The sequence below is a fragment of the Dolichospermum lemmermannii CS-548 genome (genome assembly GCF_028330815.1).
GTDB lineage: Bacteria > Cyanobacteriota > Cyanobacteriia > Cyanobacteriales > Nostocaceae > Dolichospermum > Dolichospermum lemmermannii.
The window spans coordinates 1-56,436 of the sequence record NZ_JAQMTJ010000294.1; the positions used below are offsets into that span (position 1 = coordinate 1).

Consider the following 56,436-nt stretch of genomic DNA (forward strand, 5'->3'; position numbering starts at 1 on the left):
ATAGATTTTGATGACATTTTTGGTGATTTACTGTTTCTCAAATGCCTTTTTTCACTTTATCTGTTTGTTTTGATGCTCCCTTTGATTTTCATCTCCGTAATTTCCCTCTGTAACATTTTGGGGTGCGGAATGTGGGTTTAATGACTAGGGGTTTAAAAGTTGCCGGTGGGGATATTTTAGGTAAAACAATTATCTTTGCTAAAAATCAAGATCATGCTAAATTTATCGCAGAACGTTTTGATGCTAACTATCCCCAATTCAAAGGTGAATTTGCTCGGATTATTACCTTTGAAACTAAATATGCCCAATCTCTAATAGATGACTTTTCTAAAAAAGATAAACAGCCCCATATTGCTATTTCTGTGGATATGCTGGACACGGGAATAGATGTGCCAGAAGTAGTAAATTTAGTCATGTTTAAATTGGTTCGTTCTAAAACTAAATTCTGGCAAATGCTAGGACGGGGAACTCGTCGTTGTGAGGATTTATTTGGTATAGGGCAAGATAAACAATTTTTCTATTTATTCGACTATTGCCAAAATTTAGAGTTCTTCAAGCATAACCCAGAAACGACTGATGCACCTATCGGTAAATCTCTAAATAAACAGTTATTTACTACCCGCTTGGATCTAATTGCGGAGTTAGATAATATTTCACCCCAACCCCGCTCCCTGAGCGAAGTCGAAGGGAGCAAATTTGAAGATAACTTTGAAGAACCAAAAACCAATGCTGAACTGCGTAGTAAATTAGCCAATTTACTCTATACAGAAGTTGCAGCTATGAATAGCGAAAACTTCGTGGTTCGTCCTAAGCGCCGATTTGTTGAACAATATGCTAACTCTAAATCATGGCAATCTCTATCAGATGAAGATTTTATTACTCTCAACCAAGAAATAGCCGGTTTACCTTCTCAATTGGAGACAGAAGCAGAAGAGATAAAACGATTTGATATTTTGGTATTGAAGTTACAATTAGCGATATTGCGCTCTCACTCCAGCGTTAAACATTTACGAGAACAAATAAAGTCACTTGCTGGGTTACTTGAAGAAAAATCAGCCATTCCCTTAGTACAGCAACAATTACTTCTAATTCAGGATATACAAACCGACGAATGGTGGGAAGATGTAACATTACCCATGATAGAGGTACTACGGAAACGCTTGCGGGGTTTAGTCAAGCTGATTGAGAAACAAAGACGTATACCTATTTACACTGATTTTGAGGATGAAATGGGTGAGGAAATTGTAGTAGAGTTACCTGGTTTTACATCATCTGATAATTTTGAGAAGTTTCGCGCTAAAGCACGGGCGTTTTTGCGATCGCATCAGGATAATATAGTTATTTTCAAACTCAGAACGAATAAACAACTAACTCCATCGGATCTATCAGAACTAGAAAGCATATTAGCAGAAAGTGGTATTGGGGAAACAGAAGATATTATCCGCGCTAAAGAAGAGTCACAGGGGTTAGGCTTATTTGTTCGTTCTCTAGTAGGACTAGATAGGGAAGTAGCCAAACAAGAACTAGCTTGTTTTATATCTGACAAAAAGCTGAATGCTAATCAGATAGAGTTTGTGAATATGATCATTGACTACCTCACAGAACACGGTGTCATGGATGCGGCGCTTCTCTATGAATCTCCATTTACCGATATCACTCCGCAGGGACCCGATGAATTATTTACCTCCTCCCAAGTAGATGAATTAATTTGTCTGTTGGAAGAAGTTTATGGCAGAGCAGTCGCCTAAGCGGTTTAATGAGAGAGAAAATTTTCGCTCTCCTCAAAGGACAGGACTTATATCCCATTGTTTTCAGTCAAGGGGTGAAATAAGCATCCATTCCGAAACTTTCGGTTGTTGAGCCTCAAGGTGATGTAGGAAAGCAGTTGAGTTTGTTTTGAGTGGGGAGTTATGGTAATTATGGTAATTATGAGAGCGATCGCCTATGGTAATGGAAAGGGCGACTGTTAGAACTACTGGCAGTTTCAATATTTCCACTAAGAAAGAGTTAGTTCAAGGTATTGGTTACAAAAACTGTATTTGTGTCCATAAAAAAGACGGCTATAGTTACTCAAATTGAAAGATTCAATGCGGTTAAAACCGTGGTCAGTGAGCTTGTCGAACTGCCCGTGTCGTTTCCCTCTCAGCACTAAAGTGACTGAGTTTCCCACTTACCGGAAGTTCTTATGAATTAATGAGGCACAGACAAGAGTTAAAAGCTCACTGTCATGAATTAATTGATTTGATATTCCGACATCGCTATGGAATTAAATTACTCTTGTCCGCTAGTAAAGCCTTAGAAATGATTGCTGATTACAAAGCTAACCGTAATGGCAACTACGTTAAAAAATTTCCCCTGACTGTGCAGGATACAGACACATTACCAACGGTGGTTAAGGAATAGTTTAGAATCAGAGAATACTGATAAATAATTCATACAAAACAATATGAGATTCTTGATTCTTGAAAAACACAAAACTTGATTTGATATTTGATTTTGTGTCTGAATAATAAATTTGTTCATCATAAACAGACAAAAATATCAAAAAATAGCTAAACTAGTTACAAGACTTCACCTATTATGATATGCAGGAAACAGCGACTCAAGTATTGATTCGTGTCTCTAAAAAATGGTATAGGATTCGGTATTTAGATCCTTATACCAGAAAGAGATTAATGTTATTATCAGAAGAAGAATTTGAAGTAGAACTTCAAGGGCTGCTCAAACCCGCAGCTTGACTTCTTTGATTTCACCATTGGCAACTTTTACGTAATCAATTAATTCTTTATATATTAAAGATTTATCTGCCCAGGGTGTTTCATCCCAAAAATTAATCTTGCTACAACAAAACGCAAGAATATCAAATAGTTCGCTGTTGATTTTATTGACTACGGTTTCTTTTTGTTTAATTTTATTAATCTCTAAAATTGTTTGGTCAATGGCATCTTGAATTATTGGGTTTTTAGGTAAAAGTCTCAATGATTTTAGTTGCTCTTGTCTAGCAATCAATTCCGGGCTATCCTGTGTTTCCACATTTGAATTTGTAATTGCATATTCCTTAATTTCCCTGTGCCGTTCTACTAAGGTTTGATCTACCGTTAAAATAATATCTGGTAGATAAGTGCTAATTTTGTTACTACAAAAATTATTTCCCATGTTTTCATGTTTTTTGCAGCGAACTCTATATGTCGAATTTCGTTTCTTACAAAAACATTTATAGCCGCAGTCAGCGCAAATAATCTGCCCCGCTAGTGGGAAAATCTCTGTTTCCTTTTTTTCTCTACCGTAGCTGTATTTAGATTTATTCTCGTCAAGTTTTGCAACTATCCGTTTGAAGATATTTTCACTAATTAAAGGTTGGTGAGTATCTTCATGAATATCCCAATTCTCAGGTTTATTTAAATTGTCTTTGATATTGTAGGCGGTACAGCCTCTCAGTACAGGGTTTAAAAGCCAGTAACGCAGTCCGGCAGCAGTCCACTTGAGATGATAAGTTTGCAGTAAATATTGACCCGTACTCCTCAATGTAGCCCCATCACCGAGGAAATATTCAATCATCTTGTGAGCGATCGCCCATTTACTAATTCCATTCATCTCAGATAAATCAGGAGCATACTTTTCATCCACGCGACAATACCCAAAAGGTGGACGGGGAGAAGCCTTTTTCTGCTCTCTAAAAAAGTTCATGCCATTTTTGATCCGATTAGCAAGTAGCCTAGATTCAAATTCAGCCAAACCAGCCATCTGATTCACAGAAAACCACCCAAAGGGGGAAGTTGGGTCAACGGGGGCATCCAAAACCGTGAGTTTGACTTTGTACTCCTCAAAGATGGCGATCGCCTTGTGAATCCCCACCACGCTGCGTCCTAGTCGGTCAATTCTAGTGCAGATGACTTCGGTGATTTTGCCTTGTTTGCACTGAGCAATCATTTTATTAAATTCTTTCCTCTTGTCGCTGCGCCCGGACTCAACATCTGAGAAGATGACAATAGCACCAGCCCTTTCTACTCGTGCTGTTTGTTGCTCCAAAGCATTACCTTCATCCTGTTCACGGGTGGAAACCCTCACATAACCTGCTTTCATGATCATTCCTCATACTGCCCATATTGTTAATATAACTCTACCCGTTTGATGCTTCACTCCAAGGCTCAAACAACCGTTCTTCACTTGGCTGCTGAAAGAGGATCTGTTGAAGACCTAGAACTTCATGAAGTAATGCTCAAAGGTTTCCGCGACGTTAAATGCGTGGAATCCGGTGGTCCAGAACCCGGTGTAGGTTGCGCCGGTCGTGGTATTATCACCGCTATTAACTTCCTAGAAGAAAACGGTGCTTACACAGACTTAGATTTCGTATCTTACGACGTATTGGGTGACGTTGTATGCGGTGGATTTGCTATGCCTATCCGTGAAGGTAAAGCACAAGAAATCTACATCGTTACATCAGGTGAAATGATGGCGATGTATGCTGCAAACAACATCGCTCGTGGTGTACTTAAATATGCTCACTCCGGTGGAGTTCGTTTAGGTGGTTTGATCTGTAACAGCCGTAACACAGACCGAGAAATCGAATTAATTGAAACCTTGGCTGCACGTTTGAACACTCAAATGATTCACTTCGTTCCCCGCGACAATATAGTTCAACACGCTGAACTACGTCGGATGACAGTGAACGAGTATGCACCAGAAAGCAAACAAGCTAACGAATACCGCGCACTAGCTAAGAAGATCATCAACAACACTAACCTCACTATCCCTACACCTATCGAAATGGAAGAGTTGGAAGAATTGTTGATTGAGTTCGGTATTCTTGAAAGCGAAGAAAATGCTGCAAAATTAGTTGGTAAAACAGCATAATTCACTGCTAAGAAAGAATTTTCTAGTACCAGGAAAAAGGCAGAGAGCAGCACATCAAAAGCTCTCACCTTTGACCAACATTTCCCTATCGCTACAGGGGACTTCATGTCCCCAAACACCTCATCCCTATTTCCGTTCCTTTAGGAGCAAGAGAGATTAACAATGACTTCGACCGACGACAAGAAGATTGTTGAACAAAGAAAAGAACTAGTTAAAGAAGTTCTCAAAGCTTACCCCGAAAAAGCTGCTAAAAAGCGTGAGAAGCATTTAAACGTATTTGAAGAAGGTAAGGCTGATTGTGGTGTTAAATCTAACATCAAATCCTTACCTGGTGTAATGACCGCTCGTGGTTGTGCTTACGCAGGTTCTAAAGGTGTGGTTTGGGGTCCTATCAAGGACATGATCCACATCAGTCACGGTCCCGTAGGTTGCGGTTACTGGTCTTGGTCTGGTCGTCGTAACTACTACTTAGGTACAACAGGTATTGATACCTTTGGTACTATGCACTTCACCTCCGACTTCCAAGAACGCGATATCGTGTTTGGTGGTGACAAGAAACTGACTAAATTAATTGAAGAATTAGATGTATTATTCCCCTTGAATCGTGGGGTTTCTATTCAATCTGAATGTCCTATCGGTTTGATTGGGGATGACATCGAAGCAGTAGCTAGAAAGACATCCAAAACCATCGGTAAGCCAGTTATTCCCGTCCGTTGCGAAGGTTTCCGTGGTGTGTCTCAGTCTTTAGGACACCACATCGCTAACGACATGATTCGTGACTGGGTATTCCCCAAAGCAGATCAAGGTAAGAAAGACGGTACATTGAAGTTTGAAGGCACTCCTTATGACGTAGCCATCATTGGTGACTACAACATCGGTGGTGATGCTTGGGCCAGCCGGATTTTGTTAGAAGAAATCGGTTTGCGCGTTGTTGCTCAATGGTCTGGTGACGGTACAATCAACGAAATGTTGATGACCCCCAACGTGAAGATGAACCTCATCCACTGTTACCGCTCGATGAACTACATCAGCCGTCACATGGAAGAAGCTTATGGTATACCCTGGTTAGAATATAACTTCTTTGGTCCTACCAAAATTGCTGAATCTTTACGCGAAATCGCTTCTAAGTTTGACGCGAAGATTCAGGCAAATGCTGAAAAAGTAATTGCTAAGTACCAACCTACCATGGATGCGATCGTTAGTCAATATCGCCCCCGTTTGGAAGGTAAGACAGTTGCAATGATGGTTGGTGGTTTACGTCCCCGTCACGTTGTTCCCGCTTTCCAAGATTTGGGAATGAAGATGATTGGCACTGGTTATGAGTTCGCTCACAGTGACGACTATAAACGTACTACTCACTACATTGAAAACGGAACTATCGTTTATGACGACGTTACCGCTTACGAATTTGAAGAATTCATCAAAGCATTGAAGCCTGACTTAGTTGCTTCCGGTGTGAAAGAGAAGTATGTTTTCCAAAAAATGGGTCTTCCTTTCCGTCAAATGCACTCTTGGGATTACTCCGAACTTGATTATGTTGGTGGAAAGGTGCGGTAATTTGAGGTTTTTTGGTTGGGGAATTATGAGAGTTTAATTTTTAGATTAAATGCAATTTATTATGTTTTATAATAACATTGTTTGTGGATAACTGCAAGTAGTAAAGGTCTTATTATATCTGATTTTGAGATGGTTGTAAATTTGTGATGTTTGGTGATTTGGTTAAATTTGATAACTTTTTGTGGGTTGATTTTATAGACTAAATAGTATGGTGTGTTAGTCTTGGGCAGCAACAGCAGCGTTAATATAACTGAAGATATCGTCAAGTTTCCCTATTGCCTCTAGTGCTATTGCTTCCTCTGGGGTGAGGGTATCTAATTTGTTTTTATCAAGCAGTTCTTGCATCCGTTCACCTAGCTTATCGGTAAATTTGAATAGCATGAGGTTGTTGATATGCTTGATGCAAATTCCTTCAGGTAGTAATTGGGACGGTTTAACTAGTGTAGTTGTCATTGGTAAATTATCTTTAATTTTCTTGATTTTATCATTGAATATTTGGGATGTGATATCTACACAGAATATCACTAACTCAAGGAGTTATTATAACATATTCCCTAAAAACAGGAGATAAAATAAACAATGTTTTATCACTTTCTATAGTTGTAACTAAATAGCGCCTCTTTAAAGACTGTAAACCATTAATTAATTCCATAGAAGATAAAGATAAACTTTCTCTTAATTGTTCTCTATTCACAGGTTGATTAGATTTACTCATTTCTAAAACTATCTGTTGTTCTACTGTTGATAGTCTATTAAATAGTTCACTTAATTGATATTTCATATTCTCTGTCAACAGCAATCCTTCACTTAAAAAATCTGATATCTTACCTTGGAAAATATTTCTAATTAAACTAGAAATATCTTGTAAATAGACTGGATTACCTTCATATAACTTTATTAGATTTGACCAATTTTCCTCATCTTTTAATTTCTGAGTTTTCAAAATATCAGTAGTATCTAAATCTTGTAATTCTAAGCATTTAACAGGATATGATTCTTCGTCAATGCAAATCATTTCTTGGCATTTTTCTTGACTGATTAAAATTAAACTACTTTGATGTTCAATTTCTGTTATTTTTGCGAAAAATGTTTTGTAGTCTTTATATTCAGGTTTATATTTTCCTGCAACTTGTCCTGTACTGAAGATGTCTTGTATATCATCAATGATAATCAAACATCTTTTTTGACGTAAAAGATTGAAAAATTGAGTTAGTTTATTGTCAGTTTCAATATAATCTGGATTGGTAAATATGAATATTTCTGTGAGGATGTTATCTAAGGAATGAGAGAGTTTAATATTTTTCCATATGACTAGATCAAATTGTTGTAAATTTAGATCAATGAAATGTTTGACGAGGGTGGTTTTACCAATTCCAGGTAATCCTAGAATTGAGACAAGACGGTTATTTTGATTGGTTAACCAATGGGATAGCGTTTGTAGTTCGGTTTCTCTTCCGTAGAAGTGGGTAATTTTTGGAGCTATGGTTAAATCGTGAGAGGATGTTTGAGATTGATTTTTAGTTATATTTTCTTGATTATCCTGCTTTGTATTATATAAAATTTGTGGATTAAAATGAAAATGATGATTACTACCATTTATATGACAAATATTTCGATTTTGAGATGATTGGATATGTAATCTTTGGAATGTAGAACGAAAATTATATTTATTAATATCTTCATCTAATTGTTCCGAAAACACTTGCCAAAGTTTATAACCTACATCTCTCACATGACTTTCACTGCGGTGACATTGTTTTGCAATTTTCTCATAAGTCTGTCCTTGCCAAACACCCTTAATTACAGTGTCCTGAATATCATCTAAGTGTTTTCCCGTTTGAACAAAAACTAACTCATCAGCAAATTGTAAAACTTCTTTAACATCTATCATAACTATATAATGTAAGCATTTCAGCCATTATAGCTTAATCTCTGTAAGTATTATCCGGCATTCTCGGACAATTATATTAATTATTTGTTACAAAAGTCCCGATCAAATCAGGTATTGTCCTGTAAAAACAATAATTTAGTGATGAGACAATTAATCTCAGCAGTCTCTTAGTGAATTCCATCTTAATAAAGGATTTAGATAGTTTTTTCAGTACATTACGCTAAGTCTAGTTTGAGGCTATCAACAGAGGCTACTACCAATCAAAACTTTATTTAAACCTACTTGACGCAGTTATGAACTATACCATCAAATCAGCATCATCTACGCGAACTATCAAAAACTTTTCTGCTATGGGACTAGTGGTGTTTTCTTCTTTGATTGCACCCTTTTTTGCACATGAATCTAGCTATGGTTATAGCACTTTCAACAAAAGTAATACTAGTGTCTCTCAAGAGGAAAAGAGCCAGAAAACTATCATGGCGCAGAGAGCAAGTGCCAATCTGGATGTCCAGGTAGATGTTCTGGGCATTACTAACCTGATTATATCAAGTATCAAATCTTCTAGAGACCGCAGTGGATTTGTCAAAAACCTCATGAATGGGGCTTTTTATGGTGCAGGTGAGAGGTATAACGTAATGGTTTTTAATTTGAGTCAAGATTATGAAGAAAGTTTTAGAGGAGTGAAATTCTATGGTTCGGCAGTCTATGACGGTGTCACTTTCGGTATTTGGGTTTTTGAAGATGGTGAATTCACTAATAAAGGTGATGGTGGATGGATTAACTGGGCTTTTTATGGGTTGTTTGATAGAAATGGTGGGTATGTAAGATTCAAGAAATCCTAAGATTGTGGTTCTAACTTTGCTGCTCAATTGCCCTTTTGTGTCCGCACCTTTATGGTAATTAGGGCTTGCTGGAATAATCAATAGTTAGTAGGGTGCGTCAGATTTTTAATTCAATCATGTTTGACTAGCTTATCTGTCTGACGCACCATACAGATTGCAACTGGTAGGTTAGTTTAAGCAACAGCAAAACCCAATATAATTTGAAAAAATAATCCATTACATCCTGTAAATCCTAAAATCCTGGACATCCTGATTCTGACAAATGCTACAATTAATAAACCATCAAAAGGAGTAAACAAAATGGCAACTAGAATCAATATTAATCCAGATATTTGTAATGGAAGACCTATTATTGCTAACACTCGAATTCCTGTACAAACGATTATGGAGTTTTTAGGTGCCGGTGATTCCATCGAGGAAATCCTGGAAGAGTACCCCACTCTGAAACGAGAAGATATTTATGCTTGTATCCAATTTGCTGCAAAGTTAATGGCGAACCACTATGAACTGAGAAAAATCGCATGAATGGATTTTTATTTGATGAAAATCTTCCTATTAAAATCCAATTTACTCCATCTTTGCCCATCATCCATGTTTCAATTTTAGGTGACAGTCCAAATGATAGCCAAATTTGGGAGTATGCGAAGGAAAAAGAATTGGTCATTGTTACTAAAGATGCAGATTTTTCAGATCGGCTGATGGTTGATTTGTTCCCACCTAAAATAGTACATCTGCGTTTTGGGAATATGCGAAAACGTGAATTTCACTTATTTCTAGCTCAGGTTTGGCCAGAGATTGAAATGTTAGTGATTGATCACAAGTTAATTAATGTTTATTTAGATCAGATAGAAGCATTTAGATAATTGGGGGATTTTACATGAAAATAGTGATGTGCGGAGAAACCTCCGCACTAATCCTTGATTTTATTCGTGGATAGTCACTTTGATCATTTTAACTGGAGTTTTGGGGCGATCGCAGAACAATAATCATCAATTAAATCCTGTAAATCCTTATATCCTGGATATCCTGATTCTGACAATTAATGCTACAATAAGCAAATAATTACTTGGTATCATATCATGATGATTACTCAAGCACTGGAATTACAACCTAACATCTTAGAAGATATATCAGAAGATATCATTTTCCCCCCCAGTGACCTATATAGTGATGAACCTCCCGTGGAAACAGAACTGCATCTCGAACAAATAATGTTCTTAATAAAATCTCTCAAATGGTTATGGAAAGAGAGAACTGATTTTTATGCTGTTGGAAACCTAAGTATTTACTATAGTCCTCATCAAAAAAAATCAGAAGACGTTAGAGGTCCAGATTTTTTCGTAGTTCTAGGAACAGAACGGAAAACTAGAAAAAGTTGGGTAGTGTGGGAAGAAAATGGTAAATATCCTAACCTGATTGTGGAAATTCTCTCACCAACCACAGCTAAAACTGATAGAGAAACTAAAAAAGAACTTTATCAAGATACTTTCCGCACACCTGAGTATTTTTGGTTTGATCCCTATAGCTTAGAATTTGCAGGTTTTTATTTAATACATGGTAAATATCAACCTGTAGAACCCAATGAAAAGGGACATTTATGGAGTCAAGAATTAGATTTATATTTAGGAATTGTTCAGGGTTTATTAAGGTATTTTACACCAGATGGAGATTTAGTTCCCACACCGGAAGAAAGTGCAGAATTTGAAGCCCAAAGAGCAGAAATCTCTAATGAAAAAGTTCAACGGTTAGCAGCAAAGTTGCGAGAATTCAATATTGATCCAGATGCAATTTAATTTAGATCCCTTACTTCTTAGAGAAGTTCGGGATCTATTTCATACTTATTTTGGACTATAAGGCAGAGAAGAATGGTGTACAATAATACGCAATTTTCCATCACCACCTCTAATAAACTGCCAGGTTTTATCTACTGTTGTGACTTTACCTGTTTTATCAGTTATGGAAACATTACCCATAGTGGTAGCAGTATTACCAAGAATAAAAATACCAGCGTTGCGAATTTCCACCTTTCGCCATCCTTTGAGAGCAAAACCAGTATCTTTAGGGAAGGAGGAATCACCACCCACAAAATAAGACAAAGCTCCTTTGTGTGTCGTGCGGAAGGTCTGGTCTCCAGTTGTCAAGGTTGGCTTGAACAACACCAATCCCGATTGATAAGCATATGCTTGATCTATTATATTGTCAGCCAATGTTCTAGCAGCGGCTATCCCCTTTTCATCATAGGTGGTACTGATGGAAACCAGTGCTTCACCCCAGGCTTTTTGAGCAGCCAGCACTTCAGCCTCAGTAATGGATATATTAACTACTGATGTCTTAGAATTTGATGAGGCCGGCTTAGTGGTGGTACTATTAACTTGACCATGAGCCATCAATGGCGCAGTAACCAACAAGGCTATAGTAGCAGCCGTTACAGAAAGATTGACTTGTAATTGTTTAAAGGGGTTGGTATGCATACTAACAAGAAATATCAAAGGGGAAGTTAAAAAAACGTCTCCACAACATCTAACAACCTTGTGCCAAATCAGTCCAATATTTAATATAAATAGTTACCATAAGTAATCATCTATGCTATCATTTAATGATCTAGGATTAGCCATTTCAATATGTGTTAATTTTCTGCTTAACGGGTGACAAGGCGGTTGATGAGATATGGGGCTTGTTCTTAGGGAACACCAAAAAATAAATTACCCAATTTTGTGGGATGGGCATCCTGCCCGTCCTTGATGGTTAGCGGGCTTTTCGTCCCGCACCACAAGAAATTTTCGGGTATTTTTTTAATTTGAAGTCCCTTAAGGTAAGTTCCTTTTGGTCGAGCAATTTTTAGATCGTGTGGATGACGGCAAAAAGCTATGGCAAATGTTTAAGAGATTTGCGATAATTCAGTGAAAGTAATTGACAATTAATGCTACAATAAATCAATAATTACTTGGTATCATACATGATGATTACTCAAGCACTGGAATTACAAACTAACACATCAGAAGATATCATTTTTCCCCCCAGTGACCTATATAGTGATGAACCTCCTGTGGAAACAGAACTGCATCTCGAACAAATAATGCTCTTAATAAAATCTCTCAAATGGTTATGGAAGGAGAGAACAGATTTTTACGCTGTCGGAAATCTGAGTATTTACTATAGTCCTCATCAAAAAAAATCAGAAGATGTGAGGGGTCCAGATTTTTTCGTAGTTTTAGGAACAGAACGAAAAACTAGAAAAAGTTGGGTAGTGTGGGAAGAAAATGGCAAATATCCTCATGTCATTGTCGAAATTCTTTCACCAACCACAGCTAAAACTGATAGAGAAACTAAAAAAATACTTTATCAAGATACTTTCCGGACACCTGATTATTTTTGGTTTGATCCTTATACATTGGAATTTGCAGGATTTAATTTAATCAGTGGCAAATATCAACCCTTAGAACCTAACAAAAAAGGACATTTATGGAGTGAAGAATTGGGGTTATATTTGGGGATTCATGAGGGTTTATTAAGATATTTTACATCATCAGGAGTTTTAGTTCCTACACCGGAAGAAAGCGCAGAGATGGAAGCTACAAGAGCAGCAATGGAAGCAGAAAAAGCGAAAATATCAAATGAAAAAGCCCAAAGGTTAGCTGCAAAATTGAGAGAATTAAATATTGATCCAGATACAATTTAATGAAATCTAAAATCCAATTGTGTTTGTTTTCATTACCCCAACTTTGTATATTAGGAGGATGATTTTATGTTAATTATGACAATTAAAGATGTAGAACAAGTCCAAACCGCTTTTAGTGAAGCTGGTTTAGATTACGATGTTGAATTAACAAACGGGAGAATTTCTATTGTGGGTCCATCGGATATTGTATCTAGTGAAGTTGGTATTCTTTTTAGTCGGCTATTAGCTAATTGGGTTTATCCTCGTCGTTTAGGAAGAGTATTTGATTCTGCTGGTGGTTTCATTTTACCTGATAGCAACCTCACCGCACCAGATGTTTCTTTTGTTCGGGCTGCGCGTCTGCGTCAAAGTCCCCGTTATTTTGGCGAACTTGTACCAGATTTAGTAGTAGAAATTAAATCTCAAAGTGATAGAATTAAACCTTTAGTTACTAAAATTCTCAACTTGATCAAATTAGGTGCTGTGATGGGAATTTTAATTGATCCTGATGAGGAAACTGTTACAGTTTATCGTCATCAAGGTGAACCAACTATTTTAAATAATGGCGATATTTTAACTTTACCAGAACTTTTCCCCGGTTGGGAATTAGCCGTTTCTGAATTATGGCCTCCTATTTTTACTGAAGAAGAAATAGAAGGTTAATTTGTTTGATCGGATTGGTTTTTTGTGGATTTCTTTGATGAGAAATCGGGAATTTTGCCCCAAGAGTGCGGAGAAACCTCCACACTCATCTTGGATTTTATTCGTGGATAGTCACTTTGATCATTTTAACTGGAGTTGTGGGGCGATCGCCTGATCCTGTGGGAGTAGTTTCAATGGCTTTTAATACATCCATCCCTTCAGTAACTCGACCGAAAACAGGATGCTTAGATTGACCAGGTGTAAACCAATCCAGATAGTGATTGTGGACAGTGTTGATGAAAAACTGGCAACTGCCACTATTAGGGGACCCTGTATTAGCCATAGATAGAGTTCCTGGTTCGTTAGAAAGTTTCCCGTCTTCAGGATGCTCATCTTGAATACACCCATCAGGACCATTACCAGTTCCTGCACGAGGAGAGCTAGGATCTTTACTGTGAGGACAACCAAACTGCACCATGAAGTTTTTAATTACACGGTGGAAATGCAGACCATCATAAAACCCACTTTTAGCCAATTTGATGAAATTTCCCGCCGTTATGGGCATAACATCGGTGAATAGCTCAAGAGTAATCGTACCAAGGGAAGTTTCTAGAGTTGCGGTGGGATTTGCCATGAATATTGAATTACTAATCTTTGTAGTGGGTTGGTTTGTCGCTTCTAGTTTACCTAAAATATTGAAAATAATGTTCACCAAAATCCGCAATTAACCCAAATCCGCATTACCTACTGTCAAATCAACAACCTCCACTCGTATCAAGCTGAGGTTGTTTTTTCGGCATTCTAATCAGGAAAAGCTAAACCAGTTCTCGGATCTCTGATATATAATCCTAGTGTCAAACTCCGCATGACTTCATCCCAAATCGGTATTAATTGCTCTGCTTGATCTGCCCAATAATCAAAGGTAATTAAACATTGAATATTTGAACCCAAACCCACACAAGTCCGAGAAAAAGCTTCTCTGGGTTCAGTTTGAGTGTCAATAAATTTAATTTGACACCACATAATCCGGGCTGTTTGTCGCTTAACAGTAATTACTTCTCCTCTTTCAATCACATCACGGCTATCATCTTCCATGATTTTCTTCAAAGTGTGTTTAAGGGGAAACAGTGTCCAGTCATTCGGGGGTAAATGATTGTAAGATACCTCTAAACAACAATCATCATCAGGTGGTTTTTTGTCCATGAACTTGAAAGATTTTTCTTGTGGTTCAAATACCCAATTTTGGGGAACATTGAAGCGAACCGCACCTCTCCCAGCTACAAAAATCTTATAATCATCAGGACCTTCCCAATGATGATCTGGGCTTAATTCTAGGGTTTCTTTAATCCATTGAAGATTGCTTTTTTTCCGCTTGGCCATAATTTTAATAAGGGATTAAATTTTAGGTGACATTAATCTGATTTATTTGGGAAATGTGATTTTATGTTTCTGTTTCCAATCCTACACCATCATAAAGCATTTCTATGGGAAATTCAAATGCAATACTTGAGAAGGTGATTATGTCTCCTATTGTATATTGATAATAAAGCCATAATCTTCCTTCTCCTCGACAATAACGTTCAACGGAGATTTTTTCAGAATCAATCAAGATATATTCTTGTAAACTGGGTATTGTTAAATAATATCTAAATTTTTCCCCTCTATCTCTACCGCTTGTACCAGGAGAAAGAACTTCAATAATTAATTTAGGATTTTGGATAAATTTACGGGCATTGATGTCTTCAGGGTGACAACTGACAATAAGATCAGGATAGAAGTATGGGCTTTTAGGGGTAACTTGCACTTTCACATCTGACACATTGACTCGACAACCACTAGGACGAAGATGAGAATATAGAGGTCTGTAAAGATTTAGAGCAATATCATTATGGGGGATTGTACCACCAGTCATGGCAAAAACTTCACCGTTGATGTATTCATAGCGAATATCCTGGTCAAGTTCCCATGGGAGATATTCCTCAATGGTCATTTTTGCTGGTTGTTGGGGAATGGCTATCATATCATGATTTTTTCAAGTTTGTTTTGATTATAGCAACTGACAAAAAATAGTTCTTAATCAGACACAATAATTGCAGCTAATCGTTCCTCGACTTCACAGATATAATCTGTCAAACCTGTATGAACTCCTCTTTCTCGTAGATGTTTTAATTTTGTCTTTTCCCAACATAGCTTTTCCCGTTCCATATCGTTTCCTGTAAGTTGTTCAACTACTACTTTTACATTTCTGATTCGTTCAGGTTCTTTCTCTGAAGTAGCACGTAATCTGTGAGACTCTATGGAAGGATCAAAACTCAATTTATTTTTAATTTCTTCTATAATTTGTTTCTCTTGTTGATTAGATGGAATAAAGCCATTTAAAACCCATGCTTCACGTTTTGGATCAGCAGCACCAATGACAATTTCTAATTTCGGCGTTTTATTAATATGTTCTGAACGTGCTTGTTCAATTCCTTCTTTACGTTCCGGTTGATTATCTAAATCACGGATAAAAATAACAGCTTTAATCTGTCGTATTCTTTGCAGAAAACGTACCAAATTAAGAACTTTAATAGATGCTGCTCCATCAGCTTTTAAAGGCACACTCTTACTATGATGACCTATAAATCTAGAAGGTTTATATTTTATTTGTGATTTTGCATTATCAATGATTTTGGTAATGTCTCTCCAGCAAGAAAATTCTGTCCCTTCCTCTAAACCAGTCCACTGAAAACAATGTTGCAGAATATCATCATCTAACCAATCGAATTTTTCTTTTAAAACTCGCTCGGCTAATTTAGTAGCTGTTCTGGAATCTGCACCACTTTCAACTATGACAATAAACTCAATCACTGACTTCTCCTTCTAGCACCCAATCTTCACCTTCAGCATCCCAAAATTCACCTGTTGTTAAGGTTTCTTTTGCCCATTCTACATCAGGATGTTCATCCAAACGTTTGGACATTGTGAACCCTGATTTACTGTTATTTAAGATGTGAACTTGAGAAGGAGCAAGTGCATCAATAATATAAGGGGAATGAGTAGAAAAAATAATTTGCAGGTTAGGATTTTCGGCGATGATTTCTTTGAAAACAGTCATTAACTCACGTTGTGCTTGAGGATGAAGTCCCTGTTCGACATCATCTAATAAAACTAAATTAGGTTGATTAGGATTCATTAGTACAGTTAATAATCCTAACGTTAACATTGTTCCTTCGCTAATTGCATGGGCTGGAATACGTTCACCTGTATTCATATCTAAAACTACTTCTTGTCCTGTCATTTCCTGAGTTTCTTCATAGGAAATAGGTTTACCGTCAACTTCGATTAAGCGTTCGCGAGTAACTGTAACTTTTGCTCTTTTGATGCCAACTTTACGGACATTTGGGACAATTCGACTCAGTTTTTCTTCTATTAATTGAAATTTATCTGGAGCTTCATCACGCAGAAAATCTAAAGTAGGTGCTAATCCTGAACCATCGAACTCAATTCTCGGTGTAACTTCATCACTGTAAGCTGCTTCAGAAAGATTACTTGCATCTAATTTTAGATAAACAGTAGGTTTTAAAGATTTACAAATTGCATCTGGGTATTTTGTTAATCTTTTTGTCCTTGTTGTATCTTCTGGGGATTTCGTTAATATTTTTGTCTTTCCTTTATCCCAACTACCTTCATTTTCATTAATTTTCCATTTTGTGTCTGGAGTCCAAGGATTCATTTCTTTCTGTTTCAAATGATATGAATAAGAAACTTCCCAAATCTCTTGATTTGTCTCTTTCCAAAAACCACTCACACTAACAGACATATCTGTTTCCCCAATTGTTGTAATGAATTGAGGTGATTGGTCATACTGAAATATTTCCCTAAATGATACATGAGATATAGACTGAGCAGCAAGCCTACTGAGATTATGCAATGCTTGTAACACGCTTGTTTTACCAGCACTGTTTTTTCCTACAATTCCATGTAATCGGGAATTATCAAAATTAAGTTCTGTAGATTTATGGCCTTTGAAATTATGAAGTATGACTTTTTTTAGCATATCCTTGAATATAAGAGTCAGCTTCTTTTATTTAAGCATTTTTGGCTGAGATTTAGGAAAAATTTATGTAAACGCTCCTAATTGCTTTGTAGTTTGGGATTGTACCTTGTAAGAAAAGATAATAATTACACTTCTGTGCAATAATTATACTACATTACCTAACAATTAAACATCTGGAGATTTTCATGAATATTGATAAAATAGAATTTGTGCCTTCAATCAATAATTTAAAAGCAGGAAAATCTTCTATTGAAGATAGACTCAGAGAATCATTGGAGAAATGTGTAAATATTAAAGGAGTAGTTGCTTATTGGACAATTGGTAAGGATTGTATGCCAATTTTGGCAGAAAAACTTGAACATGAGGATTCATTTTATTGTGTTGGTTTGAATACAACTACTGACATTGATAAACTCAATGAGTTTGCGCGGCAAAAAGTAACTAATCAAGAATATAAAGCCAATTTATTTTTATTTACTAAAAAATTAAGAGAAAGAAGCACTGCTGTTCAATCTACATTTGATATAAAAAGGGAGAAATATACACATTTACTGAATTCTAAAGTCATTTGTTTTGAAAATACAGATAATACTGTTGAGATATGGATAGGAAGTCACAATATGACGAACAGAGCAATAAAAGGAGGAAATATTGAATCAACCTCTGTAATACATACATCTAAAGGAAGTGATTTTCACAAAGAGATATTAGAATTTCTTAATTTTATTAAAGAACAATGTATTGACTTTGATCCTGATGAGATAGCTTACTATAAGCAAGTACAATCTAATCAACTATCGGAAAAGTATGAGCGAGTATGGATTCTTGAAATGCTAGGAGAAAATGTTGATTCACTAAAAGAAGGAGATGAAATCATTATTTTAGGATGTCAAATAGAAAATGTCTATGATAATTTACTAGAACATTATGGTCGTGCTAGTGCTAATCAAGATGTCTTTCTTTATGCTTATAATATTGGCAACAAGAAACATTACTTATACAAAATAGAAATTTTAGGAATTGAAAAAGCAGAAAAACTAGATATAGCAAAAGATTTAGAGAGAAGATATGCTTTGCAAGTCGGTAGATTAGTTCCCTTTCTTACAAAAGATAAGAAGAAAATAGAAACAAATCTTAGTAATTGTTTTAAATGGTATTCAAGAATTAAAATTATAGAAATAGTACAAAAATATGAAATACCAAGAGACACAACTATTATTAAATCTTTTTATTGGGAAAAAAGACCTATAGAGGAACTACCACACCTAGCTAAAATGTCACCAGATAATAAAGAAATTATTTTTGGAACATCAAAAAAGCCAATAAAAAAGCCAATTACTCATTCTGAGAAGGTAGTTCAAGATTCTCAACTTACAGAAAAGCTAAATATTTTAGAAATAATATATAGTTTCAGTGAAATAGTTGATTTTTACAAAAATCTTGGTGATAATCCATGTCAGTCATCATCTGAAGAAATAAGAATGATATGGAATTTAACACAAAAAAGCCCTATTCACTTACCCAAGAAATATAACAATAGTGAAAATTGATCATTGATTGAAATAAATAATCAATAATGCAGGTGTTCTGGAATTTCAATCATTTCACCTTCCCAACTACCTATAACTTCTGCCAAAAACCTACGAGAATATCCTAATTCTTCCGGCGTTTTGGTTGCAGATTGTAATGATTTTTCTGCAATACGTTGAAATACAATTACTATTTCTAGTTCTTCATTGGCAAATTCATCAGGAAGTTCAATTTTGAGAATTTTATCATTACCAATGTGTGTTTTAATCTTCATACTTTCCATAGACTGATCTCCTGGTTGATTATGTTGTCAGCAGTTTGGATAAAATTTTTGATGGTTGTTCACGAATTAATTATAGAAATTAGTTTAGAAGGTAAAGGAATTTGTTTTTTACCACTACAATAAACAGTTTCTATCCATAACTCTCTAGCTTCATTAATATTTTCTATCGCTTCCTCTAAAGTTTCTCCCTGACTTATACAACCTGGTAAATCAGGAATAATTACTGTATATCCTCCATCATCTTCTGGATAAATAGACATCGGATATTTTAAAGAAAGATAATCGTCTAAAGATTGAAGCTCAAGTCGAGAATTAGTTTTCATCTTTCCAGTTTTCCAAATCTAGTAATCTAATGGTTTCTTCAATATACGTTCGTTTGACTTTTTTACCACCTTTTTTGGGAATAATAATTACTTCTCCTTGCTCATTCTCAAAAGCGTGATGACTTCCTCTTACTCTAGTTTCCTGATATCCAAAAGCTTCAAGAACATAACTAATCTCTTCAAATCTGGCTTCAGGAGGGCGAGAGAGAAGATATTTAATTAGTTTACTTAATTTACCCATTTACTGATCATAGCATTTTTTAGATAAGTGGTGAAAATTATTCACCTGCTAGTTATACCACATCACCAAACAATCTAATTCTGACTTAACAAAAATCAACTTATTTTATAAACAACCTCCATTCTCAACTTCTCCACCTCAATCTTCAATCGTTCATTCTCCATTTTTAACCCCGTATTTTCATCCTTAATCAACTCCACCTCATTCCGCTTACTCAAAGCCTGATTTATTGCCAACTTCCGCATATCCAAAGAAAACCAACGTTGATAAGTTTTCGTATGAATCTGCACACTATGACCCAAATTATCTGCCGCAGCCTTAATAGGAACTCCCAAAATATGCGCTCGAATTGCCCAACCATGACGTAAATCATAGGGTTTAAAATCTAAACCAATTTTTCTAAACCACCAACTTACCCTTTGGATTAAAGCCGTGATTTCTGCATGATTATTTTGGTCTTTTTTACTAATTGCAATTGCCAACATTTCTAAATATTTCGGATTTATTAAATCAAATTCATCAATCCATTCCTTATATAGAGGTAAAGCTTCCCTTTCACCAGTTTTACAATCTTTATCAACCTTCCAAGTTAAATCTATATTTTCAGCACTTAACCACCAATCAATATGAGGATTAACAAAAAGCTCACGGGGACGTAAACCAAAAACCGCCAACATTCCATAAGTCCAACGCCATAATTTCCAACTATCTTTAACATCTTGATTAACTTGCTTACCTCGATTATGCAAATATTCATCAAACTTATAAAATCCAGTAACTATATCCTTATCAGTAGGAACATTGCGAGAATTACTTTCAGGAACTTTAGAATAATTAGTTAAATTAATCTCAATGTTAAAAAGTTGACAAAATACAGAAATAGCCCTCACAGCATTATATTTAGCCCATTCCTTATCTATTTGATCAATCGCATTAATCAAAACTTCCCCAATTGCCAAATCATCAGCATTTGTATAACGCTTAATTCGAGAAAAATAATAAAAGAAAGTATGTTCACTTTTAGTTGTGCGTTTATGGGTCTTAAAATATTCCTCCTCAAACCTTGCTAATAACTCACCAATAGTTATTAACTCCTTTTTAATTCCTTCATTTCCTAAATATTTATTATTCCAAACAAAACTTTTTCTAGCAATTAACTTACCTAACTCATAAGCCTCTTCCTCAGCCGTTTTCAAACCTGGTAAATTTGCAGGAATATTCAAACTGAGATTATATTGCTTTTTCCCCGTTCCCCTGATATCCTCATCTCCCGGTTTAATAGGTAAAGTTGCCCGTAATTGCAGACATCCATTGGATTCCCGAATTGTTACCCTAGCCTTTGCAGACTTCAACCGCAGATTTACCTGCCCCAATTCCCATAATAGCTCTTCTTTCATTCTTTGCGCCTTTGCTCCTCCGCGCCTTTGCGCGAAACTTAACTCTGAATCTTTCAGACTATATTTAGACTGAAAATAAATGAGTTAACTGCAAACATAGTTTATCCCTGACATTGCTCACTGCAAACATAGCGAAGTTAAAAGCTATTAAACCAGCAATATAAATACTCCGGACCTTATCACGGTTACGACGGATTCGCAATCTTCGCTCGTGACATGGATTTAGCTCTGAACAGCCCAACCTGGGGATTAATCGGCGCTCCCTGGAACAAGAAAGCTCAAGCTAAGGCTAAAGCTAAGGCTGCCGTCTAGGGAACAAAAGATAGTCTGGGGTTTTACCCCAGGAGAGTTGGGAATTCAAGATTCAAAATTAAAAATTTCATTGTTTTGGATTTTGCATTCTGAATTTTGAGGCCCGTTCCCCACTCTCCACCGAACGCAAACATAATACACAGCAAGCTTGGAGATATAGAAATGCCTCAAGATCCCAATAAGATTCAGGACCACGTTGAGTTATTCCACCAGCCAGAATACCAACAACTGTTTGAAAACAAGAAACAGTTTGAAAACGGTCACACCGACGCAGAAGTACAACGTGTTTCCGAATGGACAAAAAGCTGGGAATACCGGGAAAAGAACTTTGAACGGACAGCTTTAACCGTTAACCCAGCTAAGGGTTGTCAACCTTTAGGTGCTATGTTTGCGGCTGTAGGTTTTGAAGGTACTCTTCCCTTCGTTCAAGGTTCTCAAGGTTGTGTGGCTTACTTCCGTACCCACTTAACCCGTCACTACAAAGAACCATTTGCTGGTGTTTCTTCTTCCATGACAGAAGACGCGGCTGTGTTCGGTGGTTTGCAAAACATGATTGATGGTTTGGCTAACTCCTACAGCTTGTACAAGCCAAAAATGATCGCTGTCTGCACCACCTGTATGGCAGAAGTTATCGGTGATGACTTACAGTCATTTATCGGTAATGCTAAAGAAGCTGGTTCTGTTCCTCAAGATTTCCCCGTACCTTTTGCTCACACACCTAGCTTCGTTGGTTCTCACATCACTGGTTACGACAACATGATGAAGGGAATTCTTTCTACCTTAACCGTAGGTAAAAAGACAGCCAAGAGCAACGGTAAAATCAACTTTATCCCTGGTTTTGATACCTACGTAGAAAACAACCGCGAAATTAAGCGGATTGCTTCTTTAATGGGTATTGACTACACCTTGTTATCTGACAACAGTGATTATGTTGATTCACCTTGTGATGGTGAATACAATATGTATCCAGGTGGTACTAAGTTGGAAGATGCAGCAGATTCCATCAACGCTAAGGCTACTATTGCTCTTCAAGCTTACTCTACCACCAAGACCCGCGAATACATTGCTAAGGAATGGAATCAAGACGTTAGTGTTGCTCGTCCTTGGGGTATCAAGGGAACTGACGAGTTCTTGATGAAACTCAGCGAAATGACTGGTAAGGCTATTCCTGAAGAGTTAGAAATCGAACGTGGTCGTGCGGTTGACGCAATGACCGACTCCCATGCTTGGTTACATGGTAAGCGTTTCGCTATCTACGGTGATCCTGACTTAGTTTACAGCGTAGTTGGTTTCATGTTAGAAATGGGTGCTGAACCAGTACACATCTTGGTTCACAACACCAATGAAGTATTCGAGAAAGAATTGCAAGCATTGTTAGATTCTAGCACCTTCGGTAAGTCCGCTAAAATCTGGGGTGGTAAAGACTTGTGGCACTTACGCTCCTTGTTATTCACCGAACCCGTAGACCTATTGATTGGTAACTCCTACGGTAAGTACCTGTGGCGCGATTGTGGTGTACCTTTGGTAAGAATCGGTTATCCTATCATGGACCGTCACCACTACCACCGTTATGCAACTGTTGGTTACAAAGGTATAATCAACCTGTTGAACTGGATTGTTAACACAGTCTTTGAAGAAATTGACCGCAGCACCAATGTTGCTGGTAAGACCGACATTTCCTACGACTTAATTCGTTAAGAATGTCTGTAGGGTGGGGTTTCCCCATCCTCGTCAATAAACAAAGGGGATTGGGACTTAGGCAATTTACCTAACATCCTATCCCCTATCTCCAGTTCTTAATAATTAAACGCAGATAAACGCAGATAAACGCAGATGAATTAATTTTTTCTCTTTTCTCTTGCAAAACCAAATGTTATGAAAATCCCACCCCTAGAAAATACAGATAAATACATATCTTTTTTGAAAGTTTATCTGTGTAAATATTAAGTTAATCAGATTTTGCAGAAAATCTATAAATCAATCCAAACTAAGTATAAAAACTTGGTTATTTTCGGGGAATTAGAATTATTATATTTAATATATCCTGTGGTAATCCTAAATTATTTGTGAGATATTTCTCACTTATTCTCTATTACAGCAAGTTTCTATGATCTTTTCTGTAGAGACACAAACCCAGAAATAGATAATGCTGTAAATAGTTCCACAAATAATTTTTATTAATTTGCAATATTTTTCTCGAAGTCATCATCTTGATGATTAACTTTAAGCAAGATTTGTCATGGTTGTAAACTCCATCTAGCCCCAGAATAAAAATGAAAGTCACCCAAAGCAAAATTAACGAACTTCTGAGTGAATCAGGATGCGAACATAATCAACAGAAACAGGGAGAAAAGAAAAGCAAATCTTGTACCCAACAAGCTCAACCAGGTGCGGCTCAAGGTGGTTGTGCCTTTGATGGGGCGATGATTGCTTTAGTTCCTATTACCGATGCTGCTCACTTGGTACATGGTCCGATCGCTTGCGCTGGCAATTCCTGGGGAAGTCGTGGTAGTCTGTCTTCTGGACCAATGCTTTATAAGACAGGTTTTACTACCGATGTGGGTGAAAATGATGTAATTTTCGGTGGTGAGAAAAAGCTTTATCAGGCGATTTTAGAAGTTAATGAAAATTACAAACCTGCGGCGATTTTTGTTTATGCTACCTGCGTTACAGCCTTAATTGGTGATGATATTGATGCAGTTTGTAAGGTAGCAGCCGAAAAAATTGGTACTCCGGTAATTCCTGTGATTGCTCCCGGATTTATTGGCAGTAAAAATTTAGGTAATCGCTTTGGTGGTGAATCTTTACTAGAATATGTAGTGGGAACTGCCGAACCTGAATATACCACACCCTATGATATTAATTTAATAGGTGAATATAATATTGCTGGGGAAATGTGGGGGGTTTTACCTTTATTTGAAAAGTTAGGAATTCGGGTTTTATCGAAAATTACTGGTGATGCTCGTTATGAAGAAGTGCGTTATGCTCACCGGGCTAAATTAAATGTGATGATCTGCTCACGAGCGCTCTTAAATATGGCGCGAAAAATGGAGGAACGTTACGGAATTCCCTACATTGAAGAGTCATTTTATGGAATTAAAGATATTAACCGTTGTCTGCGAACTGTAGCTGCTAAATTAGGTGATGCTGATTTGCAGAAACGCACAGAAAAACTCATTGCTGAAGAAACTGCGGCTTTGGATGTTGCTCTTGCTCCCTATCGAGCCAAGTTGAAAGGAAAGCGAGTTGTTCTCTATACTGGTGGTGTGAAAAGTTGGTCAATTATTTCTGCTGCGAAGGATTTGGGAATTGAAGTTGTGGCCACAAGTACCCGTAAAAGTACAGAAGAAGATAAAGCGAAAATCAAAAATTTGTTGGGTAATGATGGCATTATGTTGGAGAAGGGGAACGCTACAGAACTCCTGAAATTAATTGAAGAAACTAACGCAGATATGCTTATTGCTGGCGGTAGAAATCAATATACTGCTCTCAAAGCGAGAGTTCCCTTTTTAGATATTAACCAAGAACGTCATCATCCTTATGCCGGTTATGTGGGCATGGTGGAAATGGCACGGGAGTTGACTGAGGCTTTATATAGCCCCGTTTGGGAGCAAATTCGGAAGCCTGCTCCTTGGGAATAATTGAAAATTACAGCACACATCTTGTTTTTGTTTCGCGCAAAGGTGCAAAGGAGCAAAGACGCAAAGGAAGAAATACTTTGAGATTATTGAGATTATAGTTATTATGGCGATCGCAATTGTTCCAGAAAAGTCTCTGACTGTAAACCCCCTCAAACAAAGTCAGGCTTTAGGCGCTTCTTTGGCTTTTTTGGGGTTGAAGGGAACTATGCCTTTATTTCATGGTTCTCAGGGTTGTACGGCGTTTGCAAAGGTGGTTTTGGTTCGACATTTTCGGGAAGCTATTCCTCTTGCTACTACTGCAATGACGGAAGTTACTACTATTTTGGGTGGTGAGGAAAATGTGGAGCAAGCTATTCTCACTTTGGTGGAAAAGGTACAACCGGAAATTATTGGTTTGTGTACCACTGGTTTAACAGAAACTAGAGGTGATGATATTGAAATGTTCTTGAAAGATATTCGAGAACGTCACCCTGAACTTAATCATTTAGCCATTATTTTTGCTCCTACTCCTGATTTTAAAGGTGCATTACAAGACGGTTTTGCAGTTGCGGTAGAAAGTATAGTTAAAGAAATTCCCAAAGCAGGGGGAATTAAACCCGAACAAATCACCATTTTAGCTGGTGCTGCGCTCACTCCTGGAGATGTCCAAGAAGTTCGAGAAATGGTAACAGCTTTCGGTCTAGAACCAATATTTGTACCTGATTTGGGAGCTTCTTTAGATGGACATTTGGAAGATGGTTATACTGCTATAACTGCTAGTGGCACAACTCTCAAACAATTACGTTCTCTTGGTAGTTCGGCTTTTACCTTAGCATTAGGTGAAAGTATGTTAGGGGCGGCGAAAATTTTAGAGGAACGGTTTGGAACTAACTATCAAGTATTCAGAGATTTAACAGGATTAGAACCTGTAGATAAATTTCTGCAAAAGTTATCTTTATTAAGTGGAAATCCCGTTCCTGAAAAATATCGTCGTCAACGTCGTCAATTGCAAGACGCAATGTTAGATACTCACTTTTATTTTAGTGGAAAACGAGTATCTTTAGCTTTAGAACCGGATTTGTTGTGGACAATGGTGGGATTTTTGCAATCAATGGGGGCAGAAATTCACAATGCTGTCACCACAACTCGTTCTCCATTACTTGAACTACTTCCTATCAATAATGTCACCATTGGTGATTTAGAGGATTTTGAAAACTTGGCGCAAGGTTCTGATTTATTGATTGGTAATTCCCACGTGAATACCATCTCTAAACGCCTTTCTATTCCGCTCTATCGTTTAGGTATTCCCATTTATGACCGATTAGGAAATGGTCTATTTACCAAAGTAGGCTATCGCGGTACTATCGAGCTTCTTTTTGGTATGGGAAACCTATTCATAGAACAAGAAGAATCATCAATGATGAACCAATGGTCATCAGTAATCAACAAATAACACCTGATACCATTTTTTCTATCTCTGTGTCCTCTGTGCCTCTGTGGTTCGTTCATCTTAATTCAGAATAATTAGTATGACAACCGACCACCAACAACTGACAACTGACAACCAACAAAGGACAAATGAAAGTGAAAATTGCTTTTACGACAACTGACCGAATTCATGTTAATGCTCACTTTGGTTGGGCTAAGGAAATTGATGTTTATGAAATTTCCGATAACGGATATGAATTCGTTGAAACTCTCAAGTTTGAAGGTGATTTGAAGGAAGATGGTAATGAAGATAAAATTACCCCCAAACTACAAGCACTGAATGATTGCACAATTGTTTATGTTGTCGCTATTGGTGGTAGTGCAGCCGCTCGTTTAATTAAAAAGAGCGTAACTCCAGTTAAGGCTAAATCTGAAGAGGAAAAAATTGAAGATATTCTCAACAAATTAGTCAAAACTCTCAAGGGTAATCCTCCACCTTGGTTACGGAAAGCTTTAGGACAGAAAAAACTTAGTTTTGCTGAAGAACTTGAGAACGAAGCAACATTATGAGTACAAATGATGTGAATGGAACTGGTAACAATTCAGAGGTAGTTTTAACTCCTTTCCATAAATCATTAGTTCAACAAATCCGGGCGCAAGATAGTTATGGTTTTTACCGGAGTTGGACTGATGAATTAATCCTCAAACCCTATATTCTTACTAAACAAAAGAAACGGGAAATTTCCGTAGAAGGTGAAATTGATCCCGCAACTATTTCCCGAATAAATGCTTTTTTTCGAGCGATAGCATCCAGTATTGAAAAGGAAACCGGACTCATTTCTAATGTGGTTGTGGAATTAGGACATGAGGGTTTTGGCTGGGCTTTAATATTTTCTGGACGCTTATTATTAACTGTAAAAACCTTACGTGATGCCCATCGTTTTGGTTTTGATTCCTTCGAGAAATTGGACGAAGAAGGCGCAAAGTTTGTGGAAAAAGGCATTGATTTAGCCAAGCGTTTCCCCGAAGTTGGAAATCTTTAATAATTGGGGACTGGGGACTGGGGACTGGGTATTGGGGACTGGGCAGAAATTACCAATTACCAATTACCAATTACCAATTACCAATTACCAATCACCAATCACCAATCACCAATTACCAATTACCAATGACAATTGAGGAAATCACCACCAAGATCAAAAAGCTAAATAGTAAAGCAGGTCAAATGAAAATGGATCTGCATGATTTAGCGGAAGGTTTGCCCACAGACTACCACAAACTAATGGATGTTGCTGCGGAAACTTACGAAATCTACTGTCAGTTAGATGGACTCAAGCAACAACTCAAAAAAATGGAGAATTCTAAATGAGTACCAATATTGATGAATTCAAGAAGTTAGTAGATGCAGAAGAATTTTTCATCTTCTTTAATCTGCCCTATGACCAAAAATTTGTAAATGTCAATCGTTTACATATTTTGAAAAAGTTTTCTCAGTTCATGAGTCAAATTGATGATACTTATCCTCAGATAAGTGACGAAGAAAGATTAGAGAAATATTGCACAGCCTTGCAACAAGCTTATCAGGTGTTTATAGAATCTACACCCCATGAACAAAAGCTGTTCAAGGTGTTTAATGATAAGCGAAAAAATGTTGTCACCCTGACAGAAATCACCTCAGATTAGGAGTTAAAAAGTGATCAACCTAACGCCTACCGAATTGGAACGCTATAGTCGCCAAATGATGCTGCCTAATTTTGGCGAATTAGCTCAAAAGCGCCTGAAATCAGCGACTGTTTTGGTGTCGGGTGTGGGTGGATTAGGTGGTACGGCGGCGCTTTACCTAGCAGTAGCAGGCGTTGGGCGGCTAATCCTAGTCCGGGGTGGAGATTTGCGGCTGGATGATATGAATCGTCAGGTTTTGATGACTGACGACTGGGTGGGTAAACCTAGAGTATTTAAAGCCCAAGAAACACTTAAAGCCATCAATCCCGATGTCCAAGTGGATGTAGTTCACGATTACATTACCGCAGAAAATGTGGATGAGTTGGTGCAGTCGGCGGATATGGCTTTGGATTGCGCTCACAATTTCACTGAACGCAATTTGTTAAATGCAGCCTGTGTCCGCTGGCGTAAGCCCATGGTAGAGGCGGCTATGGATGGAATGGAGGCTTACCTCACCACGATTATTCCTGGTGTTACGCCTTGTTTATCCTGTCTGTTTCCAGAAAAGCCTGATTGGGATCGGCGCGGTTTTTCTGTGCTGGGGGCGGTTTCTGGGACTTTGGCTTGTTTGACGGCTTTGGAAGCTGTGAAGCTGATTACTGGTTTTAGTCAACCGCTGTTGTCAGAGTTGCTGACGATTGATTTGAACCGAATGGAATTTGCTAAACGCCGTTCTCACCGCGATCGCAATTGTCCAGTTTGCGGTAATACTGCCCCTTGGAGATATTCCCAATCTCAAACTGCAACGGTATAAAGTACCTCTTTTTTCAAATCCACATTCCAAATCAGAATATTCGCTACAGAATAGGAAACAAAATGACTGTTACTTTAACAGAAAAGGCTGAATTTCGTCTGCGGGCATTTTTAAAAGGTTCTGCAACCGAAGACGCTAAAAAGGGTGTCCGCATCTCCGTTAAAGACGGTGGTTGCAGTGGCTACGAGTATGGCATCGAAATTACCAGTAAGCCCCAACCGGATGATGTCGTATCTCAACAAGGAAATGTGTTGATTTACGTTGATGCTAAAAGTGCGCCGTTATTAGCAGGTGTGGTAGTTGATTTTGTTGAGGGAGTAATGGACAGCGGTTTCAAGTTTTCCAATCCCAATGCAACTGATACCTGCGGTTGTGGCAAGTCTTTTAAAACAGATGATGGTACTCCCACTGGTGTACCTTGCGGCCAATAGTTCAAAGTTCAAAAAATAAGCCTTTCATTTTGAATTTTGAACTCAGCCGGGGAAACTTAACTAACTCAAAAACTCACTTCATTCACGTTTGAGGAGAATTAAAAAATGGCGACCTACCAAGTAAGATTGATCAGCAAAAAAGAAGACTTCGATACCACAATTGAATGTGACGAAGACACCACAATTCTAGATGCAGCAGACGAAGCTGGGATTGAATTACCTTTCTCCTGTCACTCCGGTGCTTGTTCTAGCTGTGTAGGTAAGGTTGTTGAAGGTGAAATCAATCAAGACGATCAATCCTTCCTAGATGATGAGCAAATAGGCAAAGGATTCGCTCTATTATGTGTTACCTATCCTCGGTCTAACTCTACAATCAAGACTCACCAAGAACCTTATCTTGCTTAATACAATATCTGTAGGGGTTTAGCAATGCTAAACCCTCTAACTTTCACAATGATGGAGGATGTTTATCATCTTTCATCATTTCAATTTTCGCTTTTTATTTTGATAATTCAATGTTTACTCCTTTTACTATTATGGGTTGTTCTTTAGAATTGATGAAAGCAGGAGATTGTGGGATAGTTACTGTTTGTCAAAGTCAAGATGAGATAATTAGAAAAAAGCTGATATTAATGGGCATTAAAACAGGGAATACGATTACTGTAGAACAGCAATTTCCTACTTTTGTGATTAAATGTGGTAGTTTATCTATGACTATAGATCGGGAAATAGCACGGGCTATTTATGTGCGAGTGATTGAGGGGTGAAAGGATTGATTATTAACTTTTGTTTAAATTATGATTTTTAGCACCAAAATTCTGTATAGTATTTAATACAGAATTTAAATTTATAGACTTAAACTATTCGATTGACAACTCAAGAAAATGGTGAACATCACATTACTATTCTTAATCATAGTCCAATTAAAATTGGGACTCTTAGTGCCATTTTATGTGATATTGAGAACCATTTTAATTTTACCTGCGATGAATGCCTAGCTCAATTATTTGAATAGTGGTTGACTGTGTTGGAATCAAAAGCAATTTAATTTTCACAAAAATTCAAGTTGATTTTTCATATCTCCTGGTTCAAGTGTTTCCCAAATCAGAATTAAAGTATTTAAAATTTCACCAATTGAACGGCGTTTCTGATCACAATACGTAATTCCTGCATGAGTTATACCGCTACGATGAAGAATAACAAAATCATCATCATGAGTAATCAATATCCGATTTTCAGATAAAGCAAAAGCAATTTGTTCTCTGTCTGATACACCCATTAATCCGGTTTCTGACGTTGTCGTAACATTGATTCCTCGACGATGTAAACCTAACGCGATCGCATTACTAACACTTTCATCTAAATGAAATTTAATTCTCTCTATCATTGCGTTTTTTCAGTTTTTGTTGCAGAATCGAAGGAGTTTGTGCTTGAATTTCTTGGATTAAAGCCTCTGATTCTGATATTTGTTGCCTAATTTCTTCCCGATGATCATGATAGTATGCTAAAGCAGCATAGACATCAGACAAGGTAATACTAGGATAATGGTAGAGAATTTCATCAGGAGACATTCCCATTTGTTCATGCCAAATTACAATATCCTGAACTCGAATCCGATGTCCAGCAATACGAGGTTTTCCTCCACAAATACCAGGAGTGATTTCAATATGTTCTTTGATTACGTTAACGGACATACTATTATCAAGAGAATTATTTACTCTAATTATATCACTAAAATCTGATAATTTAAGTTTATTTTTTATATTCTTGAATTGTTTGATAGTCGCCATTTTGATAAGCTTGACGAGCTTCTGCAATTTCGGAAATAATTTGGGGATTTTGTTCTATTAAATCTTCTTCATTTTCTGAAAGTTGTTCTTCTAGAAATTGCAAAAGTTTATGCTTTTCTTCTAAATTGAGAGATGAAATTGCCGCAATTAATGATTCAAAGGGAATTTGTAAGTTAACTACTGTCATTATTAATAATCCTTTTTAGGTTAATTATATTTTTAATTATGTCATATTTTTAGCTAATCTACCACCCCAGAGAGCAATGATAACTGTAGGGTGGGTTACGTCACATCAACATTATTTTATTTTACTTCTTTATTAGTTGGTGTGCCAAACCCACGTTAAGATTACTCCAAAATTGATGAAATTACACTATCCTAATTGTTAGCAGAATCATCTCTATAAAAAGTTAGAGTATCACTCTGTCGGGATACAAAACCTTTCAAATCATCTAATTTATAATCTTTAGCCTTGCAATCACTATCATTGAAGTTTGAAGAAAGGATTGTCATAGATTTATAGTAACTTTTATCGCCTTTTGGGTCATTCCAGAGAGCCAGATCGAAAATAACTGGTTCGCTCGATAAACTTTCACATCCTTGTGAAGTCCAGTTGGGATTATCACTATATTTTGCAAATGCAACCAGTTTATATTGACTACGTTCGATATTTTGTGGTATACTACTGACTGCAACTGATAGTTTTACTCCATTACCATTATTAGTTTTGACTATTGCGTATCCTTCATGAGTTCCTACCGGATTATGTATTTTTTGATTTATTATTATTCTGGTAGTTCCTGTCTCTCCCCCTTTGGGTATTAAAGGTGGAGGATCAATAACAGGAGGTTTGTTTATCAATGCCACAATAATTGTTCCTATTACGGTAATTACTGTACCAATAATTGCATTCCGTGTATTATTCTTATTTGCTGGCATAAGTGGCTTATCGTAAAATTGACTTAACGTTTATCTTTACCGAAACTACACCACTTACCCAAACCTGAAAAGCGGAAAAAAGCGGATTGCAAAAAAAAATTACAAACAGACGGAAAATAGCGGAAATATACGGATAAAGTCTGCTATCATTACTTGTGTCGCGTTACATTTTTAGCCATGCAGGTTAACGAACTACTACAACTTGTGGATGAGGCTGTCTATCTCAACACAGGCAATCATCTCAATGACTTGCAGCGTGGAGTTATTGAGGGGACACTAAAGCATCAAAAGTATGCTGATATTGCCGAAAATTGTGGTTGTAGCGCGGGTCATGCAAAAGATGTAGGTTACGAACTTTTAAAAATGTTATCTGATATTTTTGATGAACCAGTTGATAAAAGTAATCTTAAATCAGTTCTAGAACGACAGGGAAATGTGAATCTTTTTTTAGGTGATAAAAGTATTAATCAAAATATAATTGGCTGTATAAATATTGGTTCTAAACAACCTAAAACTAAACCAGATAAAAGTCATGCTGGTAATTCTAAACTAAAGCAAAAAGATCAGAATAAAACTCAGATAGAAAAAATTAGTAAATTAAGGTATTTCGGCTTAAATGATAAGCAAATTGCAGAGGTATTAGAGTTACCTTTAGAGGTAATTAAACAAGTGGAATCAGATAATTGACCAATAGTAGTGTACATAAAATATTAACGCCATAATAACTGCTTGCCATTTCGACCCGTTGCCACAAACTCGAAGAGAGATTATATTTATCCAAATAGGCGGAAAGTCCTGCATCATAGCCGTAAAAATTGGTCAGGGATGTTACCCTAATGATAAAGTTGCCAGAAGATTAATCGCCAACTTTCTCCGTGAGACACTAGGCAATCAGTGAGTATAAATGTTCAAAAAACTACAGAAAACACAAATTTATCTACTTGCGGGCGCTGGACTATGTGCCTTTTTAGCCGGGGCAATGGTGTCAGCCCCCCAAGTTGGCAAAACCGTGAGTCAATGGTTGAACTTGAGTCAGGGTAAGCCGGAAAAACTATCTGAGGCTACCAAAGTTAAGTCAGTTGTATTTTCTCTATTGTCTCAATCTGTACCAGAAAGATTAACAAAACTCACGGAAATTGCCCAAACAGGTAGTTCCCCAGATCGGGAACGCGCCCGTTATCTGCTCTCTTGTGATTACGTAGAAACCTCTCAAGGGAAAAAAGCCCTGAGTTTATTGACAGGACTGGAAAAAGATTATCCTGTATTAGCACCTTATATTTTACTTAAACAAGCCCAGGCTCATGATATTTTGGGCGAAGATAAGCAAGCTTCCGATTTGCGCCGCAGGGTGTTAAAGGAATATGGTAAAGAAGCAGCCGCAGTTAAAGCTATATATGCGATCGCTCAACCAAAATTGTCTGATCAAGCGATCGCTCAATTTCCCTCCCATCCCCTCACTTGGGAAATTATCCGCAAACGCTTAAAAGATAATCCTAATCAGCCTAAGTTACAATTAATCTTAGCTAAATACGCCGCTGACGAACCAGGAATTGTGGGTGTATTAAATCAGTTAATAAAACAGCCACAACTCAAACCCGCAGATTGGGAACTGATTGGTTCAGTCTATTGGGATAACAATGAATTTACCAAAGCTAAAAATGCTTATATTCAAGCACCAAAAACCGCTACCAACCTCTACCGCATCGCCAGAGGATTACAATTAAATAAAGAACAAGATCAAGCCATTGCAGTTTATAAACAACTACTACAAAAGTTTCCCACAGCCAAAGAAACAGCTATAGCCCTATTAAGATTGTCCGACATTGCTAAGGGTAAAGACTCTATTACCTATCTCGACCAAGTAATTAGTCAATTTCCTGACCAAGCACCTCAAGCATTAGTTAAAAAAGGGACTTTGCTGGATAGTCTCAAAGATAATCAATCAGCTAACACAACATGGAAATTATTACTAGGTAAATATAGTAGCAGTGATGAAGCCGCTGAATTTCGCTGGAAAATTGCCCAAACTAAAGCTAAAAACAACGACTATCTAGGTGCGTGGCAATGGGCGCAACCAATTACTATTAATAACAAAACTAGTATTTTAGCCCCTAGAGCCGGATTTTGGGTAGGTAAATGGGCAACGACACTAGGCAAGCAACAGGAAGCTATTACTGCTTATAAGTCTGTAATTAGTGAATTTCCTTACTCTTATTATGCCTGGCGTTCTGCGAGTATTTTGGGTTTAAATGTGGGAGATTTTAACAATCTGCGCGTGATGAATCCGGCAATTATCCCCCCGCAACGTCCTGTTCCACCAGCGGGTTCTGAGACTTTTCATGAATTGTATTTGCTGGGGCAAGATCGTGATGCCTGGTTGCAATGGGAAACAGAATTTAAAAATAAAAATCAGCCTAGTGTCGCGGAACAATTTACCGAAGGGTTGATGAAATTAACTAAAGGTGAATATCTCATTGGTATTGACAAAATTGCTAAATTAGAAGACCGAGAAACACCCGCTGAAAAAGCCGAATATGCAGCTTTAAGTCAACAAGCTATTTATTGGCAAGCCCGTTATCCCTTTCCTTATTTTAAAGAAATTGAAAAATGGTCTACTTCCCGGCAACTTAATCCCCTGTTAGTTACGGCTTTAATGCGCCAAGAATCTCGCTTTCAGGCGAAAGCTAAATCCCCCGTCGGTGCAACTGGTTTAATGCAAATTATGCCCAGTACAGGGGCATGGATAGCCCCACAAATCGGTTTAGATTTTAAAAAAATCAATCTAGAAAATCCCAGCGATAACATTATGTTGGGGACTTGGTATTTAGATTATACCCATCAACAGTACGGCAATAATTCCATGTTAGCGATCGCTAGTTATAATGCCGGACCTGGTAACGTTGCCAAATGGTTGCAAACCATCCCTAAACAAGATCCAGATGAGTTTGTGGAAGGAATTCCTTTTGATGAAACTAAAAATTATGTTCGGCAAGTTTTTGGTAATTATTGGAATTATCTGCGACTTTATAACCCAGAAGTTTCTGCTACAGTCAGTAAATACTCGGAAGCACACCCCAAATTACCACCAAATTGATATCTATGATTGCAACTCCCAGCTATAACTATCTTTCCCCCGTCGAATATCTCCAAGGGGAAGAAACCAGCCCTATTAAGCATGAATACAGAGACGGAGAAGTGTACGCAATGGCAGGGGCTAGTAATACTCATGTAATTATTACTGGCAACGTCTTTGCTATGCTGAGAAATCATCTGCGTGGCCGTGGCTGTCAAGCTTACATTGCCGATACCAAGGCACATATTGAATCAATTAATACCTATTACTATCCTGATGTCATAGTCAGTTGCGACCAAAAAGATAAAGCCTTTAATAACTTTTTGCGTTATCCCTGTTTAATTATCGAAGTTTTATCTCCCACAACAGAAGCCTTTGATAGAGGTGATAAATTTGCTGACTATCGAAATTTAGAATCACTTCAGGAATATGTGTTGATAAGTCAAACGCGGGTAAATGTCGAAATTTTCCGGCGTAATTCCGAGGGACAGTGGGGATTTTACAGTTATGGACAAGGGGAAAATGTGCATTTAGCAAGTGTAGATTTTCACTGTCCGATAGAAGATGTCTATGAAGATGTGAATTTTGAATCTCCTACTGGAGAAAATTGACCTAAGTAGGTGAACACAATAAAACCAAACTGTGTAAAGAAATGTAAAATCGCTGAAAATTTCTTTACTCTTGCCTCTTGCCTCTTGCCTCTTGCTATGACGACAATTTTCAATTATCAATTATCAATTGTTTACCACACCTTTTACAAAATCCAGCATCTGTATCATGAAACGCTAAACCGCACCCTTGACAAACAGTTTCCACCTGATTTGCAGTTTTTACCAATCGTCTAATTAAGTCGCCAATTTGCCACGGAATCAGAGCCACTCCTGTTAAAATCATCAATACTGTCAGTAACCGACCTAATTCAGAAATGGGAATCACATCACCAAATCCCACCGTTGTCATTGTGACAACAGAGAAATAAAAGGCATCTAAAAAAGTATCAAAATTCTGAGGATTAACTGGATGTTCAACTTGATAAATGAAGCCAGAAAAAATAAAAACTATAGCAAATAAAGTAAATAATATTCTGGCAAAAATTACACTATCTTCATTACTAATACTACCAAATAAAAATTTTTTATCAATAAATCTCAGTAAACGGAGAATTCTCACCCAGCGGAATAACCGAATAAAACTAATATCTACCAATCCGATAAAAGATGGCAAAATTGAGATTAAATCAATAATTGCATAAAAACTCAGAATATATTTAATTCTATTTTTTGTACTCCATAAGCGGAGTAAATATTCCCCAGCAAAAATCATTAATATGCAATCATCTAATCCTCTTAACTGCCAGCGAGCTTCTTGAGAGAGATCATAGGTTTCCGCGACAAAAATTCCCGAAGATACTAAAACCAATAAAGCAATAGTTACACTAATTACCTTACCTACAGGAGTTTCTAGGTCTGTTAAGTAAAACTCTAATTTTTCTCGGTTCAGCACCATCTTTTCAAGAACTCAAAAATTAAAAAATTATTACCAATGACAAATGACGAATTAAAACCTTAACCCAACTCCACCTTGTAAAGATAAAGCTGTACCACCAGTATTCCGGTAGGCATCAAAAGCAATAATAGCATTACCAAAAATCACAGTATTACTATTAGGAATAACATAATCAATGCCTGGTTGCAAAGCAAAGCTAATTTTATTACCTACAGGAGAAGCTGTATCACCACTAGTTAAGACTAAACCAGCACCTAAATAAACATCAGTTTGCCAGTTGAGAGGGAGGTCATAGGAAACAGTCGGGACTATGGCTGTGCCTTTACCAATTAACGCTTGAGCGCGGAAAGAAATGGGTGTTTCTAGTAACTTGTAACGAAAAGCCAGGACTCCACCCAATTGCGTACCATCTGTCAATCCCACAGTTGGACCAATACCAACATAGCTACCATAAGCTACCTGAGCTTTTACTGGTTGAGAGTTTACAGCTAAACTCAAAACGGTTCCCATTCCCATTACCCCAAGCCAACACTGAAAATGCTTCATTACCCTACTCCTGACACAATCTGTATTTAATATAACTTAGCAATACCTTCGCCAAATTGAAAAAAGCCTTGATTCGTAGGTTGGGTTGAAGCATGAAACCCAACGCATTTGTTGGGTTGCGCCTCATCCCCTCATGCCATTATGGACAACGAGAATGTAGTCCACCTTGAGTACAAATAAATGCCAATTGTTGAGGATCTAAATTTTTAGCTTTAGTAAAATCTACTCCTTTGATTGAGGCATTTTGAGAACCAATATCAGGTGTTTCCACAAACTGATCTGCGGGATTTTGTTTACCGGCAAAGAGGATTGTACCTTGAAAATTTGCTCCATCCACATTTGCTTTTCGTAAATCAGCCCGACTTAAATCAGCATTTTGCAAATTGGCGTTTTCTAAGTTAGCGGAACGCAAACTAACACCAGTCAGCCGAGTAGCAGTTAAGTTAGCATCGCTGAGATTAGCATAATCTAAATAGGCTTCAGATAAATCTGCACCTTGCCAATCAGTTTTGGTTAAATTTGCATAAGCTAATTGTGTCCCAATAGCAGAAACACGCACTAAACGAGCAGCATATAAATTTGCTTCTGTTAAATTAGCATTGCTTAAATCTGCATTTATCAAGCTGGCATTTTCTAAAATCGCATTTCGTAAATCTGTACCTACTAACTGGGTACTACTGAGATTAGCAGCAAATAAGCGGGTGTAGGATAAGTTGGCTTTGTTGAGATTAGCCCGACTTAAATCACTCCGACTCATGGAAACACGGCTCAAGTTAGTATTACTTAAATTAGCTGCCTTTAACTGGACGTTGTTTAAATCTGCAATCACATCATCGTAAGTATCCCAACGTCCATCTTCACCGACGCTGCGAAAACGGCTACCTTGGAAATTAGCTTGGTTAAGATTTGCCGATTTCAAGACAATTCCTGATAAATCAATGTTGTTTAATACCAGGTTAAATAAGGACTTTCCCCCAGATGCTTGAGAACCTAATTCAGCTTTACTCAAGTCAATATTGTTAATTTTGCCACTATAGACAGCCAGAATTTTATTAATTACCTGCTGAGTCAGAATTAACTGGTTTTGTCTAATGTCCGAATTAGGACTTTTACCCATAGATGCTAGTTCTTCCACGAGAAACTGATTCATCCGGTTTAATTCCGGGATAGCTTTAAAACCAGTATTAGTTAAAGCTTGTTGAATAGTATCCAGGGTTTTGGGGTCTGTTTCCTTGACTAATAAGTCAATTAATAATTTGATGGATTGTTTATCATCTATAGTCCCCAAGGCTAACACTGCTCTTTGTCGATCTTCATTAGTAACACCGCTGCTGGGATTTAGTGCTTTGATGAGTTCGATAAACTTTTGACTATTAGTTTGTTCGCTTCTCCGTTGGCTTTCTTGGGTTTGGATATAGATTTGTGTACCAACTAAAGTTGATAGTACAGCAATCATACTAGTCAGCCCTACCAAAAACAGACTGAGATAAGAATTATTTTTGGGGACTGGAGTGGAACTAGATTTTTGAGTTGCAGCACTATCTACATCAGCTTCGTTTATTGTTGACTGCTCCCCAGGATGACTAACCGTGCTGGTTGCATCTATTGTGTATGTTCCTGCTATTTGATCATGGAAAGAGCGGCGATGCTTTTGGACAGGCCAGCCCTTAGACTCTGCTAGGATCATTAACATCGTTAAAGATGTAAACAGAGCTAAGTTGGGGAAAATAAAGCTGTAACGCCAGAGTAGATAAGCAGCAGAAACTGGTACTGTCCAACGCCCTAATCCTTCTCTAACTATGATTGCACCTAAGCCTGGGGCTGTTCCGGCTGCGGTTACTACTCGCACTCTAAACCACCGTTTGGGAATGGTGCTGCCAGTTTTAGCTAATAAATATAATTGCCAAGCACCGAAGCTGGTGGGTAATAATAGGGCTAATGCCCATAAGATATTAGTCGGCCAAGCGACGTTGCGAATACCGTAACTGACAGGTAATGCGAGGGGTCTAGCGATCGCTTTTTCTGTGACTACGAGAACAGGGTTAAGAGGAACTCGCTGGATCTCACTCCGAGAATTTACATACACGCCCAAAGCATAAGGAACTAAACCACTGGCAATAAGGAGGGTGATTTCCACCGTCCAAGCCACAAAACGCCTGGTTGCTAATGGTGTAATTTTAGCTTTCTTCGGTTCTTTGGAGCGGCTAGACTGACTACTACTTTTGCCGATCATTGGATTTGCCATTGAATAATTACCTGTGATTTTTTTTACGCGACTATTGGCATGATTAAAATAGGCTATTGCTTATTTTGCCTTTCTATTAGCAATAAAAAATTTGTATCCAAGATACACTAACACTGCCAACATCGCTAGACTAATAACAGAAGCAACTAGAGCAAATACTGTTTGCACCATCCAAACAGTTAACAACATGACAATACCTGTGACTGCCAGCTTTTTAATTGTTGATAAACTATTAAACCAATTTCTGGATCTTTGTAAATACAAGTTCCATTGAGAAAACCCTGTCAGAGGTGTCTGTGCTTCTGGTTGCGGAGGATTAACACCAGCAGATTTAATTTCTGCTGCTAGATTTTGGAGACGACGCTGCAAATCTTCTTCTGGTTGAGAGTTCATAAATTTTTATTGATCATGATCAATGAATTTAAGGGGATGTGGAAACCCCATCTTCAACGAAGTAAGATGGGGTAGTTCATGACTGAAAAACCCTATGATAGCAGGTACAATTTTGCAGAATGGAAAATATACCATCCTCCAGGAAATAGGGCGGGGCGGATTTGGTGTTACCTTTAAAGCTATGCACCACTATTTAGGTCAAGAAGTGGTGATGAAAACTATCAATGAGAGGTTGCGACAAGATCCCGATTTCCCTAAGTTCCAGCGCCAATTTCAAGATGAAGCTAAAAGATTAGCCGCTTGTGTTCATCCTCATATTGTCCGGGTAAGTGACTTTTTTGAGGAAGATAGTTTACCTTATATGGTGATGGAATACATTCGCGGAGACACCTTAGGTGCAGCATTTGTTTTACCAGGAATACCCCTACCAGAAGCTACAGCCATTCATTATATCCGTCAAATAGGCGCAGCATTGCAGGTTGTACATAATAATGGTTTATTGCACCGAGATATTAAACCAGATAATATTATTTTGCGTCAAGGAACGCAGGAAGTAGTGCTAATTGATTTTGGCATTGCTAGAGAATTTAATAACGGGGCAAAACAGACACATACAGGTTTAGTCAGTGAAGGTTATGCACCCATTGAACAGTATCTAACCCAAGCACAACGAACAGCAGCTACAGATGTTTATGGTTTAGCAGCGACTTTATATGCACTGTTAACTGCACAAGTTCCTATACCTGCATTACTGCGAGATCGGGAAAAAATGCCCTCTCCCCGTGAATTACAACCTCATCTGAGTGGGGCTGTGAATCAAGCAGTTAGCCGAGGAATGGCTGTAGAACCTCAGTTTCGTCCGACAACAGTAGCAGAATGGCTGCAACTACTACCGGGAAATGGGCTAAATGTGACATCATCAACTTTAGCGACTCAAGCAGTACAGACTATTAATTTATCGGATTTAAAATCCAAAAATTTCCTCAAAAAAGCTACTCCCCGTCCTATTGCTACACCACCAAAAGTCGCAAATACAGGCAAAAAAGCAGGTGTATCGAAGGGAATTGTGAGCATTAGTATTGCCTTAATTGCCGCTACGGCAGGTTTTAGTATGACGCGGATATTATCAAAACCTAATTTACAATCATCACCTAAACCAGTTATTAAACAATCTACTTCCGAATCTATTCCACCCAAACCTGTCGTGGAAATATCACCATCATCTCCAAATCAAAAAATTCAAAATTCCTCTTTTAATGAATCTGTACCACTGAGAGTCAGGAGAAAACGCAAAAATACTCCTGTTTCCCCAGAACCAACCCCTACTAATAATAGTAGTGATGAAGAAAAAGCCCCTGAGAATAACAACTCTCAGCCCACTCCAACCCCGAATACTACAATTAATAAATCAACACCGGTTGTGACTTCTTCACCATCCTTAATGGATACCCTGCGTGACGCTAAAGAATCCCAGAAAGCTTCTCCACCTGCAGAAAATACTGCACCGGAATCTAATCCCGTAGTCACTCCACCCCAGGAATCTCAACCAGAAAATTCTTCGGCTGTAGTAGTTCCAACTGTAGAAATAAACCAAAATCAAGTGCCGGAAAGTCCGCAGCAAAAGGAAGAAAAGCCGCAATAATCATTATTTGCATCAACGGAGAGGGGGGGATTCGAACCCCCGTTGAGTTTCCCCAAAACGCATTTCGAGTGCGTCACCATCAACCACTCGGACACCTCTCCAACATCAACTGTGAAATAAAAACTTCACGAGTAGTTTGTCAAGATAAAAATGATGGACTGTACTGTAAGCGTCTCGATCACGCGGGCAAGATGCCTGTACTGTAAGCGTCTCGATCACGCGGGCAAGATGCCTGTACTGTAAGCGTCTCGATCACGCGGGCAAGATGCCCGCACTACCAAAAACCCGTCAAAATAAATTTGACAGACTACTAGCATCAGCAAGAATTATAACACAACCTATTGAAAATATCAAACTTTGCGTCTTTGCTCCTTTGTGCCTACCCGGCGGGATCTCTCTTAGAGATTGCGCGAAACATAAATTCATTTAACTTAATCGTCCATAACGGGCTGTCATCACAGTTTCGGGATGAGATTGATTATATAACCAAGCCCACATTTGATCACCAAAAGAAAAATGCCACCATTCTCTAGGATTGCGTTGAAATCCAGCTTTTAACATTACATCCCGTAATAATTGCCGGTTAGTATTATAGCCTTGATGACTATGAATATAATAGTCTGGATGCGATCGCTCGGACATCTCATCAATGGGTGAACCCATATCCACAATTACCCCAACATCATTGACTAGAGTAATATCCACCGCAGCCCCCGTACTGTGGGGAGGAGGGGTTTTCATATCTAAACTGGGTACAGCCCAAATTTCATAAACCGCTGTCCATACATCTTCCCGTTGCTGGGGTAATAATTCCTTTTCCGTCAAACCCCGTTCTCGCAACGCTTCCCCAAAGCTGTAATCTACCATAAATTGCTGGACAGCCACAGGCCGATAAGCATCGAATATTTGAATAGACCAATGGGGATGTAGTAATTGTAAATGATTTTGCGCCTGAATTAAATTTTCAACAACACTTTGACGCAAGTAATAAGGTGAATTTCCGCCATAATTAGCACCTAACTTTTGATAAGGGTGAGGAGATGCCACCGCAAACAATTCCAGAGGAATTTTAACTAAAGGTTCACCACATTCAATAATGGGGATTTGGTAATAAGGTCGCATTATGAACTACCCCTGGCTAACTTCGTTTGAGCCAGGGGTTTCTACATCCCCTAGCGGAGCCTGAGATTTTTGACGCTTCGCACGACCCAGTTGCTTCATACTTCCAGCGTTCTTGCGTTTGCTGGTGTTTGAAGTAGAGCTAGAATCATCCACGTCTGAGAGGCTAGTACCGCAGGGCGGAATTAAAAATTAAAAATTAAAAATTAAAAAGCAGATGGTATAAGCTTTTCAGGGATTTTTAATGGTTGCTTAACTTACGCCGTATTGTACTAGTACATCACGGCGTAAATAAAGCAACCATATTCAAAGCTTTGGCACTCATGTTTTTGACTTGTAATTTTTCAGTAACTACCGTGCTATTACCGCTGATTATTCGTGTAGTTTCTTGGTGAACAAAGTTCTGACGTTGGTTAGCAACTTTTCTCGAAAGTTTACTAACTAACTTCTGAACTTTCTTCCACCTTCTAGAAGCCTTAACTTTCTTTTTGACCCTTCGGCTTCGCTCAGGGTCAACAGTGAGCGAAGCCGAACTGTTGAAATTAGGAGAACGTTTTCGACGTTTCGACTTACCTAATTGCTGATTCTTTTTTTCAGATGACCGGAAAAAACGAGGTGCAGGTACTAAACCATTTTCTTCACCATTTGTCCAAGCAATTGCATCATTACAACCTAAATCAATTGCCATAACACCATTATCAGTTTTGCGGCTATTCTTTAACAAAATATCATCAATTTCTAAGACGATGGAAGCATACCATTGACCATTGCGGTTAACGATATCCAAAGCTTTAGGATGCCCCCAAAGTCTAGCTTGACCTCGCATTTTAATTTGACCAATCTTTGACAATTCTAAATAGCCGTTATCACCTGTACTGTGTACTTTCCAGCCTGTAAAAGATGGATAAGTCCAACCAGAATAATGACGGATTGGCTTGAATCTAGGGTACTTCCCTAGTCCCTTAAAAAACCTTTGAAAAGCAAAATCAACCCGTTTTAATGTGGCTTGTAATGCTTGGGAATTAATTACTTTATATTCTATCCAGACTTCTTTGAAATCCGGTAAACAATTCTGTTGCTCAAGGTAAGAAACAGATTTACCAAACCTTTTATATGAAGTAATCCGATTGGATATAGCAGCGTTGTACAAATCTTTATGAAGTTGGCGGTGGTAGTGCAACATTTCATTGACTTGTTTATTAGGATATAGTCGGAAAGTCGCTCTCCGTAACGCCATTAACTATTACCTCCATCCTCTTTGATAATATACTACTATTATATAATCCAAGAGCTTAGGTTGTCAATGAAAATGATAGATAAAAAACATCAAGAATGGCAACAACGAAATGCCGATAAAACTAGGGCTTATCCGGCTAAGTATGAAGCATCAAGAGTCAAGGTTAGTGTTACTCTCAAGAAAGAGATAGCTGAACAAATAGACAAAATAAAACCACGGTTACAGACTTATGGCGGCTAGATACGCGAATTAGTCGAGAAATACATTGATAATTTGGAATAAATAAAATATAGTTGTCAAAAACTCAACTATCCTCAAAATTCTTTTACTTACAGTAAAAAACATTTTCAGGATGTTTCGTTATTGACTTGCTTACATCCCCACCCTATGAGTACATTGAGGGTGGGGATGTAAGCAAAACTGTCACGCTTGTGAAATTCTATGTTTTCAACCTTTGACTCTATGAGACTCTGCGCCTGGAGCGTGTTAGCGAAGCGAGGGGAAGCCCGATAAAATCATATTCTGAATCAGAAATTCCCAAAAAACTATCCGTGTAATCCAGTAATCCCTTAAATCCGTGTTCACTCTTCATGCTGACAACAAGATTTTTCTTTCACATCTGGAACAGGATCATAACCTCCTGGATGAAAAGGATGACAGCGTAAAATCCGCATGATAGCCATCCAACTACCCCGAAATACCCCAAACCGTTCAATAGCTTGAATTGCATACATGGAACAAGTAGGTTGAAAGCGACAAGTCGGGGGAAACAGGGGAGAAATAAAGAAGCGATAACCCTTAATTAGCCAAATCAATAATATTTTCATGTCCAAAGCTCATAAAGTAGAATTAAAGTTAAAAATACCTCTATTCCCTCATTGTTTAACACATTCCTCAGCTTAGAAAACCTTTCCCCATTGTCGCTGCAAATTGCCCCCGCTGCGGCTTGGGTAGGATTAATTATCTGCATTGCTTGGGTAGTTAGTCGTTTTACTGATAGTGAACCGGAAATCATTCGTAAAATCGTGCATATTGGCACAGGTAACGTAATTTTAATTGCTTGGTGGTTAGATATTCCCTCTTTTGTGGGAATTACTGCGGCAATTTTTGCGGGTATTATCACCTTGTTATCTTATCAATTCCCTATTCTTCCTGGTATTAATAGTGTCGGTCGTCAAAGTTTAGGAACATTTTTCTATGCTGTGAGTATAGGTGTTTTAGTGGGTATTTTTTGGTATTTACACCAACCCCAATATGCTGTTTTAGGAATTATGACTATGGCTTGGGGAGATGGATTAGCTGCTTTAATTGGGAAACGGTTTGGTAAACATAAATATGTGGTTTTTGGTTCTCAAAAAAGCTGGGAAGGTTCTTTAACAGTGACTTTAATTAGTTATTTTATTTGTGTAACTCTTTTACTGGTTACTCAAGGTAATATTTGGCAAACTTGGATGGTTTCCTTAATTGTCGCCGTAATCGCCACGATTTTAGAAGCCTTTTCTTTTTTGGGCATAGATAATTTAACAGTTCCTATCGGTAGTGCTACCTGTGCTTATTTGTTAAATCAGTTACTCTCTAATTACTGAATAATTCCTGATCTAGCAAAATGATTTTTCTGAAATTAGAGATATCTAAAAACATAGATATTTAATTTTCTGTTGAGTAGAAATCCGAATAAATTCATATATTCAGAGTTTTCTGTAAAAACAACAAATATACATTGTGCAGATTTTATGTGAGCTAGGATTAATCTTTTAATAATACTATTCTAGTAATTAAAAACTATTTTGTCTCTACTTTTAGAGGTAAATTTGCAAACTTTATTTTCTACCCGTAGGTTTATGAATTCTTAGGCAACAATGCTTATAGTTGAGTTGTTAGGTGATGGAACACCTAATTACGTAAGTGAGGCTAATAATTGTGTTAAATCAAATCAACGCATCCGATTTAATTGTTGCTTTATCTGATCAGCAACAAGAAATAGTGACTGGTGGGGCTGACTTTGAACTAGCTGCTAGTAACTATGCTAACAAAGGATCACTTTTAATGGGAACAAGTGTCTCCGGTCCTCAAGGTAGTAGTGCTAACTCCGCAGGTAAGTCTAATACCATATTGACTGCGGGACAAGATTTCTTAGGTTTAGGTGCAGACCTTCCTGCTGGTGTAGGGGCTTTAGGTCCAGCAGTGCTACCAACTGATGCTGCAATTACAGCCCCAGTCGCAGCTCCTGGACCTAGAGCTGCAATTGGAACATTAGGTGCAACTGGTACGGTTATTCAGTAAATACGGGACTCTAAGCCTATAATTTGCCCAATGTCAAAGCAGCACTAAACTAGTACACTGCGGCGTAAGTGAATGAACCATTTTTAAGCCTTGCAATCAGTCAAATTTTCGCAGCTTTTAATGGTCATTTTATTTACGCCGTGTTGTACTAGTACCGCAGAGTGGTATTGAAAATTAAGAATTAAAAACTAAAAAAGCAAATTACACCAGCTTTTTAAGGATTTTTAATGGTTACTTATTTTCGCCACTCTGCACTGCTAGTCAACAACTTTTTTAGACAACAAAGGGGGTCAGAGGAGATGACAATAACTTGCTCAACGTAAGTGAGGACTTTGAGAAAGTTTGATTCTTCTCCCCCATTTTCTTCACGCTTAATCCGCATCGAAGATTTGAGAAGGATAATTCCCACAACTAGGGCATAACCATCTCTACCCCCTTCACTAAATTATAACCGATGATCAAATTAATTTTCACAATGTGAATAGAGAAATTTAATTGTTTTTATTGCTGTCAATTTATTACCTAAGATAGTTACTTTTCGGCTGCATGATAGTAGTAATTTCTATCTTAGGTGAGACTATTTTAGTCCTAATCAAAGGTGTAATACCGTGAACTCCTTACAGAGTCAAAATAACAATTCTCACTATAATTTAAATAACTTGACTACAAAGGATTTGCATATACTAGAAGCTAATGAGTTTCTCCCCCATATCGGTAAATGGATTCATATCGGTGGGGGGGTAATGATTAGTATGTTTGTAGTGGCTGTGAGTCTTACTTCTGTCCTCTATTACAACATCACAGTTAAAGTCCCTGCAACTATCCGACCATTGGGAGAATTACGGTTAGTTGAATCTGGCATGACGGGAACTGTGAAAAGAATTGTCGTTAAAGAAGATCAGCTAGTAAATAAGGGAGAAATAATTGCTTATATTGATGACTCCCAACTGCAATCTCAAAAAAGACAACTGCAAAATACTATCCAGCAAAGTCAATTACAACTTATTCAAATTGATGCTCAAATTAATCAGGTCAATACTCAAATAATTTCTCAAACCAACTTAAATGAGCGGACAATTATAGCTGTACAAGCTGAATTGGCTGGAACTAAGCGCAACTATAACGATCAGCAAATTAAAGCTGGTGCGGAAATGACACAAGCTAAAATAGCGATAAATTTAGCAAATGAGCAACTAGCAAGATTACAAAAAGAAAGGGTATTAATAGCTACTGTAGAAGAAGCAGAAGCAGCATTAAAACTGGCTACTTTACAGCGCGATCGCTTACAGAGTATAGTTACATCAGGAGCAATATCTCGCAATTTAGTTGAAGAAAAAGAACAAGCTGTTAAATCGGCTCAAGCCAAATTGGAACAAGCTAAATCTAGCACTAAAAATCTCCAAGAAGAAAAAGAACAAGCTGTTAAATTAGCCCAAGTCAACTTACAAAAAGCCAAAATTGCCGTTAATCCCAGTAATGCAAATGTGACAATTGCCTTAGAAAGAATTAGGCAGGAAAAAGCCAGAGGTGAAAACAATTTAGCCGCTTTAAAAAAAGAACGAGAAACATTAATTCAGCAACGGTTAGAATTACAAAAACAACAGATTCGCACTCATCAAGAATTACAACAGTTAGACAATGAGTTAAATAAAAGTGTGATTCGTTCCCCAGCTAATGGCACACTCATGCAGCTCAAACTTCGCAATCCTGGACAGGTTGTACAACTCAGTGAAGCTCTTGCTCAAATTGCTCCTGTGGATGCTCCTTTAATCATTAAAGCTCAAGTTTCTGCTAAAGATATTGACAAAGTAAAACCTGGACAAATAGTACAAATGCAGGTTTCAGCTTGTCCCTATCCAGACTATGGAACTCTCAAGGGAATTGTAAAAACAATTGGAGCAGATGTCCTAGCAATTCCCCAAAATAATTCAATTATTAGCACACCCCAGGTAGCTACTTATCAAATAAATATTGAACCACAAAATCTATTTTTAGCAAAAGGAAATCATGTATGTGATCTCAAATCTGGTATGGAAGGACGCGCGGACATTATTTCTCGTCAAGAAACTATCATGCAATTTATTCTCAGAAAAAGTAAATTAATCACCAATTTATAAATAAGGATTGAGGTTTGGTTAAGTAATAGCACAACCCGACAAAACAGCACAATAGAACAAAGACTTGCATAAAGTTGGGTTTCCTATCGTCAACTCAACCTACTAAACTTTTTTGGATAATTATGTTCAATATCTTTAAAAATCATCAAAATTATCAGTGTACTTTACAGTTAAGTGAAGAAGACTGTGGGGCAGCTTGTTTAGTTTCTATTACCAAGCACTATGGACGCTTTTTAAGCATGATTAAAAGCCGAGAAGCTGTGGGGACTGGACAATTAGGAACAACATTATTAGGTTTAAAACGAGGTTCAGAAAATCTTGGTTTCAATGCTAGAGCGGTCAAAGCTTCTCCAGAAATCATAGACAGAATTACAGAAATTACATTACCTGCAATTATCCATTGGCAAGGCTATCATTGGGTGGTTTTATATGGTAAAAAAGGCAAAAAATACGTTATTGCCGATCCGGCTGTGGGACTTCGTTATCTGACCAAAGAAGAATTAACCAATGCTTGGAATGGCGTAATGCTCTTATTAGAGCCAGATTCAGACCGCTTTTTTGAACAACCCCAAGAACAATCAAAAGGTGGTATCACGCGGTTTTTTTACCGGATTTTACCATTTCGTGGTTTATTAACTCAGGTTTTAATGATTAATATTGTCCTGGGTTTACTAGCTTTAGGAACTCCTGTTTTAATTCAATTATTGACAGATGATGTTCTCGTGCGTGGAGATGTGCAATTACTCACTGTTGTAGTTTCCGCAGTCATAGTTATGAGTTTATTTAGTGGAGGTTTACAAGTATTTCAAGCCTTAATGATTTCTCATTTTGGGCAAAGATTACAATTGGGTTTAGTCTTGGAATTTGGTCGTAAACTACTGCAATTACCCTTAAATTATTATGAATCTCGTCGCAGTGGGGAAATTACTAGCCGACTGCGAGATATTGGCGAAATTAACCAATTAGTATCCCAGATTGTGATTGTTTTACCCAGCCAATTTTTTATTGCTGTGATTTCTTTTTGCTTAATGTTATTTTATAGCTGGCAATTAACAATAGCAGTTTTATTAATTGCTGCTTTTATGACTTTATCAACCTTACCTTTTTTACCAATTCTTCAGCAAAAAACCCGCAGCCTCTTAGTTTTAGGAGCAGAAAATCAAGGTGTTTTAGTCGAAACATTTAAGGGCGCACAGGTAATTAAAACTACAAATGCTGCTCCTCAATTTTGGGATGAGTTTCAAAGTCGGTTTGGTCGTCTAGCAAATCTGGCTTTTAGTACGGTTCAAATAGCAATTATCAACGGGACTATTGCTAAAATTATATCTACAATTGGTGGTGTTATCTTGTTAGGATTGGGGAGTATGTTAGTAATTAAAGGCAATTTAAGCATTGGACAAATGTTAGCTTTTAATACTTTGCAAGTCAATGTTTTAGCTTTAATCAACTCATTAGTTGGCTTTGTTGATGAATATTTTCGTTCCCAAACAGCAGTTTCTCGATTATTAGAAGTTATTGATGCGACACCGGAAGTGGTGGGAGGAAGTCAAAAGCCAACTGCACAAATTTCTAGTGTGGCAGATATTAATTGCTCTCATCTTCAATTTCATCACGCAGGTAGAATTGACTTGTTAGATGATTTTTCTCTTCAGCTTCCTGGAGGAAAAACTATTGCTTTAATTGGTAAATCTGGCTGTGGTAAAAGCACTTTAGCTAAATTATTAGCTGGTTTATATGTCCCAGATTCTGGTAATATTCGCATTGGTTTTTTTAATATCCAAGATATTGCTTTAGATTGTTACCGACAGCAAGTAGTTTATGTTCCCCAAGAACCTCATTTTTGGAGTCGGACAATTTTGGAAAACTTCCGTTTAGGTACACCTAATATTTCTTTTGAAGACATAGTTCAAGCTTGTGATATTGCTGATGCAGATGGTTTTATCAGTCAATTACCGAATAAATATCAAACCGTATTAGGGGAGTTTGGTGCAAATCTTTCTGGGGGACAAAGACAAAGATTAGCGATCGCTCGCGGAATTCTCACAAATCCACCTATACTCATTTTAGATGAAGCTACCGCCGGACTAGACCCCATGAGTGAAGCTCATGTTCTAGATCGGCTTTTGGAACATCGTACAGGTAAAACCACAATTTTAATTACCCATCGTCCTAGCGTCATTCATCGTGCTAATTGGATTGTTCTCATCGAAAAAGGTCAAGTACAAATTCAAGGGACTCCGCAGACATTCCTCTCAAAACCCGGAGAGCATTTACAGTTTTTAACTGTATAAATGAATATTGTCAAAGTTTTTATTTTCCTATTCTTTAGCCAAACCTAATTACTTATGTAAGGAGTAATAATATGCCGAAAAATACTCAATTATTTAGATATCTTTCCGATACAGAACAAGAATCTGTAGTTGGTGGGCAAATATTTCCCATGTTAGGTTTATTCAGTGAAGGTAAATTATTCTTCCAAAAAACTGATTTAGAAACTGAAGGAAAAAGTGATTTAAAACTCGCCTCAGGTGACTCTAACTCACAAACTAGCAAATATAAATTATCCCAAATTACTATGGCACTTTCTTTTACTTTTGGGTTAATAACTATTAGTTCTAGCGCTGATAAGTTAAGTAATTTATTTTCATAACATAGCCAGATTTAAATTTAAATATTTTCTTGTAGGGACAGCTTTATTTTCTGCTCTACATTTTTTTGTCTGAGTTAATAAATAACTATTGATTTTTAAATTGGTAGTTTGGTTTATTTTTAATGATTAAAAAAGTCCAACTCCGCAGTGGGAATTAGACTATAAATTGATTAACAAAGAACTGAAAACTCGATGAAAATCTATGGTTTATTAAGGTAGACCAGTAACTCTTACATTGATAGTAGCTGGATAACTTCTACCACCGTAGCGAAACCTACCATTAGCCCTTATTGTTCCTTCTTTACCTCCAGATATAAGTTGTTGTTCCTCTGTAGATAAATCAAAAAGTAAATCAGATTGAATCGTATTAACTGACATCACTCTGCTTCATTCTTAACACTGATTTAATTAGCATTAGCTGGTAAACCAGTTAACAATTCAAATATAACATTCATGCAGAAGTGTTGAATGTTAAGATTTTGAGGATTGTGTCCAAGTTGTGCATTGGTATTGGTGATACCAAATTTGATCAATTAATGACTCTATTCTCAATAGACAATGAATTTTACCTGGGTAAAACGCAAAGATTGTAAAGTTTTATTGCAGGATTCAACACTTGTGACATTCATGTATGAGAAAATCATGCTTCTAAAGTTAGATAATATATCTATTTTGCATTGTCATTATAAATATATAATATCAACACTTAATATAGGAATAATGTTCACGAAAAACGCATTTTTTATGGAATTAACTATAATTTAGTTCAGCTAAAAGTATGAGATGGTAATTCATACTTTTAGTTCGTTTATTTATAACTTCAGGAGAATTTAATTCTCTCACAATAGATTTATAAATAGAAGATAGGATCGCACATAGATAATACTTTCGTTTATTTAAGTGTGTAAACTCCAACTATTTATTGAGGCTAATAATCATGTCAAATCAAGTCATTCAATCTAATTTACTTGTCGAATTATCCACCGAAGAACAGGAATTTTTATCTGGAGGAAGGAAAAAATGTTACAAGAAATGCTATTGGGTTTGTCCGAAATCTGACGATAGAGATAGAGATAGAGATGGAGGTCGTGGTGATAATGAAAATATGAGTGAGGAAGAATGATACAGCTAATCTCATCAACTCGGCAATTATTCAGTAGAGTTTAATAAATATATAGCTTCCTCAAAAATTGATTATTTTTGAGGGAGTTTCTTGTAACAGAGAAATATTAAATATTTATTTATAAATACTGTGATGATTTTGATGTATTTATACTTTCAATCATTAAAAATTAATATATAAATCAAAAGATAGAAATTATGATTATTAATTTCTAACTAGGGAATCATTAAAAATATTCAGATAAAGCTTATAAAAGGATTAGAACTGAATCATATCGATCCTATTAACTAACGGAGGCTAATAATCATGTTTAATCAGAATACCAAATTTGAATTATTTGTAGAACTATCCGCAGAAGAACAACAACTTTTATCTGGGGGATGTTACCAATCACCTCCTCCTTCTTGTAAACCTAAAAAACAAAAATGTGGTTGCGACTCCCAAAAATATGATCAATATCCAGCTTCTGAAAGGGATGAGAACTATCCTGAATCGAACTCTATGCCAAATTGTTAATACTCTTTTTTAGTGGGTAAAGTCTATAGACTGAGCTATTCTTAATAGTCTTAGTTTTCTAACCTTGTAGTTATAGGGTGAGGAGAAATTTTCAGATAACTTGCTTGATATCAAATATCAACAGTATCTTATGCCAAAATTCGGGCGTAACTTTCTCCTCTCACCTTTTTTTACATGGCACTTTAAAATTGCCATAGCCTATCTATAGTTAGAAAATAAACTTATTTATGTGAATCAAAAGATATAAATTATAAACTAATATTTATAACTATAGAATCATTAAATTAGTGATAAATATCTTTATAAAAGAAGCATGGTTGTCCGAAGCCTAATAAAAATTAATTGAGGTTAACAATTATTATGTCAAACCAAAATATTCCATCTCAAAATATTCCATCTGATTTAGTTGTAGAACTATCCATAGAAGAACAACAGCTTCTATCTGGTCGTGGTGGTGGCTGGGGATCCCCCCGCCGTCGCTGGGGTGGTGGTTGGGGCTGGAGACCCCGCCGTCGCTGGTAATAAGTTAGCCCAATTCATTTATATTTTAATACTCATATAGCTCATTCAAAAATAATCAGTTTTTGAGTGAGTTTTTTGAACAGACAAAAATTAAATATATATACGTCAAACAATGGAAATTCTAATTATTAGTTTATAACCATAGAATGATTACATTGATCGAAAATACCTTTATAAACTAAGCATGGGCAAATGCTCAAGTTATAGATATCTTAGCTACTCCCAGAGAAGGCGAAAAACTTAAACTTCCCTCAGCGATTGACCCGCATAAAAAGTTAGTTGCTGAGATTAAATCTGAATCCGCCTGGTATTACGAAGTTAGCAAAAATGTCCCTCAGAAGGCGTTAGCTGATTTACGCCAAGCATGGGATAGGTGTTTTAAAAAGACAGTTCCTTTTAGGAACTACGGTCAGAAACGGTAAGTTCTACCGAGATAGCCTGTGGAGCGGACAAACCTCTTAGAAGTCATTCTAAGACCGTGATTAAACAGGAAATAAACACTAGGATTATCGCTGTCCAGATGTGTCTAGACTTTGGTAATTTTGGGTAAGTTTTATAGAACGGATAGATTGATATTGATCAATAATCCAATCCTGTAAAATAGGATTAACTAAATCAGGAGCTTCATCTTGAGGACAATGTCCCACACCTTCTAAAGGAATAAACTTTTGAACTTGGGGAAAATTGGCTAACTCTTGGCCTAAATCAATAGCTTCCCAAGGGTCAGCCGTTCCCCATAAAATAATTACCGGACAAGATAATCTAGGTAATAAGTCTTCCGGTAAAGGACCACTAGAATAAGCAGTGAACGCCAAAAATACAGCAGCAGCCCCAGGATCTTTTGCTGGTATCATCAAAATGTCAACTAACTCATCTGTCACCGTTTCCCCGTTAGCATAAGCCTGTAAAAGAATCTTTTTAACTGTTTGTGGTTGAGCTAGGCGATTGAAAAAGAAATCACCTATTGGTTTAATCGCCAAGAAATTTTGGAGAATTGGCGTACCAAATCGCTTTAGCCAAGGTAAATTTACGCGTTTACGATCATGTAATAACCGCAAAGAACAGTTAAGCAAAGCAGTTCCCAAAGCCATATCCGGGTTAATTACCGCCGCTTGCATAGCCACAATACAACCAATAGAATTACCTACTAAAAATGCAGGTTCACCTACCACTTCCCGACAAAAATCTGCTACTTGTTGTCCCCAAGTTTCTAGGGTATAACTAATTTTTTCCCCTGGTGTGGGTTTAGCTGAACCACCAAAGCCAATTAAATCAATCGCATAAACTCGGCAATTTGCCGCTAAGGCTGGAATGTTTTTGCGCCAATGTAACCATGACGCACCAAAACCATGAATCAAGATCACAGCAGGTCCAGTAGTACCTTGAGTTTGGTAACAAATAGAGAAATCTTGCCAAATCCAGGTTTTTGGAGAAGTTTTCATGGTAAATGCAATATTAATAAATGAAAGTTTTTGCCGAGCGTCATCAGTTAAATTTCCGTTCTATAAAACTTACCCAAAATTACCAAAGTCTAGACACATCTGGACAGCGATAACCTTAGTGCTTATTTCCTGTTTAATCACGGTCTTAGAATGACTTCTAAGAGGTTTGTCCGCTCCACAGGCTATCTCGGTAGAACTTACCGTTTCTGACCGTAGTTCCTAAAAGGAACCGCTACGCTACAGGGATAAAAATATCCGCAAACCATCGGTCAATATTCTTAGCTGCGTTGAGGTCACGATCCTCTGTATGTCCACAATCAGGACAAACATAAACGCGGCTTTTTAATGGCATTTTATGACGATGATTGCCGCAGTTAGAGCATATTTGAGAACTGGGGAAAACCCGATCCACAAGGATTAGTTCACTTGATTCGACCTTCAATGTTGTGCTATGATATCTAGTATATCAGACATATTAGGATTTGGCAATGCCTCGGATTAAATTTAAACCACAAAATCAGGTAGCGTACGATAAATCACCTTTGCAATTTAAGGTTTTACCTGGAGTCAGGGAAAAAATTAAAGCCGTCCCTGACTGGCAGCAACGGTTGAGGGATTTTGTTGATCAACTTATTGAAGACTTGGACAAACAGTAATATATGGATAGTTATGGGTAGGAATTATCAAGCTGTTTCTACCCATAACTATATGTGGGACTCAACTCAAGATGTTACCCGCAGCTTTGGTGTAATTAGTCCACCTACAGCCTTTTTGATAGATAGCGATGGGATTATTCGCTATCAAGGGCAAATAGATGAACACACCCAAACAGCATCAGCACAGGGAGTGGATTATTTAAGAAATGCGATTATACTCAAAACGGTTGGGACATGGACTTTTGTAAAATCACGAAAAACCTAGATTTGTAGGGGTTTAGCATTGCTAAACTCCTACCCGCTTAAATCAAATAATTAAGTTGTGTTGAGTATACTTGTTTATTGCAAGATTAGCAAATACAGCCAGCCCAAACCGAACAAATTGGAACTTTATATAAATAACAGGCAACCTAAATAGAGACAGATAGTCACTGTCCTGCTATCTTAAATTGGAGGCAATTGCAACTTTTTTGATAAAGCAGAACTTCATGGGAACGAATTACCGACGGGTTTTACTTAAACTGAGCGGTGAAGCCTTAATGGGCAACTTGGGCTACGGCATTGATCCAGAAGTGGTCGAGGGAATAGCCAAGGAAATAGGAGAGGTGATAGCCACTGGTGTCCAGGTGGCCATCGTTGTTGGTGGTGGCAATATTTTTCGAGGCATTAAAGCAGCATCAGCAGGTATGGATCGGGCAACCGCTGACTATATCGGCATGATTGCCACAGTCATGAACGCCATGACCCTGCAAGATTCCCTAGAACGGATGGGAATTCAGACAAGGGTACAAACCGCCATTGCTATGCAAGAACTAGCAGAACCATACATTCGCCGTCGTGCCATCCGTCACCTTGAAAAAGGACGGGTGGTAATTTTTGGGGCTGGTTCTGGTAATCCCTTTTTTACCACAGATACGACTGCGGCCTTACGAGCAGCAGAAATTGAAGCAGACGTGATTTTTAAAGCTACTAAAGTAGACGGCATTTACGATGCTGACCCCAAACTCCATCCTGAGGCCAAGCGTTTTATTACTCTTACTTACGCCCACGTTTTGGCTAAAGATTTGCGAGTCATGGATAGTACCGCAATTGCTCTATGTAAAGAAAATAATC

65 protein-coding genes, 1 tRNA gene and 3 pseudogenes (1 of these 69 only partly in view) are annotated in these 56,436 nt (G+C 37.5%); 41 read left to right on the top strand and 28 right to left on the bottom strand.

The window, feature by feature from the left end; translation table 11 throughout:
- Positions 1-140: 140 nt before the first annotated feature.
- From PN450_RS20345 to PN450_RS20355, 3 genes are all read left to right on the top strand, one after another.
- Positions 141-1,748 carry a type I restriction-modification enzyme R subunit C-terminal domain-containing protein gene (locus PN450_RS20345; protein ID WP_271837374.1) on the top strand — a complete coding sequence of 536 codons (1,608 nt, stop codon included), beginning with the start codon at positions 141-143 and terminating at the stop codon, positions 1,746-1,748.
- 445 nt (positions 1,749-2,193) lie between these two features.
- Positions 2,194-2,403: a hypothetical protein gene (locus tag PN450_RS20350; RefSeq protein ID WP_271837375.1), complete on the top strand. Its 210-nt coding sequence runs from the start codon at positions 2,194-2,196 to the stop codon at positions 2,401-2,403.
- 182 nt (positions 2,404-2,585) lie between these two features.
- A complete protein-coding gene (locus PN450_RS20355) occupies positions 2,586-2,738 on the top strand; it encodes a hypothetical protein (protein WP_160170653.1) in 153 nt (50 codons plus the stop codon).
- Here PN450_RS20355 and xisF read toward each other — a convergent pair.
- Positions 2,722-4,083 carry a fdxN element excision recombinase XisF gene (gene xisF, locus PN450_RS20360; RefSeq protein ID WP_271837376.1) on the bottom strand — a complete coding sequence of 454 codons (1,362 nt, stop codon included), beginning with the start codon at positions 4,081-4,083 and terminating at the stop codon, positions 2,722-2,724. The genes PN450_RS20355 and xisF overlap by 17 nt on opposite strands.
- A 33-nt stretch (positions 4,084-4,116) precedes the next feature.
- On the opposite strand from xisF, the pseudogene nifH reads away from it, so the two are divergent.
- Positions 4,117-4,854, top strand: a pseudogene (nifH, locus tag PN450_RS20365) (nitrogenase reductase); the annotation flags it as partial.
- Between the two features lie 162 nt (positions 4,855-5,016).
- The gene (nifD, locus tag PN450_RS20370) at positions 5,017-6,411 is read left to right on the top strand and encodes a nitrogenase molybdenum-iron protein alpha chain (protein WP_051155216.1); all 1,395 of its coding nucleotides are present in this window, start codon (positions 5,017-5,019) and stop codon (positions 6,409-6,411) included.
- 216 nt (positions 6,412-6,627) lie between these two features.
- Here the strand turns inward: nifD and PN450_RS20375 are convergent, their stop codons facing one another.
- Both PN450_RS20375 and PN450_RS20380 read right to left on the bottom strand, forming a co-directional pair.
- The gene (locus PN450_RS20375; protein ID WP_148762527.1) at positions 6,628-6,864 is read right to left on the bottom strand and encodes a hypothetical protein; all 237 of its coding nucleotides are present in this window, start codon (positions 6,862-6,864) and stop codon (positions 6,628-6,630) included.
- Between the two features lie 76 nt (positions 6,865-6,940).
- A complete protein-coding gene (locus tag PN450_RS20380; protein WP_271837377.1) occupies positions 6,941-8,302 on the bottom strand; it encodes an NB-ARC domain-containing protein in 1,362 nt (453 codons plus the stop codon).
- Positions 8,303-8,595: 293 nt separating this feature from the next.
- On the opposite strand from PN450_RS20380, the gene PN450_RS20385 reads away from it, so the two are divergent.
- The 4 genes from PN450_RS20385 to PN450_RS20400 all read left to right on the top strand — a co-directional run bounded on the left by PN450_RS20385 (position 8,596) and on the right by PN450_RS20400 (position 10,937).
- The gene (locus tag PN450_RS20385; RefSeq protein WP_210422328.1) at positions 8,596-9,144 is read left to right on the top strand and encodes a hypothetical protein; all 549 of its coding nucleotides are present in this window, start codon (positions 8,596-8,598) and stop codon (positions 9,142-9,144) included.
- Between the two features lie 300 nt (positions 9,145-9,444).
- A complete protein-coding gene (locus PN450_RS20390; protein ID WP_271837378.1) occupies positions 9,445-9,669 on the top strand; it encodes a DUF433 domain-containing protein in 225 nt (74 codons plus the stop codon).
- Positions 9,666-10,007 (top strand): DUF5615 family PIN-like protein, encoded by a 342-nt coding sequence (locus tag PN450_RS20395; RefSeq protein ID WP_271820785.1) that lies wholly within the window; start codon positions 9,666-9,668, stop codon positions 10,005-10,007. The genes PN450_RS20390 and PN450_RS20395 overlap by 4 nt, the downstream gene beginning before the upstream one ends.
- A 216-nt stretch (positions 10,008-10,223) precedes the next feature.
- Positions 10,224-10,937, top strand: a complete 714-nt coding sequence (locus PN450_RS20400) for a Uma2 family endonuclease (RefSeq protein ID WP_271837379.1) — start codon at positions 10,224-10,226, stop codon at positions 10,935-10,937.
- A gap of 45 nt (positions 10,938-10,982) precedes the next feature.
- Here the strand turns inward: PN450_RS20400 and PN450_RS20405 are convergent, their stop codons facing one another.
- The gene (locus tag PN450_RS20405; RefSeq protein WP_271837380.1) at positions 10,983-11,615 is read right to left on the bottom strand and encodes a hypothetical protein; all 633 of its coding nucleotides are present in this window, start codon (positions 11,613-11,615) and stop codon (positions 10,983-10,985) included.
- Positions 11,616-12,100: 485 nt separating this feature from the next.
- On the opposite strand from PN450_RS20405, the gene PN450_RS20410 reads away from it, so the two are divergent.
- Together PN450_RS20410 and PN450_RS20415 are read left to right on the top strand one after the other, a co-directional pair.
- The gene (locus PN450_RS20410; protein ID WP_271837381.1) at positions 12,101-12,823 is read left to right on the top strand and encodes a Uma2 family endonuclease; all 723 of its coding nucleotides are present in this window, start codon (positions 12,101-12,103) and stop codon (positions 12,821-12,823) included.
- A 66-nt stretch (positions 12,824-12,889) separates the two neighbouring features.
- Positions 12,890-13,465: a Uma2 family endonuclease gene (locus tag PN450_RS20415; protein WP_168694845.1), complete on the top strand. Its 576-nt coding sequence runs from the start codon at positions 12,890-12,892 to the stop codon at positions 13,463-13,465.
- A 97-nt stretch (positions 13,466-13,562) separates the two neighbouring features.
- Here the strand turns inward: PN450_RS20415 and PN450_RS20420 are convergent, their stop codons facing one another.
- From PN450_RS20420 to PN450_RS20440, 5 genes are all read right to left on the bottom strand, one after another.
- Entirely contained in the window at positions 13,563-14,078 is a 516-nt protein-coding gene (locus PN450_RS20420; RefSeq protein ID WP_271837382.1) for a peptidylprolyl isomerase, read from the bottom strand.
- A 167-nt stretch (positions 14,079-14,245) separates the two neighbouring features.
- A complete protein-coding gene (locus PN450_RS20425) occupies positions 14,246-14,824 on the bottom strand; it encodes a hypothetical protein (RefSeq protein ID WP_148762513.1) in 579 nt (192 codons plus the stop codon).
- A gap of 61 nt (positions 14,825-14,885) precedes the next feature.
- Positions 14,886-15,464, bottom strand: coding sequence for a Uma2 family endonuclease (locus PN450_RS20430; protein WP_015081321.1), 579 nt, complete (start codon positions 15,462-15,464; stop codon positions 14,886-14,888).
- A 53-nt stretch (positions 15,465-15,517) separates the two neighbouring features.
- Entirely contained in the window at positions 15,518-16,294 is a 777-nt protein-coding gene (locus PN450_RS20435; RefSeq protein ID WP_271837383.1) for a hypothetical protein, read from the bottom strand.
- Entirely contained in the window at positions 16,287-17,483 is a 1,197-nt protein-coding gene (locus PN450_RS20440) for an AAA family ATPase (protein WP_271837384.1), read from the bottom strand. The genes PN450_RS20435 and PN450_RS20440 overlap by 8 nt, the downstream gene beginning before the upstream one ends.
- 185 nt (positions 17,484-17,668) lie before the next feature.
- Here PN450_RS20440 and PN450_RS20445 point away from each other — a divergent pair, with 185 nt between their 5' ends.
- The gene (locus PN450_RS20445) at positions 17,669-19,033 is read left to right on the top strand and encodes a hypothetical protein (protein ID WP_271837385.1); all 1,365 of its coding nucleotides are present in this window, start codon (positions 17,669-17,671) and stop codon (positions 19,031-19,033) included.
- Between the two features lie 20 nt (positions 19,034-19,053).
- Here the strand turns inward: PN450_RS20445 and PN450_RS20450 are convergent, their stop codons facing one another.
- From PN450_RS20450 to PN450_RS20465, 4 genes are all read right to left on the bottom strand, one after another.
- Positions 19,054-19,296, bottom strand: coding sequence for a hypothetical protein (locus tag PN450_RS20450; RefSeq protein WP_271837386.1), 243 nt, complete (start codon positions 19,294-19,296; stop codon positions 19,054-19,056).
- Between the two features lie 59 nt (positions 19,297-19,355).
- A complete protein-coding gene (locus PN450_RS20455) occupies positions 19,356-19,619 on the bottom strand; it encodes a type II toxin-antitoxin system HicB family antitoxin (protein ID WP_148762499.1) in 264 nt (87 codons plus the stop codon).
- Complete coding sequence (locus PN450_RS20460; RefSeq protein ID WP_148762497.1) at positions 19,609-19,860, bottom strand: type II toxin-antitoxin system HicA family toxin; 252 nt, start codon at positions 19,858-19,860, stop codon at positions 19,609-19,611. Before PN450_RS20460 ends, PN450_RS20455 begins: the two co-directional genes overlap by 11 nt.
- Before the next feature lie 95 nt (positions 19,861-19,955).
- Positions 19,956-21,257 (bottom strand): site-specific integrase, encoded by a 1,302-nt coding sequence (locus PN450_RS20465; RefSeq protein WP_148762495.1) that lies wholly within the window; start codon positions 21,255-21,257, stop codon positions 19,956-19,958.
- Positions 21,258-21,416: 159 nt separating this feature from the next.
- On the opposite strand from PN450_RS20465, the pseudogene PN450_RS24155 reads away from it, so the two are divergent.
- From PN450_RS24155 to PN450_RS20525, 13 genes and pseudogenes are all read left to right on the top strand, one after another.
- Positions 21,417-21,569 (top strand): annotated as a pseudogene (locus tag PN450_RS24155) (nitrogenase molybdenum-iron protein alpha chain); the annotation flags it as partial.
- Between the two features lie 162 nt (positions 21,570-21,731).
- On the top strand, positions 21,732-23,267 hold the full coding sequence (gene nifK, locus PN450_RS20470) for a nitrogenase molybdenum-iron protein subunit beta (RefSeq protein ID WP_271837387.1): 1,536 nt from the start codon (positions 21,732-21,734) through the stop codon (positions 23,265-23,267).
- Between the two features lie 575 nt (positions 23,268-23,842).
- Positions 23,843-25,210, top strand: coding sequence for a nitrogenase iron-molybdenum cofactor biosynthesis protein NifE (nifE, locus tag PN450_RS20475; protein WP_271837388.1), 1,368 nt, complete (start codon positions 23,843-23,845; stop codon positions 25,208-25,210).
- A 103-nt stretch (positions 25,211-25,313) separates the two neighbouring features.
- Positions 25,314-26,642, top strand: coding sequence for a nitrogenase iron-molybdenum cofactor biosynthesis protein NifN (gene nifN / locus PN450_RS20480; protein ID WP_148762489.1), 1,329 nt, complete (start codon positions 25,314-25,316; stop codon positions 26,640-26,642).
- 125 nt (positions 26,643-26,767) lie between these two features.
- Positions 26,768-27,187: a nitrogen fixation protein NifX gene (gene nifX / locus PN450_RS20485; RefSeq protein WP_148762487.1), complete on the top strand. Its 420-nt coding sequence runs from the start codon at positions 26,768-26,770 to the stop codon at positions 27,185-27,187.
- Positions 27,184-27,660 (top strand): NifX-associated nitrogen fixation protein, encoded by a 477-nt coding sequence (locus tag PN450_RS20490; protein ID WP_417033763.1) that lies wholly within the window; start codon positions 27,184-27,186, stop codon positions 27,658-27,660. The genes nifX and PN450_RS20490 overlap by 4 nt, the downstream gene beginning before the upstream one ends.
- Complete coding sequence (locus PN450_RS20495) at positions 27,647-27,796, top strand: alpha/beta hydrolase (RefSeq protein WP_271837389.1); 150 nt, start codon at positions 27,647-27,649, stop codon at positions 27,794-27,796. Before PN450_RS20490 ends, PN450_RS20495 begins: the two co-directional genes overlap by 14 nt.
- A complete protein-coding gene (locus PN450_RS20500; protein WP_015081332.1) occupies positions 27,786-27,986 on the top strand; it encodes a CCE_0567 family metalloprotein in 201 nt (66 codons plus the stop codon). The genes PN450_RS20495 and PN450_RS20500 overlap by 11 nt, the downstream gene beginning before the upstream one ends.
- Positions 27,983-28,300, top strand: coding sequence for a nitrogenase-stabilizing/protective protein NifW (gene nifW / locus PN450_RS20505; RefSeq protein WP_015081333.1), 318 nt, complete (start codon positions 27,983-27,985; stop codon positions 28,298-28,300). The genes PN450_RS20500 and nifW overlap by 4 nt, the downstream gene beginning before the upstream one ends.
- 10 nt (positions 28,301-28,310) lie before the next feature.
- Complete coding sequence (locus tag PN450_RS20510) at positions 28,311-29,093, top strand: HesA/MoeB/ThiF family protein (protein WP_148762483.1); 783 nt, start codon at positions 28,311-28,313, stop codon at positions 29,091-29,093.
- Positions 29,094-29,155: 62 nt separating this feature from the next.
- Complete coding sequence (locus PN450_RS20515; protein ID WP_015081335.1) at positions 29,156-29,524, top strand: HesB/IscA family protein; 369 nt, start codon at positions 29,156-29,158, stop codon at positions 29,522-29,524.
- 105 nt (positions 29,525-29,629) lie between these two features.
- The gene (locus PN450_RS20520) at positions 29,630-29,929 is read left to right on the top strand and encodes a 2Fe-2S iron-sulfur cluster-binding protein (RefSeq protein WP_015081336.1); all 300 of its coding nucleotides are present in this window, start codon (positions 29,630-29,632) and stop codon (positions 29,927-29,929) included.
- Positions 29,930-30,039: 110 nt separating this feature from the next.
- Positions 30,040-30,291, top strand: coding sequence for a FeoA family protein (locus tag PN450_RS20525; protein WP_271837390.1), 252 nt, complete (start codon positions 30,040-30,042; stop codon positions 30,289-30,291).
- A gap of 284 nt (positions 30,292-30,575) precedes the next feature.
- Here PN450_RS20525 and PN450_RS20530 read toward each other — a convergent pair whose 3' ends face one another.
- The 4 genes from PN450_RS20530 to PN450_RS20545 all read right to left on the bottom strand — a co-directional run bounded on the left by PN450_RS20530 (position 30,576) and on the right by PN450_RS20545 (position 32,253).
- On the bottom strand, positions 30,576-30,911 hold the full coding sequence (locus PN450_RS20530) for a DUF5615 family PIN-like protein (protein WP_148762470.1): 336 nt from the start codon (positions 30,909-30,911) through the stop codon (positions 30,576-30,578).
- Positions 30,895-31,218, bottom strand: a complete 324-nt coding sequence (locus tag PN450_RS20535) for a DUF433 domain-containing protein (RefSeq protein WP_148766892.1) — start codon at positions 31,216-31,218, stop codon at positions 30,895-30,897. The genes PN450_RS20530 and PN450_RS20535 overlap by 17 nt, the downstream gene beginning before the upstream one ends.
- A gap of 58 nt (positions 31,219-31,276) precedes the next feature.
- On the bottom strand, positions 31,277-31,501 hold the full coding sequence (locus tag PN450_RS20540; RefSeq protein ID WP_271837391.1) for a hypothetical protein: 225 nt from the start codon (positions 31,499-31,501) through the stop codon (positions 31,277-31,279).
- Between the two features lie 191 nt (positions 31,502-31,692).
- Positions 31,693-32,253 (bottom strand): hypothetical protein, encoded by a 561-nt coding sequence (locus tag PN450_RS20545; protein ID WP_271837392.1) that lies wholly within the window; start codon positions 32,251-32,253, stop codon positions 31,693-31,695.
- Between the two features lie 177 nt (positions 32,254-32,430).
- On the opposite strand from PN450_RS20545, the gene PN450_RS20550 reads away from it, so the two are divergent.
- The 3 genes from PN450_RS20550 (at position 32,431) to PN450_RS20560 (ending at position 35,937) form a co-directional block, all read left to right on the top strand.
- A complete protein-coding gene (locus PN450_RS20550; protein ID WP_271837393.1) occupies positions 32,431-32,940 on the top strand; it encodes a hypothetical protein in 510 nt (169 codons plus the stop codon).
- Between the two features lie 217 nt (positions 32,941-33,157).
- Positions 33,158-35,347, top strand: coding sequence for a lytic transglycosylase domain-containing protein (locus PN450_RS20555; protein WP_271837394.1), 2,190 nt, complete (start codon positions 33,158-33,160; stop codon positions 35,345-35,347).
- 5 nt (positions 35,348-35,352) lie between these two features.
- The gene (locus PN450_RS20560; RefSeq protein WP_168694861.1) at positions 35,353-35,937 is read left to right on the top strand and encodes a Uma2 family endonuclease; all 585 of its coding nucleotides are present in this window, start codon (positions 35,353-35,355) and stop codon (positions 35,935-35,937) included.
- 109 nt (positions 35,938-36,046) lie between these two features.
- Here PN450_RS20560 and PN450_RS20565 read toward each other — a convergent pair whose 3' ends face one another.
- The 4 genes from PN450_RS20565 to PN450_RS20580 all read right to left on the bottom strand — a co-directional run bounded on the left by PN450_RS20565 (position 36,047) and on the right by PN450_RS20580 (position 40,016).
- Positions 36,047-36,832, bottom strand: a complete 786-nt coding sequence (locus PN450_RS20565; protein ID WP_271837395.1) for an ion transporter — start codon at positions 36,830-36,832, stop codon at positions 36,047-36,049.
- A gap of 51 nt (positions 36,833-36,883) precedes the next feature.
- Positions 36,884-37,378, bottom strand: coding sequence for a hypothetical protein (locus PN450_RS20570; RefSeq protein WP_271837396.1), 495 nt, complete (start codon positions 37,376-37,378; stop codon positions 36,884-36,886).
- A gap of 139 nt (positions 37,379-37,517) precedes the next feature.
- The gene (locus tag PN450_RS20575) at positions 37,518-39,623 is read right to left on the bottom strand and encodes a pentapeptide repeat-containing protein (RefSeq protein ID WP_271837397.1); all 2,106 of its coding nucleotides are present in this window, start codon (positions 39,621-39,623) and stop codon (positions 37,518-37,520) included.
- 60 nt (positions 39,624-39,683) lie between these two features.
- The gene (locus PN450_RS20580; protein WP_213710662.1) at positions 39,684-40,016 is read right to left on the bottom strand and encodes a hypothetical protein; all 333 of its coding nucleotides are present in this window, start codon (positions 40,014-40,016) and stop codon (positions 39,684-39,686) included.
- Positions 40,017-40,110: 94 nt separating this feature from the next.
- Here PN450_RS20580 and PN450_RS20585 point away from each other — a divergent pair, with 94 nt between their 5' ends.
- Positions 40,111-41,658: a protein kinase domain-containing protein gene (locus PN450_RS20585; RefSeq protein ID WP_148762452.1), complete on the top strand. Its 1,548-nt coding sequence runs from the start codon at positions 40,111-40,113 to the stop codon at positions 41,656-41,658.
- Positions 41,659-41,674: 16 nt separating this feature from the next.
- Here the strand turns inward: PN450_RS20585 and PN450_RS20590 are convergent.
- The 3 genes from PN450_RS20590 to PN450_RS20600 form a co-directional block, all read right to left on the bottom strand.
- Positions 41,675-41,759, bottom strand: a tRNA-Ser gene (locus PN450_RS20590).
- 325 nt (positions 41,760-42,084) lie between these two features.
- Positions 42,085-42,780 carry a M15 family metallopeptidase gene (locus PN450_RS20595; RefSeq protein ID WP_271837398.1) on the bottom strand — a complete coding sequence of 232 codons (696 nt, stop codon included), beginning with the start codon at positions 42,778-42,780 and terminating at the stop codon, positions 42,085-42,087.
- A gap of 277 nt (positions 42,781-43,057) precedes the next feature.
- Complete coding sequence (locus PN450_RS20600) at positions 43,058-44,014, bottom strand: RNA-guided endonuclease InsQ/TnpB family protein (protein WP_271837399.1); 957 nt, start codon at positions 44,012-44,014, stop codon at positions 43,058-43,060.
- Between the two features lie 66 nt (positions 44,015-44,080).
- On the opposite strand from PN450_RS20600, the gene PN450_RS20605 reads away from it, so the two are divergent.
- Positions 44,081-44,254 carry a hypothetical protein gene (locus tag PN450_RS20605; RefSeq protein ID WP_271837400.1) on the top strand — a complete coding sequence of 58 codons (174 nt, stop codon included), beginning with the start codon at positions 44,081-44,083 and terminating at the stop codon, positions 44,252-44,254.
- Positions 44,255-44,595: 341 nt separating this feature from the next.
- On the opposite strand, the gene yidD is transcribed toward PN450_RS20605, so the two are convergent.
- Complete coding sequence (gene yidD, locus PN450_RS20610; RefSeq protein WP_148762448.1) at positions 44,596-44,841, bottom strand: membrane protein insertion efficiency factor YidD; 246 nt, start codon at positions 44,839-44,841, stop codon at positions 44,596-44,598.
- Between the two features lie 51 nt (positions 44,842-44,892).
- On the opposite strand from yidD, the gene PN450_RS20615 reads away from it, so the two are divergent.
- From PN450_RS20615 to PN450_RS20635, 5 genes are all read left to right on the top strand, one after another.
- Complete coding sequence (locus PN450_RS20615) at positions 44,893-45,600, top strand: diacylglycerol/polyprenol kinase family protein (RefSeq protein WP_271837401.1); 708 nt, start codon at positions 44,893-44,895, stop codon at positions 45,598-45,600.
- Between the two features lie 334 nt (positions 45,601-45,934).
- On the top strand, positions 45,935-46,297 hold the full coding sequence (locus PN450_RS20620) for a CTB family bacteriocin (RefSeq protein ID WP_271837402.1): 363 nt from the start codon (positions 45,935-45,937) through the stop codon (positions 46,295-46,297).
- 608 nt (positions 46,298-46,905) lie between these two features.
- A complete protein-coding gene (locus tag PN450_RS20625) occupies positions 46,906-48,414 on the top strand; it encodes a putative HlyD family type I secretion protein (RefSeq protein ID WP_271837403.1) in 1,509 nt (502 codons plus the stop codon).
- A 122-nt stretch (positions 48,415-48,536) separates the two neighbouring features.
- Positions 48,537-50,705, top strand: coding sequence for a peptidase domain-containing ABC transporter (locus PN450_RS20630; RefSeq protein WP_271837404.1), 2,169 nt, complete (start codon positions 48,537-48,539; stop codon positions 50,703-50,705).
- Positions 50,706-50,776: 71 nt separating this feature from the next.
- The gene (locus PN450_RS20635; protein WP_271837405.1) at positions 50,777-51,064 is read left to right on the top strand and encodes a hypothetical protein; all 288 of its coding nucleotides are present in this window, start codon (positions 50,777-50,779) and stop codon (positions 51,062-51,064) included.
- Between the two features lie 210 nt (positions 51,065-51,274).
- Here PN450_RS20635 and PN450_RS20640 read toward each other — a convergent pair whose 3' ends face one another.
- On the bottom strand, positions 51,275-51,442 hold the full coding sequence (locus PN450_RS20640; RefSeq protein ID WP_168204421.1) for a hypothetical protein: 168 nt from the start codon (positions 51,440-51,442) through the stop codon (positions 51,275-51,277).
- Positions 51,443-52,001: 559 nt separating this feature from the next.
- On the opposite strand from PN450_RS20640, the gene PN450_RS20645 reads away from it, so the two are divergent.
- The 3 genes from PN450_RS20645 (at position 52,002) to PN450_RS20655 (ending at position 53,225) form a co-directional block, all read left to right on the top strand.
- The gene (locus tag PN450_RS20645) at positions 52,002-52,187 is read left to right on the top strand and encodes a hypothetical protein (protein ID WP_148762441.1); all 186 of its coding nucleotides are present in this window, start codon (positions 52,002-52,004) and stop codon (positions 52,185-52,187) included.
- A gap of 306 nt (positions 52,188-52,493) precedes the next feature.
- The gene (locus PN450_RS20650; protein WP_271837406.1) at positions 52,494-52,703 is read left to right on the top strand and encodes a hypothetical protein; all 210 of its coding nucleotides are present in this window, start codon (positions 52,494-52,496) and stop codon (positions 52,701-52,703) included.
- Positions 52,704-53,063: 360 nt separating this feature from the next.
- The gene (locus tag PN450_RS20655) at positions 53,064-53,225 is read left to right on the top strand and encodes a hypothetical protein (RefSeq protein WP_271837407.1); all 162 of its coding nucleotides are present in this window, start codon (positions 53,064-53,066) and stop codon (positions 53,223-53,225) included.
- Positions 53,226-53,731: 506 nt separating this feature from the next.
- On the opposite strand, the gene PN450_RS20660 is transcribed toward PN450_RS20655, so the two are convergent.
- Entirely contained in the window at positions 53,732-54,667 is a 936-nt protein-coding gene (locus PN450_RS20660) for an alpha/beta fold hydrolase (RefSeq protein WP_271837408.1), read from the bottom strand.
- A gap of 232 nt (positions 54,668-54,899) precedes the next feature.
- Positions 54,900-55,079: a transposase gene (locus PN450_RS20665; protein ID WP_233467018.1), complete on the bottom strand. Its 180-nt coding sequence runs from the start codon at positions 55,077-55,079 to the stop codon at positions 54,900-54,902.
- A gap of 76 nt (positions 55,080-55,155) precedes the next feature.
- Here PN450_RS20665 and PN450_RS20670 point away from each other — a divergent pair, with 76 nt between their 5' ends.
- The 3 genes and pseudogenes from PN450_RS20670 to pyrH all read left to right on the top strand — a co-directional run.
- Positions 55,156-55,323 carry a hypothetical protein gene (locus PN450_RS20670; RefSeq protein ID WP_168204419.1) on the top strand — a complete coding sequence of 56 codons (168 nt, stop codon included), beginning with the start codon at positions 55,156-55,158 and terminating at the stop codon, positions 55,321-55,323.
- 49 nt (positions 55,324-55,372) lie between these two features.
- A pseudogene (locus PN450_RS20675) lies at positions 55,373-55,537 on the top strand (thioredoxin family protein); the annotation flags it as partial.
- Positions 55,538-55,811: 274 nt separating this feature from the next.
- Positions 55,812-56,436, top strand: partial view of a UMP kinase gene (gene pyrH, locus PN450_RS20680; RefSeq protein WP_015081365.1) — the 5' portion only. It continues 104 nt past the right edge of the window; the window shows 625 of its 729 coding nt (coding positions 1-625); the start codon lies at positions 55,812-55,814; the stop codon falls past the right edge of the window.

Coding starts and splice junctions, on each gene's coding strand:
- PN450_RS20555 (WP_271837394.1), top strand. CDS start 33,158: ATGTTCAAAAAACTACAGAAAACACAAATTTATCTACTTGCGGGCGCT.
- PN450_RS20645 (WP_148762441.1), top strand. CDS start 52,002: ATGTCAAATCAAGTCATTCAATCTAATTTACTTGTCGAATTATCCACC.
- PN450_RS20395 (WP_271820785.1), top strand. CDS start 9,666: ATGAATGGATTTTTATTTGATGAAAATCTTCCTATTAAAATCCAATTT.
- PN450_RS20355 (WP_160170653.1), top strand. CDS start 2,586: ATGCAGGAAACAGCGACTCAAGTATTGATTCGTGTCTCTAAAAAATGG.
- PN450_RS20655 (WP_271837407.1), top strand. CDS start 53,064: ATGTCAAACCAAAATATTCCATCTCAAAATATTCCATCTGATTTAGTT.
- PN450_RS20545 (WP_271837392.1), bottom strand. CDS start 32,253: ATGCCAGCAAATAAGAATAATACACGGAATGCAATTATTGGTACAGTA.
- nifX (WP_148762487.1), top strand. CDS start 26,768: ATGAAAGTGAAAATTGCTTTTACGACAACTGACCGAATTCATGTTAAT.
- PN450_RS20350 (WP_271837375.1), top strand. CDS start 2,194: ATGAGGCACAGACAAGAGTTAAAAGCTCACTGTCATGAATTAATTGAT.
- nifW (WP_015081333.1), top strand. CDS start 27,983: ATGAGTACCAATATTGATGAATTCAAGAAGTTAGTAGATGCAGAAGAA.
- PN450_RS20530 (WP_148762470.1), bottom strand. CDS start 30,911: ATGATAGAGAGAATTAAATTTCATTTAGATGAAAGTGTTAGTAATGCG.
- PN450_RS20670 (WP_168204419.1), top strand. CDS start 55,156: ATGCCTCGGATTAAATTTAAACCACAAAATCAGGTAGCGTACGATAAA.
- PN450_RS20400 (WP_271837379.1), top strand. CDS start 10,224: ATGATGATTACTCAAGCACTGGAATTACAACCTAACATCTTAGAAGAT.
- PN450_RS20535 (WP_148766892.1), bottom strand. CDS start 31,218: ATGTCCGTTAACGTAATCAAAGAACATATTGAAATCACTCCTGGTATT.
- PN450_RS20595 (WP_271837398.1), bottom strand. CDS start 42,780: ATGCGACCTTATTACCAAATCCCCATTATTGAATGTGGTGAACCTTTA.
- PN450_RS20560 (WP_168694861.1), top strand. CDS start 35,353: ATGATTGCAACTCCCAGCTATAACTATCTTTCCCCCGTCGAATATCTC.
- PN450_RS20565 (WP_271837395.1), bottom strand. CDS start 36,832: ATGGTGCTGAACCGAGAAAAATTAGAGTTTTACTTAACAGACCTAGAA.
- PN450_RS20345 (WP_271837374.1), top strand. CDS start 141: ATGACTAGGGGTTTAAAAGTTGCCGGTGGGGATATTTTAGGTAAAACA.
- nifD (WP_051155216.1), top strand. CDS start 5,017: ATGACTTCGACCGACGACAAGAAGATTGTTGAACAAAGAAAAGAACTA.
- PN450_RS20425 (WP_148762513.1), bottom strand. CDS start 14,824: ATGGCCAAGCGGAAAAAAAGCAATCTTCAATGGATTAAAGAAACCCTA.
- PN450_RS20635 (WP_271837405.1), top strand. CDS start 50,777: ATGCCGAAAAATACTCAATTATTTAGATATCTTTCCGATACAGAACAA.
- PN450_RS20540 (WP_271837391.1), bottom strand. CDS start 31,501: ATGACAGTAGTTAACTTACAAATTCCCTTTGAATCATTAATTGCGGCA.
- PN450_RS20585 (WP_148762452.1), top strand. CDS start 40,111: ATGATAGCAGGTACAATTTTGCAGAATGGAAAATATACCATCCTCCAG.
- PN450_RS20660 (WP_271837408.1), bottom strand. CDS start 54,667: ATGAAAACTTCTCCAAAAACCTGGATTTGGCAAGATTTCTCTATTTGT.
- PN450_RS20520 (WP_015081336.1), top strand. CDS start 29,630: ATGGCGACCTACCAAGTAAGATTGATCAGCAAAAAAGAAGACTTCGAT.
- PN450_RS20630 (WP_271837404.1), top strand. CDS start 48,537: ATGTTCAATATCTTTAAAAATCATCAAAATTATCAGTGTACTTTACAG.
- PN450_RS20410 (WP_271837381.1), top strand. CDS start 12,101: ATGATGATTACTCAAGCACTGGAATTACAAACTAACACATCAGAAGAT.
- PN450_RS20515 (WP_015081335.1), top strand. CDS start 29,156: ATGACTGTTACTTTAACAGAAAAGGCTGAATTTCGTCTGCGGGCATTT.
- PN450_RS20525 (WP_271837390.1), top strand. CDS start 30,040: ATGTTTACTCCTTTTACTATTATGGGTTGTTCTTTAGAATTGATGAAA.
- PN450_RS20390 (WP_271837378.1), top strand. CDS start 9,445: ATGGCAACTAGAATCAATATTAATCCAGATATTTGTAATGGAAGACCT.
- PN450_RS20405 (WP_271837380.1), bottom strand. CDS start 11,615: ATGCATACCAACCCCTTTAAACAATTACAAGTCAATCTTTCTGTAACG.
- PN450_RS20420 (WP_271837382.1), bottom strand. CDS start 14,078: ATGGCAAATCCCACCGCAACTCTAGAAACTTCCCTTGGTACGATTACT.
- PN450_RS20455 (WP_148762499.1), bottom strand. CDS start 19,619: ATGAAAACTAATTCTCGACTTGAGCTTCAATCTTTAGACGATTATCTT.
- PN450_RS20465 (WP_148762495.1), bottom strand. CDS start 21,257: ATGAAAGAAGAGCTATTATGGGAATTGGGGCAGGTAAATCTGCGGTTG.
- nifE (WP_271837388.1), top strand. CDS start 23,843: ATGAAAGTCACCCAAAGCAAAATTAACGAACTTCTGAGTGAATCAGGA.
- PN450_RS20605 (WP_271837400.1), top strand. CDS start 44,081: ATGAAAATGATAGATAAAAAACATCAAGAATGGCAACAACGAAATGCC.
- PN450_RS20490 (WP_417033763.1), top strand. CDS start 27,184: ATGAGTACAAATGATGTGAATGGAACTGGTAACAATTCAGAGGTAGTT.
- xisF (WP_271837376.1), bottom strand. CDS start 4,083: ATGAAAGCAGGTTATGTGAGGGTTTCCACCCGTGAACAGGATGAAGGT.
- PN450_RS20570 (WP_271837396.1), bottom strand. CDS start 37,378: ATGAAGCATTTTCAGTGTTGGCTTGGGGTAATGGGAATGGGAACCGTT.
- PN450_RS20380 (WP_271837377.1), bottom strand. CDS start 8,302: ATGATAGATGTTAAAGAAGTTTTACAATTTGCTGATGAGTTAGTTTTT.
- PN450_RS20445 (WP_271837385.1), top strand. CDS start 17,669: ATGAATATTGATAAAATAGAATTTGTGCCTTCAATCAATAATTTAAAA.
- PN450_RS20440 (WP_271837384.1), bottom strand. CDS start 17,483: ATGCTAAAAAAAGTCATACTTCATAATTTCAAAGGCCATAAATCTACA.
- PN450_RS20375 (WP_148762527.1), bottom strand. CDS start 6,864: ATGACAACTACACTAGTTAAACCGTCCCAATTACTACCTGAAGGAATT.
- PN450_RS20450 (WP_271837386.1), bottom strand. CDS start 19,296: ATGGAAAGTATGAAGATTAAAACACACATTGGTAATGATAAAATTCTC.
- nifN (WP_148762489.1), top strand. CDS start 25,314: ATGGCGATCGCAATTGTTCCAGAAAAGTCTCTGACTGTAAACCCCCTC.
- PN450_RS20550 (WP_271837393.1), top strand. CDS start 32,431: ATGCAGGTTAACGAACTACTACAACTTGTGGATGAGGCTGTCTATCTC.
- PN450_RS20575 (WP_271837397.1), bottom strand. CDS start 39,623: ATGGCAAATCCAATGATCGGCAAAAGTAGTAGTCAGTCTAGCCGCTCC.
- PN450_RS20385 (WP_210422328.1), top strand. CDS start 8,596: ATGAACTATACCATCAAATCAGCATCATCTACGCGAACTATCAAAAAC.
- PN450_RS20460 (WP_148762497.1), bottom strand. CDS start 19,860: ATGGGTAAATTAAGTAAACTAATTAAATATCTTCTCTCTCGCCCTCCT.
- PN450_RS20415 (WP_168694845.1), top strand. CDS start 12,890: ATGTTAATTATGACAATTAAAGATGTAGAACAAGTCCAAACCGCTTTT.
- PN450_RS20640 (WP_168204421.1), bottom strand. CDS start 51,442: ATGTCAGTTAATACGATTCAATCTGATTTACTTTTTGATTTATCTACA.
- PN450_RS20650 (WP_271837406.1), top strand. CDS start 52,494: ATGTTTAATCAGAATACCAAATTTGAATTATTTGTAGAACTATCCGCA.
- yidD (WP_148762448.1), bottom strand. CDS start 44,841: ATGAAAATATTATTGATTTGGCTAATTAAGGGTTATCGCTTCTTTATT.
- nifK (WP_271837387.1), top strand. CDS start 21,732: ATGCCTCAAGATCCCAATAAGATTCAGGACCACGTTGAGTTATTCCAC.
- PN450_RS20580 (WP_213710662.1), bottom strand. CDS start 40,016: ATGAACTCTCAACCAGAAGAAGATTTGCAGCGTCGTCTCCAAAATCTA.
- PN450_RS20600 (WP_271837399.1), bottom strand. CDS start 44,014: ATGGCGTTACGGAGAGCGACTTTCCGACTATATCCTAATAAACAAGTC.
- PN450_RS20500 (WP_015081332.1), top strand. CDS start 27,786: ATGACAATTGAGGAAATCACCACCAAGATCAAAAAGCTAAATAGTAAA.
- PN450_RS20430 (WP_015081321.1), bottom strand. CDS start 15,464: ATGATAGCCATTCCCCAACAACCAGCAAAAATGACCATTGAGGAATAT.